This is a genomic window from Variovorax sp. 38R (assembly GCF_014843395.1).
Classification (GTDB): domain Bacteria; phylum Pseudomonadota; class Gammaproteobacteria; order Burkholderiales; family Burkholderiaceae_C; genus Variovorax; species Variovorax paradoxus_H.
This window is the reverse complement of sequence record NZ_CP062121.1, coordinates 3,846,424-3,904,094: the sequence shown is the minus strand read 5'-3', so window position 1 is coordinate 3,904,094 and position 57,671 is coordinate 3,846,424. Positions and strand designations below refer to the sequence as shown.

Annotated in this window: 43 protein-coding genes (2 of these 43 only partly in view); 31 read left to right on the top strand and 12 right to left on the bottom strand. The window is 67.0% G+C overall.

The window, feature by feature from the left end; all coding sequences use genetic code 11:
* Positions 1-6,621, bottom strand: partial view of a polyketide synthase gene (locus tag IG196_RS17975; protein ID WP_225616708.1) — the 5' portion only. It extends 594 nt beyond the left edge of the window; only the first 6,621 of its 7,215 coding nucleotides appear in the window; the start codon lies at positions 6,619-6,621; its stop codon lies beyond the left edge, outside the window.
* Positions 6,622-7,905: 1,284 nt separating this feature from the next.
* Between IG196_RS17975 and IG196_RS17970 the strand changes: the two genes are divergently transcribed.
* The 4 genes from IG196_RS17970 to IG196_RS17955 all read left to right on the top strand — a co-directional run bounded on the left by IG196_RS17970 (position 7,906) and on the right by IG196_RS17955 (position 10,403).
* Entirely contained in the window at positions 7,906-8,028 is a 123-nt protein-coding gene (locus IG196_RS17970) for a hypothetical protein (protein WP_062479916.1), read from the top strand.
* Positions 8,029-8,072: 44 nt separating this feature from the next.
* Positions 8,073-9,176, top strand: coding sequence for an NAD(P)/FAD-dependent oxidoreductase (locus IG196_RS17965; RefSeq protein ID WP_192192202.1), 1,104 nt, complete (start codon positions 8,073-8,075; stop codon positions 9,174-9,176).
* 135 nt (positions 9,177-9,311) lie between these two features.
* Complete coding sequence (locus IG196_RS17960; protein WP_056580064.1) at positions 9,312-9,608, top strand: glycine zipper domain-containing protein; 297 nt, start codon at positions 9,312-9,314, stop codon at positions 9,606-9,608.
* A gap of 87 nt (positions 9,609-9,695) precedes the next feature.
* Positions 9,696-10,403 carry a phage holin family protein gene (locus IG196_RS17955; protein WP_192192201.1) on the top strand — a complete coding sequence of 236 codons (708 nt, stop codon included), beginning with the start codon at positions 9,696-9,698 and terminating at the stop codon, positions 10,401-10,403.
* Positions 10,404-10,422: 19 nt separating this feature from the next.
* Here the strand turns inward: IG196_RS17955 and IG196_RS17950 are convergent, their stop codons facing one another.
* Positions 10,423-11,502 carry a quinone-dependent dihydroorotate dehydrogenase gene (locus IG196_RS17950; protein WP_192192200.1) on the bottom strand — a complete coding sequence of 360 codons (1,080 nt, stop codon included), beginning with the start codon at positions 11,500-11,502 and terminating at the stop codon, positions 10,423-10,425.
* A 40-nt stretch (positions 11,503-11,542) separates the two neighbouring features.
* On the opposite strand from IG196_RS17950, the gene rpiA reads away from it, so the two are divergent.
* Complete coding sequence (gene rpiA, locus IG196_RS17945; protein WP_101490035.1) at positions 11,543-12,247, top strand: ribose-5-phosphate isomerase RpiA; 705 nt, start codon at positions 11,543-11,545, stop codon at positions 12,245-12,247.
* A 42-nt stretch (positions 12,248-12,289) separates the two neighbouring features.
* Here the strand turns inward: rpiA and IG196_RS17940 are convergent, their stop codons facing one another.
* The 5 genes from IG196_RS17940 to IG196_RS17920 all read right to left on the bottom strand — a co-directional run bounded on the left by IG196_RS17940 (position 12,290) and on the right by IG196_RS17920 (position 19,151).
* Positions 12,290-12,952 carry a glutaredoxin domain-containing protein gene (locus IG196_RS17940; protein ID WP_192192199.1) on the bottom strand — a complete coding sequence of 221 codons (663 nt, stop codon included), beginning with the start codon at positions 12,950-12,952 and terminating at the stop codon, positions 12,290-12,292.
* A 31-nt stretch (positions 12,953-12,983) separates the two neighbouring features.
* Positions 12,984-15,041, bottom strand: a complete 2,058-nt coding sequence (locus IG196_RS17935) for a M3 family metallopeptidase (RefSeq protein ID WP_192192198.1) — start codon at positions 15,039-15,041, stop codon at positions 12,984-12,986.
* Between the two features lie 5 nt (positions 15,042-15,046).
* Positions 15,047-15,898 (bottom strand): bifunctional methylenetetrahydrofolate dehydrogenase/methenyltetrahydrofolate cyclohydrolase FolD, encoded by an 852-nt coding sequence (gene folD, locus IG196_RS17930; RefSeq protein ID WP_192192197.1) that lies wholly within the window; start codon positions 15,896-15,898, stop codon positions 15,047-15,049.
* A gap of 80 nt (positions 15,899-15,978) precedes the next feature.
* A complete protein-coding gene (locus tag IG196_RS17925; protein WP_056580071.1) occupies positions 15,979-16,614 on the bottom strand; it encodes a response regulator transcription factor in 636 nt (211 codons plus the stop codon).
* The gene (locus IG196_RS17920) at positions 16,611-19,151 is read right to left on the bottom strand and encodes a PAS domain S-box protein (protein WP_192192196.1); all 2,541 of its coding nucleotides are present in this window, start codon (positions 19,149-19,151) and stop codon (positions 16,611-16,613) included. The genes IG196_RS17925 and IG196_RS17920 overlap by 4 nt, the downstream gene beginning before the upstream one ends.
* A 183-nt stretch (positions 19,152-19,334) precedes the next feature.
* On the opposite strand from IG196_RS17920, the gene aceE reads away from it, so the two are divergent.
* From aceE to IG196_RS17895, 5 genes are all read left to right on the top strand, one after another.
* Complete coding sequence (aceE, locus tag IG196_RS17915; RefSeq protein ID WP_192192195.1) at positions 19,335-22,064, top strand: pyruvate dehydrogenase (acetyl-transferring), homodimeric type; 2,730 nt, start codon at positions 19,335-19,337, stop codon at positions 22,062-22,064.
* A gap of 49 nt (positions 22,065-22,113) precedes the next feature.
* Positions 22,114-23,772, top strand: a complete 1,659-nt coding sequence (aceF, locus tag IG196_RS17910; RefSeq protein WP_192192194.1) for a dihydrolipoyllysine-residue acetyltransferase — start codon at positions 22,114-22,116, stop codon at positions 23,770-23,772.
* On the top strand, positions 23,769-24,362 hold the full coding sequence (locus IG196_RS17905) for an MFS transporter (protein WP_099790114.1): 594 nt from the start codon (positions 23,769-23,771) through the stop codon (positions 24,360-24,362). The genes aceF and IG196_RS17905 overlap by 4 nt, the downstream gene beginning before the upstream one ends.
* Positions 24,359-26,185: a dihydrolipoyl dehydrogenase gene (lpdA, locus tag IG196_RS17900; protein ID WP_192192193.1), complete on the top strand. Its 1,827-nt coding sequence runs from the start codon at positions 24,359-24,361 to the stop codon at positions 26,183-26,185. Before IG196_RS17905 ends, lpdA (IG196_RS17900) begins: the two co-directional genes overlap by 4 nt.
* Before the next feature lie 137 nt (positions 26,186-26,322).
* Positions 26,323-27,768: an IS1182 family transposase gene (locus tag IG196_RS17895; protein WP_225616707.1), complete on the top strand. Its 1,446-nt coding sequence runs from the start codon at positions 26,323-26,325 to the stop codon at positions 27,766-27,768.
* 133 nt (positions 27,769-27,901) lie between these two features.
* Here IG196_RS17895 and IG196_RS17890 read toward each other — a convergent pair whose 3' ends face one another.
* Positions 27,902-28,477: a C40 family peptidase gene (locus tag IG196_RS17890; RefSeq protein ID WP_101490043.1), complete on the bottom strand. Its 576-nt coding sequence runs from the start codon at positions 28,475-28,477 to the stop codon at positions 27,902-27,904.
* A gap of 241 nt (positions 28,478-28,718) precedes the next feature.
* Between IG196_RS17890 and IG196_RS17885 the strand changes: the two genes are divergently transcribed.
* The gene (locus tag IG196_RS17885; protein WP_192192191.1) at positions 28,719-29,852 is read left to right on the top strand and encodes a PQQ-dependent sugar dehydrogenase; all 1,134 of its coding nucleotides are present in this window, start codon (positions 28,719-28,721) and stop codon (positions 29,850-29,852) included.
* Positions 29,853-29,856: 4 nt separating this feature from the next.
* Here the strand turns inward: IG196_RS17885 and IG196_RS17880 are convergent, their stop codons facing one another.
* Both IG196_RS17880 and IG196_RS17875 read right to left on the bottom strand, forming a co-directional pair.
* Positions 29,857-30,657 (bottom strand): alpha/beta fold hydrolase, encoded by an 801-nt coding sequence (locus IG196_RS17880; RefSeq protein WP_192192190.1) that lies wholly within the window; start codon positions 30,655-30,657, stop codon positions 29,857-29,859.
* 10 nt (positions 30,658-30,667) lie between these two features.
* Entirely contained in the window at positions 30,668-32,293 is a 1,626-nt protein-coding gene (locus IG196_RS17875) for a 4-hydroxyphenylacetate 3-hydroxylase family protein (RefSeq protein WP_192192189.1), read from the bottom strand.
* A gap of 127 nt (positions 32,294-32,420) precedes the next feature.
* Between IG196_RS17875 and IG196_RS17870 the strand changes: the two genes are divergently transcribed.
* The 8 genes from IG196_RS17870 (at position 32,421) to IG196_RS17835 (ending at position 43,455) form a co-directional block, all read left to right on the top strand.
* Positions 32,421-33,107 carry a TetR/AcrR family transcriptional regulator gene (locus tag IG196_RS17870; RefSeq protein ID WP_192192188.1) on the top strand — a complete coding sequence of 229 codons (687 nt, stop codon included), beginning with the start codon at positions 32,421-32,423 and terminating at the stop codon, positions 33,105-33,107.
* A 12-nt stretch (positions 33,108-33,119) separates the two neighbouring features.
* Positions 33,120-33,725 carry an isochorismatase family protein gene (locus IG196_RS17865; RefSeq protein ID WP_099790100.1) on the top strand — a complete coding sequence of 202 codons (606 nt, stop codon included), beginning with the start codon at positions 33,120-33,122 and terminating at the stop codon, positions 33,723-33,725.
* A gap of 153 nt (positions 33,726-33,878) precedes the next feature.
* Positions 33,879-35,792, top strand: coding sequence for a propionate--CoA ligase (locus IG196_RS17860; protein ID WP_192192187.1), 1,914 nt, complete (start codon positions 33,879-33,881; stop codon positions 35,790-35,792).
* A gap of 195 nt (positions 35,793-35,987) precedes the next feature.
* The gene (locus IG196_RS17855; protein ID WP_192192186.1) at positions 35,988-38,864 is read left to right on the top strand and encodes a 2-oxoglutarate dehydrogenase E1 component; all 2,877 of its coding nucleotides are present in this window, start codon (positions 35,988-35,990) and stop codon (positions 38,862-38,864) included.
* 54 nt (positions 38,865-38,918) lie between these two features.
* On the top strand, positions 38,919-40,175 hold the full coding sequence (gene odhB, locus IG196_RS17850; protein ID WP_192192185.1) for a 2-oxoglutarate dehydrogenase complex dihydrolipoyllysine-residue succinyltransferase: 1,257 nt from the start codon (positions 38,919-38,921) through the stop codon (positions 40,173-40,175).
* A gap of 19 nt (positions 40,176-40,194) precedes the next feature.
* Entirely contained in the window at positions 40,195-41,625 is a 1,431-nt protein-coding gene (lpdA, locus tag IG196_RS17845; RefSeq protein WP_099790092.1) for a dihydrolipoyl dehydrogenase, read from the top strand.
* Between the two features lie 82 nt (positions 41,626-41,707).
* Complete coding sequence (zapE, locus tag IG196_RS17840) at positions 41,708-42,805, top strand: cell division protein ZapE (protein WP_101490053.1); 1,098 nt, start codon at positions 41,708-41,710, stop codon at positions 42,803-42,805.
* Complete coding sequence (locus IG196_RS17835; protein ID WP_192192184.1) at positions 42,802-43,455, top strand: hypothetical protein; 654 nt, start codon at positions 42,802-42,804, stop codon at positions 43,453-43,455. Before zapE ends, IG196_RS17835 begins: the two co-directional genes overlap by 4 nt.
* A 16-nt stretch (positions 43,456-43,471) precedes the next feature.
* Here IG196_RS17835 and IG196_RS17830 read toward each other — a convergent pair whose 3' ends face one another.
* Positions 43,472-44,242 carry a PP2C family protein-serine/threonine phosphatase gene (locus IG196_RS17830; RefSeq protein WP_101490055.1) on the bottom strand — a complete coding sequence of 257 codons (771 nt, stop codon included), beginning with the start codon at positions 44,240-44,242 and terminating at the stop codon, positions 43,472-43,474.
* 107 nt (positions 44,243-44,349) lie between these two features.
* On the opposite strand from IG196_RS17830, the gene IG196_RS17825 reads away from it, so the two are divergent.
* Together IG196_RS17825 and IG196_RS17820 are read left to right on the top strand one after the other, a co-directional pair.
* Positions 44,350-44,556 carry a YdcH family protein gene (locus IG196_RS17825; protein WP_101490056.1) on the top strand — a complete coding sequence of 69 codons (207 nt, stop codon included), beginning with the start codon at positions 44,350-44,352 and terminating at the stop codon, positions 44,554-44,556.
* The gene (locus IG196_RS17820; RefSeq protein WP_192192183.1) at positions 44,553-46,643 is read left to right on the top strand and encodes an ATP-dependent DNA helicase; all 2,091 of its coding nucleotides are present in this window, start codon (positions 44,553-44,555) and stop codon (positions 46,641-46,643) included. The genes IG196_RS17825 and IG196_RS17820 overlap by 4 nt, the downstream gene beginning before the upstream one ends.
* Before the next feature lie 30 nt (positions 46,644-46,673).
* Here IG196_RS17820 and IG196_RS17815 read toward each other — a convergent pair whose 3' ends face one another.
* Entirely contained in the window at positions 46,674-47,483 is an 810-nt protein-coding gene (locus IG196_RS17815; protein ID WP_153283897.1) for an outer membrane protein assembly factor BamD, read from the bottom strand.
* 23 nt (positions 47,484-47,506) lie between these two features.
* On the opposite strand from IG196_RS17815, the gene IG196_RS17810 reads away from it, so the two are divergent.
* The 10 genes from IG196_RS17810 to IG196_RS17765 all read left to right on the top strand — a co-directional run.
* Entirely contained in the window at positions 47,507-48,523 is a 1,017-nt protein-coding gene (locus IG196_RS17810; protein ID WP_225617087.1) for an RluA family pseudouridine synthase, read from the top strand.
* 128 nt (positions 48,524-48,651) lie between these two features.
* On the top strand, positions 48,652-49,584 hold the full coding sequence (scpB, locus tag IG196_RS17805; RefSeq protein WP_192192182.1) for an SMC-Scp complex subunit ScpB: 933 nt from the start codon (positions 48,652-48,654) through the stop codon (positions 49,582-49,584).
* Positions 49,581-51,452, top strand: a complete 1,872-nt coding sequence (locus tag IG196_RS17800) for a pseudouridine synthase (RefSeq protein ID WP_192192181.1) — start codon at positions 49,581-49,583, stop codon at positions 51,450-51,452. Before scpB ends, IG196_RS17800 begins: the two co-directional genes overlap by 4 nt.
* A gap of 152 nt (positions 51,453-51,604) precedes the next feature.
* Complete coding sequence (gene ndk / locus IG196_RS17795) at positions 51,605-52,030, top strand: nucleoside-diphosphate kinase (RefSeq protein WP_192192180.1); 426 nt, start codon at positions 51,605-51,607, stop codon at positions 52,028-52,030.
* Between the two features lie 21 nt (positions 52,031-52,051).
* Complete coding sequence (gene rlmN, locus IG196_RS17790) at positions 52,052-53,221, top strand: 23S rRNA (adenine(2503)-C(2))-methyltransferase RlmN (RefSeq protein WP_192192179.1); 1,170 nt, start codon at positions 52,052-52,054, stop codon at positions 53,219-53,221.
* A 4-nt stretch (positions 53,222-53,225) separates the two neighbouring features.
* Positions 53,226-54,077 (top strand): type IV pilus biogenesis/stability protein PilW, encoded by an 852-nt coding sequence (gene pilW, locus IG196_RS17785; RefSeq protein WP_192192178.1) that lies wholly within the window; start codon positions 53,226-53,228, stop codon positions 54,075-54,077.
* Complete coding sequence (locus tag IG196_RS17780) at positions 54,070-54,996, top strand: helix-turn-helix domain-containing protein (protein WP_192192177.1); 927 nt, start codon at positions 54,070-54,072, stop codon at positions 54,994-54,996. Before pilW ends, IG196_RS17780 begins: the two co-directional genes overlap by 8 nt.
* Positions 54,993-56,273 carry a flavodoxin-dependent (E)-4-hydroxy-3-methylbut-2-enyl-diphosphate synthase gene (gene ispG / locus IG196_RS17775; protein ID WP_101490064.1) on the top strand — a complete coding sequence of 427 codons (1,281 nt, stop codon included), beginning with the start codon at positions 54,993-54,995 and terminating at the stop codon, positions 56,271-56,273. The genes IG196_RS17780 and ispG overlap by 4 nt, the downstream gene beginning before the upstream one ends.
* A 15-nt stretch (positions 56,274-56,288) precedes the next feature.
* The gene (gene hisS, locus IG196_RS17770) at positions 56,289-57,599 is read left to right on the top strand and encodes a histidine--tRNA ligase (RefSeq protein WP_192192176.1); all 1,311 of its coding nucleotides are present in this window, start codon (positions 56,289-56,291) and stop codon (positions 57,597-57,599) included.
* Positions 57,600-57,605: 6 nt separating this feature from the next.
* Positions 57,606-57,671, top strand: partial view of a YfgM family protein gene (locus tag IG196_RS17765; protein ID WP_099790062.1) — the 5' portion only. The gene runs 627 nt beyond the window's last position; the window shows 66 of its 693 coding nt (coding positions 1-66); its start codon is at positions 57,606-57,608; its stop codon lies off the right edge, out of view.

Sequence of the window (57,671 nt, the reverse complement as noted above, 5' to 3'; positions counted from 1 at the left end):
TGCGTCCATGAACTCGCGCTTGCCGGCGATCACGCCGACCGGAAAGCCGCCGCCGATCACCTTGCCGTAGGTGGCGAGGTCGGCGCGCACGCCGAACAGTTCCTGCGCGCCGCCCAGCGCGGTGCGAAAGCCGGTGATGACCTCGTCGAAGATGAGGCAGCAGCCGTTCGTCGCGGTGATGTCGCGCACGTCGTGCAGGAACTCGCGCGGCTGGAAGTCGGGGCGGCGGCTTTGCACCGGCTCGATCAGCACGGCCGCCAGGTCCGCCGCGTTGTCGCGGATGAAGGCGAGCGCCTCGGGCGTGCCGTAGTCGAGCACGCGGATGTCGCCGAACATGCCGCTCATCACGCCGGGCGCGGCCGACAGGCCCTTGCCGCCCTTGCCGGCGCGCACCAGCACTTCGTCGAAGGTGCCGTGGTAGGAGCCCGTGAAGGCCACCACCGTGCTGCGCCCGGTGACGGTGCGCGCAATGCGCAGCGCCGCCATCACGGCCTCGGAGCCGGTGTTGCACAGGCCGGCGCGCTCGCTGCCCGTGAGTTCGCAGATGAGGCGGGTCACGTCGGCCGCGAGCGGATGCTGTGGTCCGATCTCGTAGCCGGCATCGAGCTGGGCCCGCACGGCGTCCTGCACGAAATCGGGTTGCCAGCCGAACAGGTTCAGCCCGAAGCCGTTGAGCGCGTCGACGTACGCGTTGCCGTCGATGTCCCACATCTTCGAGCCCTTGGAGCGTTCGATCACGATCTGGTAGGTGATCTCCTTGGTCAGCGGGCGAAAGCCATTGACCACGCGCGGGTCCGCCATGTGGTCACGGTTCTCTTCGGTGAAGCGCTTGCTCTTCTGCGTGCGTTCGACATAGCGCCGCACGAAGGTGGCCAGCCGCGCCTTCTGCCGCGCGCTGGGTTCGGCGGTGCGTTGGGTGTGGATGCGGGCAATGGCGCCGAAGGCCTTGTTGACGTCGTAGCGAAGCGGCGCTTCGGTCGGCGGCTGTTGTTGCACGGCGGGCACGGGCTCTGCCGCCACGGGCATCGCTGCGGCCACCGGAACGGCCGCGCCGGACAGGAGCGCGAGCTGCTGGCGCATCAGCTCCATCTGCTGCGCGATCACCTGGTTCAGCAAGCCAGCAGGCTGCGCGAGACCTTGTGGTGGCGTTGGCATGGACGCTTGCACGACGGATGCGGCAGGCATGGCGGGCGCGACGGGCGCGGCCACCGGCTCGGCCTCGGGCGGCAGGCTCTGCAGCAGGTACGCGGCCAGCGCGTCGAAGCTGCGGTAGTTCTCCATCAGCTGCCGGAAGCTCAGCTCGACCTTGAAGCGCTTCTTGATCTGCGTGGCGGCCTGGGTCAGCGTGAGCGAGTCCATGCCGATCTCTCCGAACGGGGCGTGGCCCTCGGCCTGTGCCATGTCGATGCCCGAGATGTCTTCGAACAGGGCCCGCAATCGGGTGTCGACCGACGCCGCGCGCGACGCATCGGACGGCTGGGGAGAAGGCAGGGGCAGGTGAGGCGAGGGCGCGGCAGCGGTCACGATCGGCTCCAATGAAACAGGCAGGACAGGCAGAAGAGGCAGGACAGGCGCAAGGGCGGGCGACGCCGGCGACACCGGCGCGGCGGGCGCGATGTCGACCCACAGACGCTTGCGTTCGAACGGGTAGGTGGGAAGGCACACGCGCCGGGCGCCGGCGCGCGGTGCGAGCAGGGCAAGGTCGACCTCGGCGCCGCAGGTCCACAGGCGCGCGGCGGCCAGGCGCAGGGTGCGGGTCTCGTCGGCCGGCTCGCCGTGCAGCAGCGACACCGCCACGGCGCCGGCCTTCGACGCCGGGGCGAGGCCTGGCAGGCGGTGCTGGCGCACCAGCGCGGCCAGCGTGTTGCGGGGGCCGACTTCCACGAAGACCGGATGCGTGGCGTCGCCCGCCGCGCTCTGCAAGGCCGGCGAGAAGCGCACGGTGCCGCGCAGGTGCTGCGCCCAGTAGGCCGGGCTCGTGGCCTGCGCGTCTTCGAGCAGACGGCCGGTGAACGTGGAGTAGATGGGGATCTGCGGCGCGTGCAGCGCGACCTGGCTCACGAGCGCCTCGAAGGGCGCCACCGCGGCGTCCATCATGGCGGAGTGAAAGGCGTGCGAGGTCTGCAGCAGCCGGCAGGCGACGCCCTCGGCTTCGAGCGCGGCCTGGAGTTCGGCGATGGCCTCGGACGGACCGGCGGCCACGCAGGCGCCGGGTGCGTTCTCCGCGGCGAGCGAGACCTGGGGCGAGGCTGCGAGTCGTGGGGCCAGCGCGTCCGCGCCGAGCCGCACCGACAGCATCGTTCCCGCGGGCTGTGCCTGCATGAGCGCGCCGCGGCGGGCAATGAGCCGGGCGGCATCTTCCAGGCGCATCACGCCGGCGATGACGGCCGCGACGAATTCACCGACGCTGTGGCCGATGAGCGCGTGCGGGCGCAGGCCCAGCGACAGCAGCCGCCGTGCGAGCGCGTACTCGAGCGTGAAGAGCGCGGGCTGCGTGACGGCGGTCGGCGCGAGCGCCTGCGGGTCGGCGGCGAACATGCGCTCGCGCAGGTCGAACTCGAGCGCGCCGTCGAAGGCGCGCAGGCAGTTGTCGAACGCGGCCGCGAACACCGGATCGCCCGTATGCAGCGCGCCGCCCATGCCCGGGTACTGCGCACCCTGGCCCGGGAACATCAGCAGGGGCTGCGGCGCGCGCTCGGCGATCCGGTCGCTCACGCGCCACGCCGCGTTCTCCGAGCGCAAGGCCTCGATGGCTTGCGCCGCATCGCCGGCCACCACGGCGCGGCGGAAGGCATGGGCCTTGCGGCCGACGCACAGTGTGAAGGCCGCATCGCCCAGGCAAAGCTCGGGCTGTTCTTCCAGGTGCGTCGCCAGCTGCTGCGTCGCGACCGCCAGTGCGGCCTCCGAGCGGGCCGACAGCGCCAGCACATGGACGCCCGGGAGCGTGGTGCGCGCCTGGCGCGCCGGCGCTTCCTCGAGCACGACGTGCGCGTTGGTGCCGCCGACACCGAACGAGCTGACCCCCGCGCGGCGCGGCAGGTCGGCCCGCGGCCACGGCTGCAGCTGGTTGCTGACGTGGAACGGCGTGCGCGCAAAGTCGATGGCCGGGTTCGGTGCCGTGAAATGCGCGGTGGGCGGAATCAGTTCGTGGTGCAGCGCCAGCGCTGTCTTGATGAGACCGGCGGCGCCCGCGGCCGTGACCATGTGGCCCACGTTGCTCTTGAGCGAGCCCAGCGTGCAGTAGCCCCGCGCGTCGGTGTGCTCGGCGTACGCGACGGCGAGCGCCTCGACCTCGACCGGGTCGCCCATCGGCGTGGCGGTGCCGTGTGCTTCCACGTAGGAAATGCTGCGTGCGTCGACGTCCGCTGCGGCCAGCGCGGCGCGGATCACCGCGGCCTGGCCGTCCACGCTGGGCGCCGTGAAGCTGGCCTTGGCGCCGCCGTCGTTGTTGACGCAGGCGCTGCGCAGCACGGCATAGATGGTGTCGCCGTCGGCCTGCGCGTCGGACAGCCGCTTGAGCAGCACCACGGCGGCGCCGTCGCTGAACACGGTGCCCTTGGCCTGCGCGTCGAAGCTGCGCGTGTGGCCATCGGGCGAGAGCATCGAGCCCTCGTTATAAAGGTAGCCGCTGCGGGGCGGGCAGGTGACCGACGCGCCGCCCGCGAGCGCCATGTAGCACTGGCCCGTGCGCAGCGCGTGAAAGGCCTGGGCGATTGCGACCAGCGAGGTCGAGCAGGCGGTGTTGACGCTCACGGCCGGCCCGCGCAGGTTGAGCCGGTTGGCCACGCGGGTGGTGATGTAGTCCTTCTCGTTGCCCAGCATCACCTGGAATTCGCCGACGGCCTCCACGAGGTCGGGCCGCGAGGCCACGTGGCGCTGGAAGTAGGTGGCGTTGTACGTGCCCGCATACACGCCCACCGGGCCCGGCGCTTCGTCGGGCACGTAGCCCGCGCGCTCCAGGCATTCCCAGCAGATCTCGAGGAACACGCGGTGCTGCGGGTCCATGAGCGCGGCTTCCTTCGGGCCGAGGCCGAAGAAGGCGGCATCGAAGCCCTCGATGCCGTCGATCACGCCGCGCGCCCGCACATAGGCCGGGTCGCGGCGCAGCGACTCGCTGACGCCGGCGTCCAGGCTGGCGTCGTCGAAGAAGCTGACGGTGTCGCGCCCGGCGACGAGGTTGTCCCAGAACTGCTCCACGTCGCCCGCGCCGGGGAAGCGGCCGGCGGTGGCGATGAGGGCGATAGGTTCGGGTGCGTCGGCCGCGCCGCGGGTGGCGTCTTTCCGCACGGGCAGGGGCTGCGGTACCTCGTCGGCCGGCTGCAACTGCGCCGCGATGGCGCCCGGCGTCGGATGGCGGAAGAACAGGTTGGTCGACAGCGCCGGCGCGCCCTCGCGCTGCAGGTCTGCGAGCACCTGCAGCACCAGCAGCGAGCTGCCGCCCAGGTCGAAGAAGTTGTCGTTGCGCCCGGCGGTGTCGATGCCTAGGGCGCGTGCGAAGGCGTCGCACACCTGCTGCTCGAGCGCGTCGCGCGCGGCCTCGAAAGGCTGCGCGAGGTCGGGGCGATCGCCGGCCGGCTCGGGCAGCGCGTTGCGGTCGAGCTTGCCGTTGGGCGTGACGGGGAGTTGCGCGAGCCAGACCTGCGCCGACGGAAGCATCACCGCGGGCAGGCGGGCCGCCAGGTGCGTGCGCAGCGTGTCCCACGCGAGCTTCTGTGCGCGTGCCACCAGGTAGGCGATCAGGCGCAGTTGGCCGTCGCGACCGGGCCGCGCGACCACCGCGCACGACTGCACCGCGGAATGCGCAAGGATGGCTGCCTCGACCTCGCCGGTCTCGATGCGGTGGCCGTGGATCTTGACTTGGCCGTCGATGCGACCGATGAATTCGATCGTGCCGTCGGGCAGCCAACGGGCCAAGTCGCCGGTGCGGTAGAGCCGGTCGCCGGGCGCACCGAAAGGATCGGACACGAAGCGCGCGGCCGTGAGTTCGGGTTGCCCCAGGTACCCGCGGGCCAGGCCGTGTCCGCCGATGCACAGCTCGCCCACGAGTCCGCTGGGCAGCAGGGTCAGCGTCGGGCTCAGCACGCGCAGCACGGTGTCCTTGATCGGACGCCCGAGCGGCACCGAGCGCAGGCCTGCCGCGACAGCGGCGCGCTCGATGCGGTGGGTGGTCGCGAAGGTCGTGCACTCGGTCGGCCCGTAGCCGTTGCTGAGCGTGAGCCCGGGGAGGGCGTCGAGCGCGCGCTGCACATGGGGTACCGACAGCGCCTCGCCGCCGGTGAACAGGTGCGCCAGGCCCGCGAGGTGCTGCGGATCTCCGTCGACCACGGCGTTGAAGAGCGAGGCCGTGAGCCACGCGGTGTGTACCTCGTGGCGGGCGATGGTGCGTGCGAGGCCGGCGCCGGTGGGTACCCGTTCGTCGTGAATCACGCAGCGCCCGCCGTTCAGCAACGGTCCCCAGACTTCGAGCGTCGAGGCATCGAAGGCGAGCGGCGCCGCATGCAGCATCGCGCGCCCCGGTGCGAGCGCGATGTAGTCGACATCGACCACCAGCCGCAGGATGGCGCGATGGCTGATCTCGATGCCCTTGGGTACGCCGGTCGAGCCCGAGGTGTACATGAGGTACGCCAGCGACTCGCCGTCGATGGCCGGCGCTGTCCACGGCGCATGGTCCGTGGCGTCGTCAGGCCCTTCGATCCGCACGGCGGCGCGGTTGGCTGGCACGAGAGCGGCCAGCGAGCCGGTCGTCACGACCCGGGTCACACCGGCCTGGTCGAGCATGGTGGCGACCCGTTCCGAGGGGAAGTCGGTCGACACCGGCACGTAGGCCGCGCCCGCCTTGAGGATGCCGAGCATGGCGACGATGGCGTCCATCGAACGCTCGAACACCATCCCGACGTTGTCGCCCGCCCGAACGCCCGCCTGCTGCAGGCGTTGTGCGAGCCGGTCGGTGCGCGCATCGAGTTCGCCGTAGCGCATCGTTTCGTCGCCTGCCACCAGCGCCAGCGCGTCGGGCGTGGCCGCAGCCCGGCGGCTGAACACGGCGGGCACGGTGAGCGACAGGTCGGGCGCGGCGGGCGGCGTGGTCCATGCAGTGAGCTGGTCGTCGCGGTCGGCGTCGGGCAGGGCGCGGATGCTGTCGAGCGCCGCGTCGGGGCGCGCTAGCAGATCGGCAGCGGTGTCGGCTATGGCCGCGAGCAGGCGGGTGGCGCAGGGCGTATCCATCAGGCGCGCGTCGACGTCCAGATGCAGGCTGGCGGGGAGCTCTGCGCGGGCTTCGATCCGCAGGTGCGGCAAGGTCTCGGAAGTTGGGTGCGCGGACCGGCGGTCGAGGTCGAGCTGGGTCAGCCACGCGCTCGCGGTGCCGGACGGCGGCATCGGCAGGGCCGTGCCCAGCCAGCGCGATTGCAGCAGCAGCCAGGCGCCGACGAACAGCGTGTCCGGCAGGTATCCCGTGGCACCCAACGACGCCAGCCATCGCTGCGCGAACCCGGCGTCGAGGGCCAGCGAGACGCCGAGCCGTTCGCCTGCCGCCGCGCGCGCGGACGGGGAGACGAAGAGATCGCCCAGCGCGGCCTCCGAAGCCATGGCGGCCTCCGGCGACGAAGCAATGTGGGTTTCCATGCAATTACCCGGCTGCAGACTGTGAATGAAAAATTCAATTGATCCGACTGAATTGAATTCAATGGAGCATTGGCCTTGATTTGTCGCGATCCTATGAAATTGGCGAGCCGTCTGTTGAGGTCTTTTCTCTGTGTTTACATTTTGATATAAATATTTCTGAATCGAACTACCTTAATCGTGACGTTTGAGGTACCACGCCCATTCGGTATGGGCGGTTTGTCACCCATTTTTGGAGCCGCGGCGACACGCCGGTTCGAACCTTTGGCCGCTCTTCTTCGCTCCGGCGGCATTTTTGGGAGTCCGAGTTGCTATACTTTTTCGAGAAAAACAGCAGTAATGCGCCAAAATTTGAAGATCGATCAGAGGTTTTTCGCAAATTGAGTCAGATGGAGCGCATCGGCATTCGAAGGTCGTCGGCTCAAATGGGGTAGATATTTTTCTTCGATGGGCGAAATAATATGTCTTTCAATTAAGCCGAAATTGAATTTTGAATTTATTGAAAATCCCATTGAGTTCAATGAAATATGTTACTGGATTGCGTTGGAAATGCTTGATTTGCAATTTTTCTAGGCCCTCTTGAAGGGTTGACATTCAATTTCTGCCCATTTCTTTTGTGAAATATGGGGCAACAGAAAACGGGGTACTTTTCCCTCTGTCAGCGCGCGGAACGCCCGGATGCCCTGCGACGGTGGCCCACGGAATTCGGACAATCAGCCGCGTCGTGGGGCCCGGCATTGATCCCGGTTGATTTCTTTCGGGTCGGCCGGAAGGTCCGGACCGGGCCCGGGCATCGACGCCGCGGGCCCGCCATTTCGTCCGCAATTCGCCGCCGGCCCGCGGCTGGGATGCTTTGCGGGGGATGGGTTTTTAGGTCGAATGGCTTACTCTTTTTGCGGCGCCGATGGGCCGCGCCGATGCGCGGCCAGGCCGTTGGAACGCACCCGCCGCCATCGCTGCGTTGCACTGGCCCGGGTCCCGCGTTCGCGCCGCGCGGTCTCGGGCAGGCGCTTTGTCACGCGCGCATGCGCGCCGTGGCAGGGCGCATGGCTCCCTCGCAAAAGGGCGCTTCGCTCATGTGCGAAGGCATGGCGATTCCTAGAATGGCCCTGCGATGCATCGTGAAATGTGAGTCTTCTCGTTGAAGTGTTGAAGTGTTGAAGTGTTGAAGGGGGGCCTGAGCGGAGGGCTGCTGTCGGTGCGCACCGACGACGCCTTCCGCCGCGGGCTGCTTGCAGGCGCGTGAGAACGCGCTAGAACGAAGAGATGGAACGAAGGAGTGCAGCCATGGCCACCCAACCCGATCTTCCGTCTCCGATCACGCCCGATCTGCCGGTCGAGCCCGATGAAGGGCCGGAGCACGCGCCCGACGAGCCCACCGATCCCGAGCCGCCGCCCAGCGCGAGGTGAGAACAGCGCCTCTTGCGCCTCTTGCGTCGCGCTAAGCTCGCGCGATGGATGAAGTCGATTGCGCCGTCATCGGCGCTGGCGTGATGGGTCTGGCCGTGGCGCGCGCATTGGCGCTCGCGGGCCGGGAGGTGCTGGTGCTGGAGTCCGAAGGGGCCATCGGCACGGGAACGAGTTCCCGCAACAGCGAGGTGATCCACGCGGGCATCTATTACCCGCAGGGCTCGCTGAAAGCGACGCTGTGCGTGGAAGGACGCGACGCGCTCTATAGCTACGCACAGGCGCGCGGCGTGCCGCACAGCCGCTGCGGCAAGCTCATCGTGGCAACTTCCGCCGAACAGGTGGGTCAACTCGACGTGATCCGCGCGAAGGCTGCGGCCAATGGTGTGGACGACCTGGTCCTGCTCACCGCGCAGCAAGCTCTCGCGATGGAACCGCAACTGCATTGCGTCGCGGCGCTGCATTCACCGAGCACGGGCATCGTCGACAGCCATGCACTGATGGTGAGCCTGCTCGGCGACCTCGAGAACGCGGGCGGCGTGCTGGCGCTCAAGTCGCCCATCGATCGCGCCGAATGCGTGGACGGCGCTGTCGTGCTGATCGCCGCCGATGGCACGGCGCTGCGTTGCCGCACGGTGGTCAATGCCGCGGGGCTGGGCGCTCCTGCGTTGGCGCGTCGCTTCGAGGGCATGCCGGCATCCGCCGTGCCGCGCGAGCACTTCGCCAAGGGCAACTACTTCACGCTCGCGGGCCGCGCGCCTTTCGGCCGGCTCATCTATCCCGTGCCGGAGCCGGGCGGGCTCGGCGTGCACCTGACCCTCGACCTCGGCGGACAAGCCAAGTTCGGGCCCGACGTGCAGTGGGTCGAGGCCGCCGACGATCTCGTGGTCGATCCGGCGCGCGGCGATCGCTTCTATGACGAGGTGCGCAGGTACTGGCCCGCGTTGCCCGACGGCGCGTTGATTCCCGGCTATGCAGGCATGCGTCCGAAGATCTCGGGGCCGGATGAGCCCGCGGCCGACTTCGTGATCGCGGGCCCCGCGTCGCATGGGGTGCCGGGGCTGGTCCATCTCTTCGGCATCGAGTCACCGGGCCTCACCAGTTGCCTGGCCATCGGACGGCATGTGGCGCAGCAGCTCGCCGAGGCCTGATCGCACGCGCTCGGCACAACTGAGCACATCTCTGTCGCGCATGAGGGGCTTTCGAGCCTGTAACATGACAGCACGCCATATGCTGGCGTGAAGCCGCCGGCGCGGTGCCGGTGTCATCACGGAGGAAAGATTCCAATGAGTGCATCCAACAATCTTGAAGCAGCAGCCGAAGACATCGCGAGCGACGTGCGCGGCGTGCTGGCCAGCAAGGACCTGGATTCGGTTCCCCACATCAAGGCGCTGCGCCAACGCATCGACACCAAGCTCGCCATTGCGCGCGAACTGGCTTCCGAAAAGAGCAAGCTGGCCGCCAAGAAGGCGCGCCAGGCGGCCACTGCCACCAACACCTACGCCCACGACGAACCTTGGCAGGTTGCCGGCGCCGCACTGGCCGTCGGCGTGCTGGTGGGCCTGTTGCTTGGCCGCCGCTGAGCGTCACCGAACCGGCCTGAGCGCGCACCGCCGTCCGTTCGTTCGCCGTTGCCACGCTGACGTGGCCGGCGAGCGCGGAGGCGGCGCATGAAACTGTTGTCCCTGTTCGGGCTCGACGCCCGCATCCGCCGGTTGCGCATTGCCGCGGCCGAAGGTGCGCTGGCGGCCGAGGACCGGGTGCAGTTGTTGCGCATGGCCTGGGAGGACGAGAAGCAGCGCCTGAAGCTGACCCTGGTCCTGATCGTCGCCGTGCTGGGGCTGACCACCGTTGCGGTGGCATTGCTCTCGATGGCGGTGGTCGTGCATTACTGGGACACGCCGTACCGCATCACCGCCGCCTGGGTGGTGGCCGGTGTTTGGGCGGTGCTGTGGCTGGCGGCCGCCATCAGCCTGATGCGCAGCCTGAGCAACGCCTCCAGCAGCTTCATTCCGACCTTTCAGGAGTTCGAGCGCGACTGGGCTTGGGTCCAGGATCGTTTCAACCTCGGCAAGGACCCGGAACTGGACGACGAGGCGCCGCGCCCCCCGCGCCCCGCCACGCGCGAAGAGTTGCTGGCCCGCATGGAGCGTCAGCGTGAACGCATTGCCACCCTGCAGGGCGGTCGCGAAACGCAACCGGCTTCGGGCGAGCCCGTCAACGAATCGCCCGCAGCCACGGCGTTGCGCATCGCGCGCGAACACCCGGTGGCCGTCGGGGTCGCTGCTGCCGCGGCTGTGGCAGTGATCCGTCCGAAGCGGCTGTTGCGCTGGGCCACGGTCATTGCGCCGGTGCTCTGGCGCATGCGCCGAGGCTGAGGCGACAAGAAGAACCGGCTCAGGCCTTGCGGCGATCCTGCTGCAGCGCCTGGGCCGTTTCGCGGACCAGCCCGGGACCGCGATAGATCAGGCCGGTGTAGATCTGCACCACGTCCGCGCCCGCGGCGATCTTGGCCTTGGCATCCGCTGCACTCAGGATGCCGCCCACCCCGATGATCGGAAAGTCCTTGCCCAGTGCCGCGCGCAGTTGCGCGATCACCCGATTGCTGGCTTCGCGCACCGGTGCGCCCGAGAGGCCGCCGGCTTCCTGCGCGTGCGGCAGGCCCGCCACCGCGTCGCGTGCGAGCGTGGTGTTGGTGGCGATCACGCCGTCCATGCCGTGGCGCTGCAGCGTGGCGGCAATCACCGCGACCTGGGCGTCGTCGAGGTCGGGGGCGATCTTCACGAACAGCGGCGCGCGCTTGCCGTGGTGCGTGGCCAGCGCTTCGCGCCGCTCGGCCACGGCGCCCAGCAGGGCGTCGAGGGCCTCGTCGCTCTGCAGCGAGCGCAGGTTGGCCGTGTTGGGGCTGGAGATGTTGATCGTCACATAGTCCGCGTGCGGGTAGACGCCGTCCAGGCAGGCCAGGTAGTCGTCGACCGCACGCTCGATCGGCGTGGCGGCGTTCTTGCCGATGTTCAGGCCCAGCAGCATGGGCGACTTGCTGCCGCTCGCCTGCTTGCGGAAGCGCGCCTTCTGCACGTTGGCCAGAAAAGCATCGAGACCTTCGTTGTTGAAGCCGAGCCGGTTGATCAGCGCGTCGCGCTGCGGCAGGCGGAACATGCGCGGCTTCGGGTTGCCGGGCTGGCCCTTGGGCGTGACCGTGCCGACCTCGACGAAACCGAAGCCCATGGCCGCGAAGGCGTCGATGCAGCGTGCGTTCTTGTCCAGCCCGGCGGCCAGACCGACGCGGTTGGGGAAATTCAGGCCCGCGAGCTGAATGGGGTCTTCGACGCGCGCCGCCGCATAAGCGCAGGCCAATGGCGTGTTCTGGGTGCGGGCCAGCCCGTCGAGGGTGATTTCATGGGCGTGCTCGGGATCGAAACCGAACAGAAAAGGGCGGGCCAGGCCATAGAGCGAAGAGGGCAGCAGCAGGGGCATCGGATAATTCTCGACTTCAATGAGCCAAGGATTCTCCGCGATGACCGCACCCACCTCCCCAAGCCCTCTTTCCCAGGATGAACTCAAGGCCCAGGTCGGCCTTGCCGCGCTGGCCTACGTGGTCAAGGGCGAGATCGTCGGCGTGGGCACCGGCTCCACGGTCAACAAGTTCATCGACGCGCTGGCCACGATCAAGGACGAGATCAAGGGCGCCGTCTCCAGCTCGGTCGCGTCCACCGAGCGCCTGCGCGCGCTGGGCATCCCGGTGTTCGACAGCAACGAGGTGGAAGAGCTGGCCGTCTACATTGACGGCGCCGACGAGATCGACCACCAGGGCTTCATGGTGAAGGGCGGCGGCGCGGCGCTCACGCGCGAGAAGATCGTCGCGGCGCAGTCGAAGCGCTTCGTCTGCATCGCCGACGCCTCCAAGCTGGTCGAGACGCTCGGCGACTTTCCGCTGCCGGTGGAAGTGATCCCGATGGCGGCGCGCCGCGTGATGCGCCAGTTCGCGAGCCTGGGCGGCATTGCCCAGGTGCGCGAGAAAGACGGCCTGCCGCTGGTGACCGACAACGGCCAGCACATCGTCGACGTGACCGGCCTGCGGATCACCGACCCGCGCGCCTTCGAATCCGAAGTGAGCCAGTGGCCCGGCGTGGTGACGGTGGGGGTCTTCGCCCATCAGAAGGCCAACGTGTGCCTGCTGGGCACGGCGTCGGGCGTGAAGACGATGCAGTTCGCCGGCTGAACGGCGGCGATGCGAAACGGGGGCCAAGGCCCCCGTCATTCTTTAGAACCTGATGCCGGCCGGGTTGCTCGGGCCCGGTGCGTTCGAAGGCGGAGCCGGCGCGGGGTTCGGGGGCTGCAGAGGCGTATCGGCCGCACGGGGCGCTGCTGCCGCCGGGGCTTGCTGTGCAACGAGCGGGCGCGCGGCGGGCGGCCGGTAGCCGGCGGGCAGGCTGTTGCTCTTGGGGTAGCCGGCCGCATCGAGGTAGCGCGACCATTCCACATCCGAGAAGCCCTTGAGCTGCTGCGACCCGACGGTCAGCAGCGGCAGCGCGTTCTGGCCGCTCAGGCGCTGCAGGGCCTCGACGTCCTCGTTGCTCTTGATGGTGCGTTCCTCGAAGGGAATGCCGCGCGTGGTGAGCAGCGTGCGCGCCTCGTTGCAGGGGCCGCAGCTTTCGCCGCTGTACAGCGTGACGGGGTAGCGCTGCGCCACCTGACGCAGTTCATACGGAAGCCCGCTGTTGGCCGGTGCATTGACGCCGGCCGGTTGCGGCCCGCCCGTTGGCGCGTTGGTGACCACGGGGGGCTGATCCGAAAACGTGACCTTGCCGTTCTTGTCGACCTGGCGGTAGACCGGCTGCGCCAGCACGCTGGCAGCCGCCGAAAGCAGCAAGACGGCCAGGCCGATCAGGCGACGCGAGGGGAGTTTGTAAAAAGTCGGATACATCCTCCCGAGTATCGCAAGCTTCAGCGCCGTATCAAGCGGGCTGGGCCTGAGCCATGCCCTGATGTCGCAGCAGCGCATCAAGCTGCGGCTCGCGACCCCGGAACGCCTTGAACGAATCCATGGCGCTGCGGCTGCCGCCGGCCTCGAGGATGGCCTGGCGGTACTTGCGGCCGGTCTCGATGTTCGGCTCGCCATTGGCGCCCACGGTTTCCTCGAAGGCCGCGTAGGCGTCGGCGCTCAGCACCTCGGCCCACTTGTAGCTGTAGTAGCCGGCCGCGTAGCCGCCCGAGAAGATGTGGCTGAAGGTGTTCGGCGTGCGGCTGAACGGCGGCGAGGGCATCACGGCCACTTCGGCGCGCACCTGGCCGAGCAGCGCCATCACGGCGCCCGTCGGGGCGGCGGCGGCCTGGTGTTCGGTGTGCAGCAGCATGTCGAACAGCGAGAACTCGATCTGGCGCAGCGTCTGCAGGCCGCTCTGGAAGTTCTTGGCGGCGGTCATCTTGTCGAACAGCGCGCGCGGCAGCGGCTCGCTGGTGTCGACGTGGGCCGTCATGTGGCTGAGCACGTCCCACTCCCAGCAGAAGTTCTCCATGAACTGGCTCGGCAGCTCGACCGCGTCCCACTCGACGCCGCTGATGCCCGAGACGTCGCGCTCGTTCACCTGCGTGAGCATGTGGTGCAGGCCGTGGCCGAACTCGTGAAAGAGGGTGGTCACGTCGTCGTGCGTGAGCAGCGGCGGCTTGCCGTCGACGCCACTGGCGAAGTTGCACACCAGCTGCGCGACGGGCGTTTGCAGCACGCCGTCGTCGGGGCGCAGCCAGCGGGCGCGCACGTCGTCCATCCAGGCGCCGCCGCGCTTGGCGGCGCGGGCGGAGGGGTCGAGGTAGAACTGGCCGACCTTCTGACCGGCCCGCTCGATGCGGTAGAACTCGACGCTCGGGTGCCAGGTGGGTGCGCTGTCGCGGCGGATCGACACTTCGAACAGCGTCTCGACGATCTTGAACAGGCCGGCCATCACCTTCGGTGCCGGGAAGTACTGCTTCACCTCCTGTTCGCTGAAGGCGTAACGCGCTTCCTTGAGCTTTTCGCCGACGTAGGCCCAGTCCCAGGCTTGCGGATCGACGAGGTTCAACTGCTCGGCAGCGAAGGCGCGCAGGTCGGCCAAGTCGCGTTCGCCGTAGGGCTTGGCCTTGGCGGCGAGGTCGCGCAGGAACTTGACGACCTGCTCCGGCGATTCGGCCATCTTGGGCACGACCGAGAGCTCGCCGAAATTCTTGTAGCCAAGCAGCTTCGATTCTTCTTCACGCAGCGCGAGGATCTCGGTGATGAGCGCGGTGTTGTCGAACTTCGGATCGCCGAGTTCGCTGGCGCGCGTGACGTAGGCGCGGTAAAGGGTTTCGCGCAGCGCGCTGCTCTTGGCGAACTGCATCACCGGCAGGTAGCACGGCATCTTGAGCGTGAGCTTGTAGCCTTGCTTGCCTTCGGCCTCGGCGGCCGAGCGCGCGGCGCTCACCACGTCTTCGGGCACGCCGTCGAGTTCACCCAACTGCGCGTAGTGCGCGAAGGCGTCGGTGGCGTCGAGGGCGTTCTCGCTGAACTTCTGGCTCAGCTCGGCCTGGCGTTCCTGGATGTCGGCAAAGCGCTGCTTGGCCTCGCCCTGCAGCTCGGCGCCGCCGAGCACGAAGTTGCGCACGGCATTTTTGTGCGCCTGGCGCTGCTCGGGGTTGAGCGTGGCCGGGTCGATGGCCTTGTATTTGGCGTACAGGCGCTCGTCGGAACCCAGGCGGGTCCAGAAGGCGGTCACGCGCGGCATGGCCTCGTTGTAGGCGGCGCGCAGCTCCGGCGTGTCGGCCACGGCATTGAGGTGGCCGACGGCGCTCCAGGCGCGGCTGAAGCGTTCGGAGGCCACGTCGAGCACCTTGGAGATCGCGAGCCAATCGGCCGGGAATTCAGGCGCCGTCACTGTCTGCAGCGCAGCCTCGGCATCGGCCAGCAGCGTGTCGACCGCGGGCGACACATCCGCGGGCTGGATGCGGTCGAACAGCGGGAGGTCGGTGAAGTCGAGGAGGGGGTTGTTCGTCATGGCCATGGAAATTACTTGGCGGCGCGTTCGGCGGCTTCAAGGGTGTTGACGAGCAGCATCGCGCGCGTCATCGGGCCGACGCCGCCGGGCACGGGCGTGATCCAGCCGGCCACTTCCTTCACGCCGTCGAAATCGACGTCGCCGGCGAGCTTGCCGTCCGCCTTGCGGTTCATGCCCACGTCGATGACGACCGCGCCGGGCTTCACCATGTCGGCGGTGAGCAGGTCGAGCTTGCCCACGGCGGCGACGATCACGTCGGCCTGGCGCGTGATCGCGCCCAGGTCTTGCGTGGCGCTGTGGCAGATGGTCACGGTGGCGCTTTGGGCGAGCAGCATCATGGCCATCGGCTTGCCGACGATGTTGCTGCGGCCAATGACCACGGCGTGCTTGCCGCGCAGGTCGTAGCCGATCGATTCGAGCATCTTCATGCAGCCGTGCGGCGTGCAGGGCCAGAAGCCCGGGGCGCCGGTCATCAGCGCGCCGGCGCTGGCCACGTGGAAGCCGTCGACGTCCTTGGCCGGCGAGATGGTCTCGATGACCTTCTGGCTGTCCATGTGCTTGGGCAACGGCAATTGAACGAGGATGCCGTGCACCTTCGGGTCGTCGTTGAGGGCGCGGATGCGCGCCAGCAGGTCGGCCTCGCTCAGGTCGGTGGGGTAGGTCTCGAGCGTGGCCTGCAGGCCGGTTTCGGTGCTGTCGTTGACCTTGTGCTTGGTGTAGACCTGGCTCGCCGGATCGCTGCCGACCAGAATGATGGACAGGGCCGGGTTCACGCCGCGTGCCTTCAGCGCAGCGGTGCGGCCGGACACCTCGGCGCGGATGGTTTTGGCGAGGGCGTTGCCGTCGATCAGTTGGGCGGTCATCGGTTTTGATTTTCCAAGTAAAAACGCCCGCTTGCGCAGGCGTGGGGAAGGTGCGTGGCTATCGGAGGGGTAGCTGCAGCTCAGGAGGCCTTGGCGGCTGGGGCCGCTTGCCCGAGCGCGATCTTGAGCAGATCGGCCACGGTGTTGGCGTTGAGCTTTTCCATGATGTTGGCGCGGTGCGCTTCCACCGTCTTGATGCTGATGCCCAGGTCGTCGGCGATCTGCTTGTTCAGGCGGCCGGCGACGATGCGCTCGAGCACCTGGGCCTCGCGGCCCGTGAGCTTGGACAGCAGCGCGTCGCGGCTGGCCGACTGCTGGTGCTGCGTGAAGGCGCCGCGTGCGTGTTCGAGCATGCGCTCGACCAGCGACACGAGTTCTTCGTCGTTGAACGGCTTCTGGATGAAATCCATGGCGCCCTTCTTCATGCTGTCGACCGCCATCGGCACGTCGCCGTGGCCGGTGATGACCACGATCGGCAACGGAGAGCGCCGTTCGATCAGTCGATCCTGCAATTCGAGGCCGGTCATGCCGGCCATGCGGATATCGACGATCAGACAGGCGACTTCGCGCGGGTCGTATCGGGAGAGAAAGGATTCGGCGGACTCGAAACAGCGGACTCTGTAGTCCTTGCCTTCGAGCAGCCATTGCAGTGAATCGCGGACGGCTTCGTCGTCATCGACGACATAGACCGTGCCCTTCTTCGGAATCAAACTCATGCAGGTACCTTTGCCTCGTCGCTTGCTACGGAACTGATAGCGTCCAACACCGGAATCCAGAAGGAAAAACGGCATCCGATCACATCCGGGCCATTGTAGATGTTCTCTGCCTGCATCCGGCCGCGGTGCGACTCGACGATGGTGCGGCACAGATTGAGCCCGATGCCCATGCCTTCGGGCTTGGTGGAGAAGAAGGCCTCGTAGAGCCGGTCCATCACTTCTGGCGAGAGGCCCTTGCCCGTGTCCTGCACCGAAAACTCGATGGCATTCTGCCCCTCGATCACCTTGGGCAGCACGCGCAGCTCGACGCTGCGGCGCGCCAGCGGGCGGTCGGCGATGTCGATGGACTCGGCCGCGTTCTTCAGCAGGTTGACCATCACCTGCTCGATGAGGATCGGGTCGACGCGCACCACCGGCAGCCGCGCGGCCACGTAGTGGTTCAGGCGCACGTTGCGCCGGCGCAGCTCGATGCCCGCGAGTTCGACCGCCTCGCTCACCATGGTGGCGACATCGGCCGGCGTGCGGTTGGGTTCGCTGCGCTTCACGAAGGAGCGGATGCGCTGAATGATCTGGCCCGCGCGCTGCGCCTGCTTCGAGGTCTTCTCCAGTGCAGCCAGCAGGGCGTCGTTGTCGATCGTCTGCCCCTTGATGCGCGACATCATCCCGTTGCAGTAGTTGGCGATGGCCGTGAGCGGCTGGTTGAGCTCGTGCGCCACGCTGGAGGCCATTTCGCCCATGGTGATCAGGCGGCTTGCGGCCTGAGCCTTGTCGGCCTGGGCGGCGGCTTGCTCTTCGGCGTCGCGGCGCGGCGTGATGTCGGTGGCAATCACCAGCTGCGCCAGGCGCCCGTCGACCCAGGTCAGGTAGCGCGAGCGCACCTCGAGCCACTTGCCCAGGTGCGGTACGAAGATTTCGTTGTTCGCGGTCTGGGCGGCGGTCAAGGTGTCGATCGGCAGGCCGGCATAGGGGTCGACATCGTCCAGGCCTTCGTCGTGCGCGTTCGACGGCGGCACGCCCGCTTGCGCCACCATGCCCAGATGGCCCACGGTGTCGGAGCCGAACCACAGGCGGTACAGCTTGTTGGCGAACAGCAGTTCTTCACTGCCGATGGGCGCCACCGACACGGCGGCGTCGAGCGCTTCGAGCACGGTGGTGAAGCGCTCGTACGAGGCGGACAGCTGCTCGCGGATGCGCGTCGGCTCGGTGATGTCGGTCATCGACGTCATCCAGCCGGTCTGGTGGCCGCGCGCGTCGATCAGCGGCGACACATACAGGCGCGCATTGAAGACGCTGCCGTTCTTGCGCTTCACACGCACCTGGAAGCCGCCGGGCAGGGCGCGGCCGTGCAGCTCTTCTTCGAGGCGCTCGTTCATCACCTCGCGGTCGGATTCGAGCCAGTACGGGAAGGGCGGCGTCTGGCCGACCAGCTCGTCTTCGCTCCAGCCCGTCATGGCGCAGAACGCGGCGTTCACGTAAGTGATGCGGCCTTGCAGATCGAGCACGCGCATGCCGGTCAGCATGGAGTTTTCCATCGCGCGGCGGAAGTTGGTTTCGGCCACGAGCCGCTGCTGCGCCTGCAGCCGGCGTCGCGTGTGGCGCCAGGTGCCGATCAGCATCCAGCTGGTCATCACGCTGAGCGCGCACACGAGCCAGAAGAGGCCGTTGCCCACCACGCCCTGCGAGGTGCGATAGGCCTGCGCCCGCAGCATCAGCGCATTGCCCACCGGCGACACCGGCACTTCGTATTCGTTGGTGGCTTCGGTCCAGGGCAGCAGGCGGGTGCCGCTGCTCTTCAGCGGCGTGGTGTTGCCGGCGATCACGTTGCCCTTGGCGTCGAGCAGCGAGACGGCGTAGCGCGCCTGCACTTCGGAAGGCATGCCGTAGCGCAGCAGGCCGTCGATCGAGAACTCGCCGAGCACGACGCCGGCGAACAGGCCCTGGTCGAACAGCGGAATGTGCAGCTGCAGCATCGCGGCGGGCTCGCCGCCGGCCACGGGTTGCGAGTACACCGGCTGGCGCAGCTCGCGCGCCAGCGCGTAGTTGCTTTCGATGTCGCCGGGACGCAGCACGTCGCCGATCAGGTGCTGCTGCGCCGGATGGACGCTGGGCGCGGCGTAGCCGGCCTTGAAGCGGCGCCGGTCGTCGATCCAGCTGATGGTCTGCAGCTCGGGGAACTGGCTCACCAGCGACTCGGCGCGGCTCGTGAATTCGACCGGGTCGATCTCGCGGTTGGACGCATCGCGCGCGATGCGCATCAGCTGCTCCTGCCGCTCCAGCAAGCGCAGGCGCATGCGTTGTTGCGCGTACTCGACATCGCGTCGCACCGACTCCTGCTCGCGCTCGACTTCTTCAGTGCGCAGGTACCAGAACGCCGACACGATGGCCGCGAGAAACAACAGCACGGCCGCCATCGGCGCGAGCATCGCGACGGCGTCCTGCAGCACGGGCGTCTGCTTGCGCCACCACGTGCGCCACCAGGACAGCGGCGAGGCTTTGACGGCACTGCGGGCGACCGCGAGCGGGGAGGAGAGGGGCATGGGCGGAGTTTAGGTGATGACCCTCCCGGCGAAGAGGCCCTGCGGGGGACGTGCTGCATTGATATTTCATAATAAGAAATCAACAAGCACTATTTGAAATAGGGAAACTTCTATGCGAAACTCCGGCGCGCTCGGTGCCCAGCGCACTAAATTACAGCCACAGCCCTAAAAGGAGAGACAAGCATGTCGGCAAATCCCGAGAACCTGTTCGGCTCGGCCGCAAACGATGCGGACGCCCAGGAAACGCGTGAATGGATGGATGCACTGTCTTCCGTCATCCAGAGCGAGGGGCCCGAGCGGGCGCACTTCCTGCTCGAACAACTGCTCGAACATGCGCGCCAGAACAGCGTCGACATGCCGTTCTCGGCCAACACCGGCTACGTGAACACCATCGAGCCCGGCGTGGAGGCTCGCAGCCCCGGCAACCTCGAGATTGAACAACGCCTGCGCGCCTACATGCGCTGGAACGCCATGGCGATGGTGGTCAAGGCCAACCGCATCCACCCGCCCGAAGGCGGTGACCTCGGCGGCCACATCGGCTCCTTTGCCTCGCTGGCCAGCATGTTCGGCGCCGGCTTCAACCACTTCTGGCGCGCCGAGAGCGAAAACCACGGCGGCGACCTGCTGTACATCCAGGGCCACGTGTCGCCCGGCATCTACGCCCGCGCCTACCTGGAAGGCCGCCTCTCCGAAGACCAGCTGCTCAACTTCCGCCAGGAAGTCGACGGCAAGGGCCTGTCGAGCTACCCGCACCCCAAGCTGATGCCCGAGTTCTGGCAGTTCCCCACGGTGTCGATGGGCCTGGGCCCGCTGATGGCGATCTACCAGGCGCGCTTTCTCAAGTACCTGCACGCCCGCGGCATTGCCAACACCGAGGACCGCAAGGTCTGGGTGTTCTGCGGCGACGGCGAAATGGACGAAGTCGAATCGCTCGGCGCCATCGGCCTGGCCGCGCGCGAGAACCTCGACAACCTGATCTTCGTCATCAACTGCAACCTGCAGCGCCTGGACGGCCCGGTGCGCGGCAACGGCAAGATCATCCAGGAACTCGAAGGCGAGTTCCGCGGCGCCAACTGGAACGTCATCAAGCTGATCTGGGGCAAGGGCTGGGACGCCCTGCTCGAGAAGGACCATGACGGCGCGCTGCGCAAGATCATGATGGAGTGCAACGACGGCGACTACCAGTCGTTCAAGGCCAACGACGGCGCCTACGTGCGCAAGAACTTCTTCGGCCGCGATCCGCGCACGCTGAAGATGGTCGAGCACCTGACCGACGACGAGGTCTGGAACCTGCAGCGTGGCGGCCACGATTCGCAGAAGGTGTACGCCGCCTTCCACGCCGCCCAGAACCACAAGCGCCAGCCCACCGTGCTGCTCGTCAAGACCGTCAAGGGCTTCGGCATGGGCAAGATCGGCGAAGGCAAGAACACGGTCCACCAGACCAAGAAGCTCGGCGACGAAGACATCAAGGCCTTCCGCGACCGCTTCAACATCCCGATTCCCGACAGCCAGATCGCTGAGCTGCCGTTCTACAAGCCGGCCGACGACACGCCCGAAATGCGTTACCTGCACGAGCGCCGCAAGGCCCTCGGCGGCTATCTTCCGCATCGCCGCACCAAAGCCGACGAGAGCTTCACGGTGCCCTCGCTCGAAGTCTTCAAGTCGGTGATGGAGCCCACGGCCGAAGGCCGCGAGATCTCGACCACGCAAGCCTACGTGCGCTTCCTCACGCAGCTGCTGCGCGACAAGGCCCTGGGTCCGCGCGTCGTGCCCATCCTGGTGGACGAAGCCCGCACCTTCGGCATGGAAGGCCTGTTCCGCCAGATCGGCATCTACAACCCGCACGGTCAGCAGTACACCCCGGTCGATAAAGACCAGGTCATGTACTACAAGGAAGACAAGGCCGGCCAGATCCTGCAAGAGGGCATCAACGAAGCCGGCGGCATGTCCAGCTGGATCGCGGCGGCCACGTCGTACAGCACCAACAACCGCATCATGGTGCCGTTCTACGTGTACTACTCGATGTTCGGCTTCCAGCGCATCGGCGACCTGGCCTGGGCGGCCGGCGACATGCAGGCCCGCGGCTTCCTGCTGGGCGGCACCTCGGGACGCACCACGCTGAACGGCGAAGGCCTGCAGCACGAAGACGGTCACAGCCACATCCTGGCCAACACCATCCCGAACTGCGTGAGCTACGACCCGACCTTCGCGCACGAAGTCGGCGTGATCCTGCACCATGGCTTGAAGCGCATGGTCGAGAAGCAGGACAACGTCTATTACTACCTGACGCTGCTGAACGAAAACTACGCAATGCCCGGCCTGCAGCCCGGCACCGAAGAGCAGATCATCAAGGGCATGTACCTGTCCAAGCAGGGCCCGGTGGTCAAGGCCGCCAAGGGTGCGAAAGAAGCGCCGACCGTGCAACTGCTCGGCAGCGGCACCATCCTGCGCGAGAGCTTTGCTGCGCAAGAGCTGCTCGAGAAAGAGTGGGGCGTGTCGGCTTCGGTGTGGAGCTGCCCGAGCTTCAACGAGCTGACCCGCGACGGCCAGGATGCCGACCGCTGGAATCTGCTGCACCCCGACCAGACGCCGCGCGTGCCCTTCGTGGCCGAGCAGCTCGGTGCCACGACCGGCCCGGTGGTCGCGTCGACCGACTACATGAAGGCCTACGCCGAGCAGATCCGTCCGTTCGTGCCGAAGGGTCGCACCTACAAGGTGCTGGGCACCGACGGTTTCGGTCGCAGCGACTTCCGCGCCAAGCTGCGCGAGCATTTTGAAATCAATCGTCACTACATCGTGGTGGCCGCGCTCAAGGCGCTGAGCGAAGATGGCACCGTGCCGGTGGCCAAGGTGGTGGAAGCGATCAAGAAGTACGGCATCAATGTCGACAAGGTCAACCCGCTCTACGCTTGAACATCAACAACCAACGAACGAACGGCGCCTGACGGCGGGAGACAACGATATGGCAGCAGTGGAAGTGAAAGTGCCCGACATCGGCGACTTCGATGAAGTCGCGGTGATCGAGGTGCTCGTGAAGGTGGGCGACACGGTCAAGGCCGAACAGTCGCTCATCACGGTCGAATCGGACAAGGCGTCGATGGAAATCCCGTCGTCCACGGCCGGTGTGGTCAAGGAAATCAAGATCGCCGTGGGCGACAAGGTCAAGCAAGGCTCGGTGGTACTGGTGGTCGAAGCCGAGGGCGCGGCTGCCGCCGCCCCGGCACCGGCCGCTGCGCCTGCTGCCGCTGCTCCCGCTCCGGCGGCTGCAGCGCCTGCGCCCGCAGCAGCCGCACCGGCTGCGGCATCGGGCCCGGTCGATATCAAGGTGCCGGACATCGGCGACTTCAAGGACGTCGCGGTCATCGAACTGCTGGTGAAGGTGGGTGACACCATCGCCGCCGAGCAGTCGCTGATCACGGTGGAGTCGGACAAGGCTTCGATGGAAATTCCATCGTCGGGCGCCGGCGTGCTGAAGGAACTCAAGGTCAAGGTGGGCGACACCGTCAACATCGGCGACCTGATCGCGGTGCTCGAAGGCGCCGCTGGTGCTGCCGCAGCACCGGCGCCCGCGCCGGCACAGGCCGCGGCTGCCGCGCCCGCCGCTGCGACCGCCAGCGCACCTGCGCCGGCGGCCGCAGCACCGGCAACGGCTGCGCCGGCTCACCAGCCGACGTCGGCCCCCACCGGCAGCCTGCCGCACGCCTCGCCCTCGGTGCGCAAGTTCGCGCGCGAACTCGGCGTGCCGCTCGAAGAGGTCAAGGGTTCCGGCCTCAAGGGCCGCATCACGCAGGACGACGTCCAGAACTTCACCAAGGCCGTGATGAGCGGCCAGGCCAGCACCAAGGCCTCTGCGGCCAAGGCGCCGGCGGGTGGTGGCGACGGCGCGGCGCTGGGCCTCATTCCGTGGCCCAAGGTCGACTTCACGAAGTTCGGCACCGTCGAGCGCAAGGACCTGTCGCGCATCAAGAAGCTCAGCGGCGCGAACCTGCACCGCAACTGGGTGATGATCCCGCACGTCACCAACAACGACGAAGCCGACATCACCGAGCTCGAGGCCTTCCGTGTCTCCACCAACAAGGAGAACGAGAAGTCGGGCGTCAAGGTCACGATGCTGGCCTTCGTGATCAAGGCGGTGGTGGCGGCGCTGAAGAAATTCCCCGACTTCAACGCCAGCCTGGACGGCGACCAGCTCGTCTACAAGCAGTACTACAACATCGGCTTCGCGGCCGACACGCCCAACGGGCTCGTGGTGCCGGTGCTGAAAGATGCCGACAAGAAGGGCATCCTGCAGATCAGCGCCGAAATGGGCGACCTGGCCAAGAAGGCGCGCGACGGCAAGCTCGGCTCGGCCGACATGCAGGGCGGTTGCATGTCGATCAGCTCGCTCGGCGGCATCGGCGGCACGCACTTCACGCCCATCATCAACGCCCCCGAAGTGGCCATCCTTGGCCTCTCCAAGGGCCAGATGAAGCCGGTGTGGGACGGCAAGCAGTTCGTGCCGCGTCTCACGCTGCCGCTGTCGCTGTCGTACGACCACCGCGTGATCGACGGCGCCCTGGCTGCGCGTTTCAACGCCTACCTGGGCCAGGTGCTCGCGGACTACCGTCGCATCCTGCTATGACCACGGTTGTGGCCGTCCGAAAGGGTGGCCAGGTCACGATGGCGGCCGATTCGCTGGTGACCTTCGGCGACACGCGCATGTCGCACAACGCCGAAGCGAACCAGAAGATCTTCACTGTCGAGGATGCCGCGGGCCAGAGCCTGTTCGCGGTGGCGGGCGCCGCCGCGCACCAGCTGGTGCTCCAGCATGCGCTGGCCGCCCAGCCGCGCGAGGCGCTGCAGTTCGGCAGCAAGCACGAGGTGTTTCACACCTTCACGCGGCTGCATCCGGTGCTGAAGGACTCGTTCTTCATGCAGACCAAGGAAGACGAGCATGAGCCCTACGAGTCGAGCCAGTTCACGATGCTGCTGGCCAACCCGAGCGGCATCTACGGCATCTACAGCTACCGCGAGGTGTTCGAGTTCAAGCAGTACTGGGCCATCGGCTCGGGACGCAGCTTTGCGCTCGGCGCCATGCACGCGGCCTATGACAACAAGTCGCGCAACGCGCGCGACGTGGCGGAGGCGGGCATCGCCGCCGCCTGCGAATTCGATCGCAATTCGGCCCTGCCGGCCGACGTTCTCACACTCAAACTGAAAGTGTCCAAATGAGCGAACAACACATCAAGGTGCCGGACATCGGCGACTTCGACGAAGTCGCGGTGATCGAGGTGCTGGTCAACGTCGGCGACACGGTCAAGGCCGAGCAGTCGCTCATCACGGTCGAGTCGGACAAAGCCTCGATGGAAATTCCGTCGTCGGCAGCCGGCGTGGTGAAGTCGCTGGCTGTGAAGGTCGGCGACAAGGTCAAGCAAGGGTCGGTCGTGCTGACACTCGAAGTCGACGGGGCCGCTGCGCCTGCGCCGGCTGCTGCGGCCCCCGCACCTGCGGCTGCTGCGCCCGCGCCCAAGGCGGCTGCACCGGCTCCGGCCGCAGCGGCGCCCGTGGCGGCGTCCAGCTACGGCGGCAAGGTCGATGTCGAGTGCGACGTGGTCGTGCTCGGCGCCGGCCCCGGCGGCTACTCGGCCGCCTTCCGCGCGGCCGACCTCGGCCTGAAGGTCGTGCTCCTCGAACGCTACGCCACGCTGGGCGGCGTCTGCCTGAACGTCGGCTGCATTCCGTCGAAGGCGCTGCTGCACGTGGCATCCGTCATGGACGAGGTGAAGCACTTCGCCGACCTCGGCGTGAGCTTCGCCGCGCCCACGGTCGATCGCGCCAAGCTGCTCGGCCACAAGAACAAGGTGGTGGGCAAGCTCACCGGCGGCCTCACGGCGATGGCCAAGATGCGCAAGGTGACGGTGCTGCGCGGCGTCGGCAACTTCATCGACCCGTACCACCTGGAAGTCGAAGAGACGTCGGGCACGAGCTGGGACACCACCGGCAAGAAGCAGACCGTCAAGTTCCGCAACGCGATCATCGCGGCCGGCTCGCAGTCGGTGAGCCTGCCCTTCATGCCGAAGGACCCGCGCGTGGTCGACTCGACCGGCGCGCTGGAGATGGGCACCGACCCCAAGCGCATGCTGATCCTGGGCGGCGGCATCATCGGCCTCGAAATGGGGACCGTGTACTCGTCGCTGGGCGCGCGCCTGGACGTGGTCGAAATGCTCGACGGCCTGATGCAGGGCGCCGACCGCGACCTGGTGAAGGTCTGGCAGAAGATGAACGCGCCGCGCTTCGACAACATCATGTTGAAGACCAAGACGGTCGGTGCCGAAGCCACGAAAGAAGGCATCAAGGTCACCTTCGAGGGCGAGAACGCGCCGAAGGAGCCGCAGGTGTATGACCTCGTGCTGCAGGCCGTCGGCCGCAGCCCGAACGGCAAGAAGATCGGCGCCGAGAAGGCCGGCATCGCGGTGAGCGACCGTGGCTTCATTCCGGTCGACATCCAGATGCGCACCAACGTGCCGCACATCTTCGCCATCGGCGACATCGTGGGCCAGCCCATGCTGGCGCACAAGGCGGTGCACGAGGCGCACGTGGCGGCCGAAGTGATCGCTGGCGAGCAGAAGGGCGACAAGGAGCTGTCCAGCGCCGCCTTCAACGCCCGCGTGATCCCGAGCGTGGCCTACACCGATCCCGAAGTGGCATGGGTCGGCCTCACCGAAGACCAGGCCAAGGCCGAAGGCATCAAGATCAAGAAGGGCCACTTCCCGTGGACCGCGTCGGGCCGCGCGATTGCCAACGGCCGCGACGAAGGCTTCACCAAGCTGCTGTTCGACGCCGAGACGCACCGCATCCTGGGTGGCGGCATCGTCGGCACGCACGCGGGCGACATGATCGGCGAGATCGCGCTGGCCATCGAGATGGGCGCGGACGAGATCGACATCGGCAAGACCATCCACCCGCATCCGACGCTGGGCGAAAGCATCGGCATGGCAGCGGAAGTGGCGCACGGGACGTGTACCGACCTGCCGCCGGTGAAGAAGGCGGCTTGATCGAGAGGCGCTACGGCGCCTATTGAGCGCCCACAAAAAATCCCGCCGCGCAGTCTGTGCAAATAGTCAGCGCTGAGTCCGCGAGAAGTGCCCTTCAGGCGTTTGTCTGAGGGGCATTTTTCGTTGGAGGCTGACCAATGGGACATCGATACGGACAGGCACGGGGACAGGCAACGTTGTTCCCACTGATGCTCGATGAGCTCGTGGGCCAGGACGCACTGGTTCGGGTGGTGGACGCCTGGGTGCAGGCGCTGGACCTGAAGGCGCTGGGCTTTGCCAAGGCGCAGGCGCAGCGACTGGGAACACCGCCCTACGACCCGGGCGATCTGCTGCGGCTGTACATCTGGGGCTACCTGAGCGCGATCCGTTCCTCGCGGGCCCTGGAGCGCGAGTGCCACCGCAACGTGGAGTGCATGTGGCTGCTGGGGCGCCTAGCCCCGGATCACAAGACCATCGCCGAGTTCAGGCGCCAGAACACGGCGGCCCTGGTGGCCAGTTGTGCGGCCTTCGTGCAGTTCGCGCGGGCCAGCCGGGTGATCCGCGGATCGACAGTGGCCATTGATGGCTCCAAGGTGCAGGCAGTGGCCTCGCGCAAGGCGGTGGTGGGCCAGCGTGAGCTGGCCGCACAGGCACAGCGCAATGCGCAGGAGATCGCGGCTTATCTGCGGTTGCTGGACAGCCGGGACGGCGAGGATGACCAGGGCGGTGATGGGCCCGGCGATGGTCCTGGTACGCCCGATGAAGTGCGCGCGGCCTTGGAACGACTGAAGGCCCAGGGGCGAGCCATCGCCAACCAAGCCCAGCAACTCCTGCGCAGCGACGCGAGCACCGTCGTGTGCGGTGAGCCCGAAGCACGCCCGATGCGTAGCCTGAACAGCCAGCCGGGCTACAACCTGCAAACGGCGGTGGAGACGCAAAGTCACCTGATCGTGGCGCACGAGGTGGTCTGCGAGGTGAACGATCAGCGCCAGTTGCAGCCCATGGCCGAGGCGGCCAGCCGGGTGCTGCAGCAGCCCTGCACGGTGGTGGCTGATGCGGGCTATGCCAATGGGGAGCACATTGCAGCCTTGGACGCCCAGGGCATCACCAGCTACGTGGCGGGCGAGCGTTCGGTGAACCACCAGGGCGGCGGCAGCCTGTACCAGCGCAGCGCCTTCGTCTATGACCCGGCCAGCGACAGCTTCACCTGCCCGGCGGGCAGTGCCCTAAAGCGCAAGCAGCTCTCGCGCAAGGACAAGATGGTGGTCTATGCAGCACAGCCGAGCGATTGCGCGGGCTGTGCCCAGAAACTCAAATGCACCACGGCGCGCCAGCGCTTCGTCTCGCGCCACCTGCACGAAGAGGCGCTCGAAGCCAATGCAAGCAGGCTGGCCGCTCAGCCCTGGATGATGGCGCTCAGGCGCCAGACGGTGGAACACCCCTTCGCCAGCATCAAGTACCTCATTCTGGGCAATGCGCGATTGCTGATGAGGCACACGAGCGGAGCGCGTGCGGAGTTCAGCCTGGCTGTGATGGCCTACAACCTGAAGCGGGTGTTCAACATGAAGGGAGCGCCCTGGATGCTCCAGGCGCTGCGGGGCTGAGGCCCTTGGGGCAATCGCTCGCCCAATGAAAAATGCCCCGCTCTCGCGGGGCATCTCGATCTAAGCGGCCAGCAGACTATTTACACAGCCTGCGCGGCGGGATTTTTTTCGTCCTGGATTCGAGGGAATCGAATCAGTCGCTGGCGTTGGCCATGGCTGCAGCCTTGACCTCGTCGCCCTGGCCGCTGAGCACGCGGCGGGCGCCGTCGAAGCGACGCTGCCAGTAGCTGCCATTCATGTCTTCCACGCGGACCTGGGCGCCGGAGCGGGGCGAGTGGATGAACTTGCCTTCGCCGACGTAGATGCCGACGTGGCTGAAGGTGCGGCGCATGGTGTTGAAGAACACGAGGTCGCCGGGCTTGAGCTGGCTGCGGTCGATCTTTTCGGTGGCGGCGGCCTGCTCTTCGGCGCGGCGCGGGAGCACGTGGCCCACGGTCTGGTTGTACATGGCGCGGACGAATCCGCTGCAGTCGAAACCCGATTCGGCGGTGTTGCCGCCGCGGCGATAGGGGACGCCCAAGAAACCGATGGCGGTCACCACCAAGTCGGAAGTGCGCTCTGTGACGGTTTGGCGAACCTGCTTGAGCTGCCCGATGATGCCTTTGTCGGCCAGCATTCGTGCCAACTCGTCATCGGTCTTTTCCTGTTGAGGGGCCGCATGAACAGCGACGGCAAATAGGAGGGACGCGGGTAGGACGAAAAAACGCATGGCGCGTAGGATATTGATGACGCGCGGTTATGTCAATTTAATCTGAATTGTTGAATGCGTTCGTAAGTCATTGATTTACATGTATTTTTTCGATCCGGCGGAAGAAAAAATGTAACGGTGAACGTTTATGCGGCATAAGGATTCGAATGTAAACGCCTCGGTCGATATGACTTTGCGGTCTTAAAAGTCGACATATGCGTTTCATTTGTTGTCAAGATGGCCTCAAATTCAGGAAATCTTCATGAACTTGCGAAATTTCTCCTTTCGCCGCTCCCTGGGGAGCCTCGTGGTGCTCGCGGGTTGCAGCCTGGCTGTCACGGCCATGGCGCAGGTGCGAACCGAAATCGTCGCCTCCGGTCTTGAGAACCCTTGGGGCGTGGCCTTCCTGCCGGAGGGCCGTTTCGTGGTCACCGAAAAGCCCGGGCGTTTGCGGCTGGTGGCGGCGGACGGCAAGCTGGGCGCACCGATCCAGGGCCTGCCGCCGGTCGCGGCGGGCGGGCAGGGCGGGCTGCTCGACGTGCTGGCCGACAGCGGCTTCGCGCAGAACCGCACCCTGTACTTCTGCTATTCGGAACCCGAGGCTTCCGGCGGATCGGCCAACAGCACCGCGCTCGCGCGCGCGCGCCTGTCGGCCGACGGCACGAAGCTGGAAGCGCTGAAGGTCATCTTCAGCCAGAAGCCCAAGGTCGCGAGCCGCTCGCACTTCGGCTGCCGCATCGTCGAGGCCCGCGACGGCAATCTCTTTCTCACGCTCGGCGACCGCTTCAGCCGCAAGGACGACGCGCAGACGCTCGACAACCACCAGGGCAAGGTGGTGCGCATCGCCAAGGACGGCAGCGTGCCGAAAGACAACCCCTTCGTCGGCAAGGCAGGCGCGCTGCCCGAGATCTGGAGCTACGGCCACCGCAACGGGCAAGGCGCGGCCCTCGCGCCCGATGGCCGCTTCTGGATGACGGAGCACGGCCCGCAGGGCGGCGATGAAATCAACATCCCGCGCGCCGGCGTCAACCATGGCTGGCCGGTGATCACTTACGGCGAGAACTACGGCGGCGGCAAGATCGGCGAGGGCATCACCCGCAAGGACGGCATGGAGCAGCCGCTGCATTACTGGGTGCCGTCGATCGCGCCCTCGGGCATGGCCTTCCTGACCAGCGACCGCTACGGCGCCGCCTGGAAGGGCAACCTGTTCGTGGGCTCGCTGAAGTTCGGCTATCTCGACCGCATCGAGCTGAAGGACGACAAGGTCGTCGCCGAGCACAAGCTGCTGGCCGACGGCCGGGCTCGCATCCGCGATGTGAAGCAAGGGCCGGACGGGCTGCTCTACGTGCTCACCGACGAGTCCGACGGCAAGCTGTTGCGCCTGCGTCCGAATTAAAGGATCAGCCGGGGCAGCCCGGCAGCGGGAGCGTCGGCAGCAGGCGGCGCCAGAGCCGTTGCCACTCGGGCCAGTCGTGCCCGCCCTCGGTCGTGACCACGCGTTCCGCTGGCAATGCGCCAGCCAGCAGCCGGTGGCTGAAGGCAAAGCGGTCGTCGAGCGCGTAGCCCAGGTACAGCGGCGGTCGGTCGCCGAAAGTACGGGTGTGGCCGACATAGCCGCGCAGCCATTGCCAGAGCTGCGTTTCGCTCGGCGTGCGCGGGTCGCTGCCCGGCGGCGCGTCGAGCGGACCGCGCCAGCGCGACAGGCCACCGGCATTGGCGATGTCCTGGCTCAGCACGCGTTCGCCCAGATAAGGCGCCAGCACGACCAGGCCCGCAAGATCGCCGGGGTGCGTCTGGGCGTAGAGCAGCCCGCCGAAACCGCCGACCGAGATGCCCGCGATCCAGATCGCCTTGTAGCCCTGGCGGCGCGCGGGCGCGATCACCTCCCGCTCCAGCCGGTCGAGGATGGTCTTGTTCCGGTAGTAGCCCATGTGGGCATCGACGCGCAGGGTGTCGACCGCGAGCCGGTTCTCGTTCAGCGCGTCGATGAAGCCTTCGCGCACGAACTCTTCGGGCGCCGAGTACGCGCCGGGCAGCAGCACGATCAGCGTGTCGGCGCTGCGGGTGCAGCTGCTCTTTTCCAGCGCGGTGGCCATCGGCGCTTCGGCGGCGCGCAACCCACCGCAGCCGGCGAGCAGCAGCAGCGAGGCGGCGCCGAAGAGCAGGGCGAGGCGGCGGCGCAGGGGCGACAAGGTCTGCATCCGCCGGAGTCTAGGCCCGCGACGCCGGGACAGGCAGGTCGACCATCACGGGTTGTCCCGGCACGGTGCAGCCGGTGTCGCAGCACTTGCCCGGCTGGCGGTTTTTCGTGATGGCGCGTGCCGGGTCGTGCGGCGCGGCAGCCGGCGTGCCGTCGGCCGCGATGCCGCGCTCGAGCAGGCGCTCGACCAGCTCGACCTTCGAGCCCACCGGGTAGTTGCGCCAGATCTCCTGCTTCATCGCCGCCGGCGAGCCGCCGCCGTGCAGGCTGATCACGCTGTACCAGCCGCCCTGATAGCCAGCCGTGAGGTCTTCGATGAAGCGGGCCGTCTCGATGCGCTGTTCGTAGGGAATGGCGGGGTTGGCGCGCAGCACGTCGGACAGCCGCGCCGCGGTCTCGGGGTTGTGGTCTTCGTCCGGGCCGGGCAGGGTGACGATGAGGCCGCCGCTCACGTAGTGGGCGATGCGGTGCATGTCGTAGATCTTGGTGGCGAGCAGCAGCTTGCCGATGTTGCTGAACACCGGGTCGGGCATGAAGACCTCGCAATGGTCGTCGGCCTTGCCATAGACGCTGGCCGCCACGCCGCAGGCAAAAAAGCCCTCGGTGATGGTGATGAGCTCGACCATCTGCTCGCGCAGGTGGCTCTCCTTGCCGGGGTCGAAGCCGTTGGCTTCGCACATCAGCGCACCAGCGCCGATCAGCAGGTCGCCGAAGCCGGCGCGGGCCGCGATGCAGCTGTGGCGGTGGTGCGTGGCGTAGCTGTAGGTCAGGTGGCCCGAGTGTTCCCACTCGCCCGCATAGAAGACGCGCTCCCACGGCACGAACACCCGGTCGAACATGCACACGCCGGTGCTCTGACCGTACTTGCGGCTGAAGAGCGCATCGCCGTGCTCGAGCTTTTCGCCGGGCCGCCCGGCCGGCCGCGCGACGATGGTGAGCCCGGGCGCATCGAGCGGCACGGCGCAACAGACGGCGAAGTCGGCATCTTCCTTGCCCATGTTGCGGCAGGGCATGACCAGCAGTTCGTGCACATAGGGCGCGCCGGTCACGATGGCCTTGGTGCCCGAGATGACGATGCCGCGCGCGTTGCGTTCGACCACGTGCAGATAGCTGTCGACGTTCGCCTGCTCGTGCGGCCGGCGGCTGCGGTCGCCCTTGGCGTCGGTCATGGCGACGCCCAGGGTCAGGTCCTGGTCCTGGATGCGGTGCAGGTAGTCGTGGAAGCGGGCCGTGTGCTCGGTGCTGCCGCGCGCGTCGTCGATGCGCGCCGACACCTGGGCGATGGCGTTGAGCGCATCGTGCGTCAGGTAGCGCTGGGCGCAGCCGGTTTCCTGGCACACGAGCCGCACGGCCTCGAGCTTGTTGAGCAGGTCGCCCGAGCTGGTGTTGATGTGCGAGAGCCGGTTCACGCGCTTGCCGCTGGTGTGCTGCACGGCGGTCATGAGCGGCGCGTACTCGGACTTCAACGCGTGGTCGTAGGTGAGGGCGATGGCGTTGATGCCGGGCTGGAAGGCGGGCTCGTCGGCCACGCTGGCGACGCGGCGGCCGTCGACGAACACGGTGGGCGTGTAGCGGCGCAGCGATTCACGGTAGTCGGCGCCGGACATCAAGAGGGCGTCGGAAGGCGGGGCATTCATGGGGGTTGTCTCCAGGGCTCGTGGGAATTCTTTTGACCGTTGGCGCGATAATTTAAACACTGTTCAATTTTTAGATCAACGTTTGAAAAAATGATCGGCGAACGGATCGAGGGCTATAGTCCCGCCCATGCACGCCAAGCTCCAACGCCGCCAGACCCTCACCGATGCCCGCCGCGCCCTGGTGCTCGACGCGGCCCGCACGGTGTTCGCGGAGGCCGGCATCGAGGGCGCGAGCATCCGTGAAATCGCCAGGAAAGCCGGCTACACGCCGGGCGCCATCTATTCGTACTTCGAGAGCAAGGAGGCGATCTACGCGGCCTTGCTCGACGAGTCGCTGCTGCGCCTGCAGGCCGCCGTGGCCGAGGTGGCGGTGTCCGAGCGCCGGCCCGACCAGACCCTGGCTGCCAAGGCCCAGGCCTGGTTCGACTTCTACGCGGCGAACCCGCGCGACCTCGACCTCGGCTTCTATCTGGTGCATGGCATGCGGCCCCGGGGACTGACGCACGCGCTCGACCACGAACTGAACGACCGCCTCTACGACGCCCTGCGCCCCTGCGAGGAAGCGCTGCTGGCTTTGGGCCTCGATGCTGACCTCGCGCAGCAGGAGAACACGGCGCTGTTCGCGCACGGCGTCGGCCTGCTGCTGATGCAGCACACGGGGCGCATCCGCATGTTCAAGCAGTCGGCCGATGCGCTGTTCAAGACCTATCTCGCGCAGTTGGCGCAGCGATCGAGCCCTGCAGCCACAGCGGAAGACGCAGTGAAACCCGCTCTTTTCAGTGGTACGGTTCAGCCCAGTTCAACCGATACCTGAAAGAAGAAGTCCATGCTGCTCGACGCCACGCAATCCCAACTCGTCCTGGTCGATTACCAGGCGCGGCTGATGCCGGCGATCTTCGAAGGCGAAGCAGCGGCGCGCAATGCAGCGCGCCTGGGCCAGATGGCCCAGTGGGTCGACGTGCCGGTCTGGGGCACCGAACAGAACCCGTCGAAGCTGGGCGAGAACCTGCCCGAGATCCGCGCCTTCTGCCACAAGACGCTGGCCAAGATGCATTTCAGCGGCGTGGAAGAGGGGCTCGGCGAATGGCTGCGCCCGCCTGCCAAGACCGCGCCGCAGGGCAATGCCCGCAGCCTGCCCAAGCACCTGCAGAAGCCCCCGGCCGCGGCCGAAGAGCGCAACACCATCGTGATCGCCGGCTGCGAAGCCCACGTCTGCCTGCTGCAGACCGCGCTCGACCTGCTCGAGGACGAGTTCGACGTGTGGGTCGTCACCGACGCCTGCAGCTCGCGCACCGAGCGCAACCGCGACGCCGCTTTCGACCGCCTGGCCGGCGCCGGCGCCGAGCTCGTGACCACCGAGATGGTCGGCTTTGAGTGGCTGCGCACTGCGGAGCATCCGGCGTTCCGCGACCTGCAGGCGCTGATCCGCTGATTCACTGAATCTCTACGAAAGGGCGGCCCGGCAACCGGGTGCCGCCCGGATTGCCGCGGCTGTCAGCTTCCCGCAAGATCGGTTCCCATAATTATGAATTCAGTTTCGACGTCAAGTCCGGAACGGCATCCATAAAACAGGAGACAGATCCCGATGAGCCGCTATGAAGAGTTCTACCGCCAGTCCGTCGATGCGCCCGAGGCCTTCTGGGCCGAGCAGGCGAAGCTGATCGACTGGCACACGCCCGCGCAGCAGATCCTCGACGCCAGCCAGCCGCCGTTTGCGCGCTGGTTCGTCGGCGGCACCACCAACCTGTGCCACAACGCCGTCGACCGGCACCTGGCCGATCGGGGTGACCAGCCGGCGCTGATCTTCGTGTCGACCGAAACCGGCACCGAAAAAAGCTACAGCTTCACCGAGCTGCACGCCGAGGTGCAGCGCACCGCCGCCAGCCTCGTCGAACTGGGCGTGGGCAAGGGCGATCGCGTGCTCATCTACATGCCGATGATTCCCGAGGCCGCCTTCGCGATGCTGGCCTGCGCGCGCATCGGCGCCATCCACTGCGTGGTGTTCGGCGGTTTCGCCAGCGGCTCGTTGGCCACGCGCATCGAAGACGCCGAACCCAAGGTGGTCGTGAGCGCCGACGCGGGATCGCGCGGCGGCAAGGTCATCGCGTACAAGCCGCTGCTCGACGAAGCCATCCGCCTGTCGAAGCACAAGCCCGAAGCCGTGCTGCTGACCGACCGGGGGCTCGCTGCTATGGATTTAATAGCTGGCCGCGATCATCTGGCGGGCGACCTGAGGCAAAAGCACCTGGATACGCAGGTGTCCTGCACCTGGCTGGCCTCGACCGACATCAGCTACACCATCTACACGAGCGGCACCACCGGCAAGCCCAAGGGCGTGCAACGCGACGTGGGCGGCTACGCCGTGGCGCTGGCCGCGAGCATGAAGCACATCTTCGACGGCCGGCCCGGCGAAACGTATTTCTCGACCAGCGACATCGGCTGGGTGGTGGGCCACAGCTACATCGTCTACGGTCCGCTGATCGCGGGCATGGCCACCATCATGTACGAGGGCCTGCCGACGCAGGGCATCGACCAGCAACCCGACGGCGGCATCTGGTGGCGCCTGGTCGAGAAGTACAAGGTGACGGTGATGTTCAGCGCGCCCACCGCGGTGCGCGTGCTCAAGAAGCAAGACCCGGCGCTGCTCAAGAAATACGACCTGTCGACCCTGCGCGCGCTCTTCCTGGCCGGCGAGCCGCTCGACGAACCGACCGCGCGTTGGATCAGCGACGGCCTGGGCGTGCCGATCATCGACAACTACTGGCAGACCGAATCGGGCTGGCCGATGATCACCATCGCCAACGGCGTGGAAGCCAAGCCCAGCAAGTTCGGCAGCCCCGGCGTGCCGATGTACGGCTACCGCATCAAGATCCTGCACGAGTCGACCGGTGAGGAGCTGACGGCGCCGAACGAGAAGGGCGTGGTCGTGGTCGAGGGCCCGACGCCGCCCGGCTTCATGCAGACCGTATGGAAGGACGACGCGCGCTTCCTCAACACCTACTGGAAGAGCGTGCCGGGCAAGATGGTCTATTCGACCTTCGACTGGGGCATCCGCGATGCCGACGGCTATTTCTACATCCTGGGCCGCACCGACGACGTGATCAACGTCGCCGGCCACCGCCTGGGCACGCGCGAGATCGAAGAAAGCATCTCGGGCCATGCCAACGTGGCCGAGGTGGCGGTGGTCGGCGTGGCCGACACGCTCAAGGGGCAGGTGGCGATGGCCTTCGTCGTGCCGAAAGACGGCCTGGCCGTGACCGACGCCGACGCGGCGCTCCAGCTCGAAGGCGAGATCATGAAGGTCGTGGCCGACCAGCTCGGCGCGCTGGCGCGGCCCGCGCGCGTGCGCTTCGTGAGCGGCCTGCCCAAGACCCGCAGCGGCAAGCTGCTGCGCCGCGCGATCCAGGCCGTGTGCGAGCAGCGCGACCCGGGCGACCTGACCACCATCGACGATCCGGCCACGCTGCAGCAGATCAAACAGTTGCTGTCCGCCACCTGACCGACGGCGTGAATCGGGGCAGGGTTGCGGGCCTTGCGTAGCAGCGTTCAGCCGTCATATGGTTGACGTGGCACAATGCCAAGGTACTCAGGCCCTTCCCCAGCCACAGTCGCATCCGCCAATCGGTCCAGCCGTGTCGCGGAAGGTTTCTTAACCAGCTAGTGCTTCCTCCAGGGAAGCGAAGGTCAGCGGAATATGAGCGATTCTTCTACGCCCACGGCGTACACCGCCTATCAAGGCAATACCTATCTCTTCGGCGGCAATGCGCCCTATGTCGAGGAGATGTACGAAAACTACCTTTCCAATCCCGGCAGCGTTCCTGACAACTGGCGCACGTATTTCGACGCCCTGCAGAACGTTCCCGCCGCCGACGGCACCAGCGCCCGCGACGTCCCCCACCTGCCGGTCATCAACGCCTTTGCCGAACTGGCAAAGCAGGGCACGACCAAGGTCGTGCAGGCCAGCGGCGCCGACTCCGAACTCGGCCGCAAGCGCACCGCCGTCCAGCAACTGATTGCCGCCTACCGCAACGTCGGCGCCCGCTGGGCCGACCTCGACCCGCTCAAGCGCGCCGAGCGTCCCGCCATTCCGGAACTCGAGCCCTCGTTCTACGGCTTCACCGACGCCGACCTCGAGACGGTGTTCAACACCAGCAACACCTTCTTCGGCAAAGAGACCATGTCGCTGCGCGACCTGCTCAATGCCCTGCGTGAAACGTACTGCGGCACGATGGGTGCCGAGTACATGTACACCACCGACCAGAACCACAAGCGCTGGTGGCAGCAGAAGCTCGAAAGCGCTCGCACGAACCCCAAGCTGAGCGCCGAGCAGAAGAAGCACGTGCTCAACCGCCTGACGGCCGCCGAAGGCCTCGAGCGCTTCCTGCACACCAAGTACGTCGGCCAGAAGCGCTTCTCGCTCGAAGGCGGCGAGAGCTTCATCGTCTCGATGGACGAGCTGATCAACCAGGCCGGCATCAAGGGCGTGCAGGAAATCGTGATCGGCATGGCCCACCGCGGCCGCCTGAACGTGCTCGTGAACTCGCTGGGCAAGATGCCCGCCGACCTGTTCGCCGAGTTCGACCACACCGCCCCCGAAGACCTGCCCTCCGGCGACGTCAAGTACCACCAGGGCTTCAGCTCGGACGTGACCACCCCCGGCGGCCCGGTCCACCTGAGCCTGGCGTTCAACCCGTCGCACCTGGAAATCGTGAACCCCGTGGTCGAAGGCTCGGTGCGTGCCCGCATGGACCGCCGCGGCGACCCGCTGGGCAAGCAGGTGCTGCCCGTGATCGTGCACGGCGACGCCGCCTTCGCAGGCCAGGGCGTCGTGATGGAAACGCTGGCACTGGCCGAGACCCGTGGTTATTCCACCGGCGGCACGGTGCACATCGTCATCAACAACCAGATCGGCTTCACCACCAGCGACCCGCGCGACAGCCGCTCGACGCTGTACTGCTCGGACATCGTCAAGATGATCGAAGCACCGGTGCTGCACGTGAACGGCGACGATCCCGAAGCCGTGGTGCTCGCCACCCAGTTCGCTCTTGATTTCCGCATGGAATTCCAGAAGGACGTGGTCGTCGACATCATCTGTTTCCGCAAGCTGGGCCACAACGAGCAGGACACGCCGTCGCTCACCCAGCCGCTCATGTACAAGAAGATCGCGGCTCACCCCGGCACGCGCCGGCTGTACGCCGACAAGCTGGCCGCGCAAGGCCTGGGCGACACGCTCGGCGACGACATGGTCAAGGCGCAGCGCGCCGCCTTCGACGAAGGCAAGAACACCGTCGACCCGGTGCTCACCAATTTCAAGAGCAAGTACGCCGTCGACTGGAGCCCGTACCTCAACAAGAAGTGGACCGACGCCGGCGACACCGCCATTCCGACCACCGAGTGGAAGCGTCTGGCCGAGAAGATCACGACGCCGCCCGAAGGCTTCACCGTGCACCCGCTCGTGAAGAAGGTGCTGGACGACCGCGCCGCCATGGGCCGCGGCGACGTCAACGTCGACTGGGGCATGGGCGAGCACATGGCGTTCGCCTCGCTGGTGGCCAGCGGCTACCCGGTGCGTCTGTCTGGTGAAGACTCGGGTCGCGGCACGTTCACGCACCGCCACGCCGTGCTGCACGACCAGAACCGCGAGAAGTTCGACACCGGCACCTACACGCCGCTGCAGAACGTCGCTGAAAACCAGGCCCCGTTCGTCGTCATCGACTCGATCCTGTCCGAAGAAGCCGTGCTGGCCTTCGAATACGGCTACGCCTCGAACGACCCCAACACGCTCGTCATCTGGGAAGCCCAGTTCGGCGACTTCGTGAACGGCGCGCAAGTGGTGATCGACCAGTTCATCGCCTCGGGCGAAGTGAAGTGGGGCCGCGTCAACGGCATCACGATGATGTTGCCGCACGGCTACGAAGGCCAGGGCCCCGAGCATAGCTCGGCACGCCTGGAGCGCTTCATGCAGCTGAGCGCCGACACCAACATGCAGGTGGTGCAGCCCACCACGGCCAGCCAGATCTTCCACATCCTGCGCCGCCAGATGGTGCGCAACCTGCGCAAGCCGCTGATCATCCTCACGCCCAAGTCGCTGCTGCGCAACAAGGACGCGACCTCGCCGCTGTCCGAGTTCACCAAGGGCAGCTTCCAGACCGTCATTCCCGACAGCAAGGGCCTGAAGGCCGAGAAGGTCAAGCGCCTGATCGCCTGCTCGGGCAAGGTCTACTACGACCTGGCCAAGAAGCGCGAAGAGCAGGGCAACGACGACGTGGCGATCATCCGCGTCGAGCAGCTCTACCCGTTCCCGCACAAGGCCTTCGCCGCCGAGATCAAGAAGTACCCCAACCTCGTGGACATCGTGTGGTGCCAGGACGAGCCGCAGAACCAGGGCGCCTGGTTCTTCGTGCAGCACTACATCCACGAAAACATGCAGGAAGGCCAGAAGCTCGGCTACTCCGGCCGTGCCGCTTCGGCATCGCCTGCAGTCGGCTACTCGCACCTGCACCAGGAACAGCAGAAGGCGCTGGTCGATGGCGCATTTGGCAAGCTCAAGGGCTTCGTGCTGACCAAGTAAGAACCGCCCCTTTTCACACGAACACCCTCAAGAACAAAACGGAGCTCACTCCAAATGTCTATCGTAGAAGTCAAAGTCCCCCAGCTTTCCGAATCCGTGGCCGAAGCCACCATGCTCACGTGGAAGAAGAAAGCCGGCGAAGCCGTCGCCGTCGATGAAATCCTGATCGAGATCGAAACCGACAAGGTCGTGCTCGAAGTGCCGGCACCCTCGGCCGGCGTGCTGGTCGAGATCGTTCAGCCCGACGGCGCCACCGTGGTGGCCGAGCAGCTGATCGCCAAGATCGACACCGACGGCAAGGCCGCCGCAGCAGCGCCCGCTGCTGCAGCTGCACCCGCCGCCGCACCGGCCGCTGCTGCTCCCGCAGCGGCAACCGCCGCCACCGGTGGTTCGAAGTCCGACGTCGCCATGCCCGCCGCTGCCAAGCTGCTGGCCGACAACAACCTGAAGACCAGCGACGTGGCCGGCACGGGCAAAGATGGCCGCGTGACCAAGGGCGACGTGCTCGGCGCGGTTGCTGCCGGCGCCAAGCCTGCCGCCGCCATCGCCGCACCGGCTGCCAAGCCCGCGCTGCAACAGGTGGCTGCGCCTGCCGCACCTGACCTGGGCGAGCGCCCGGAACAGCGCGTGCCGATGAGCCGCCTGCGCGCCCGCATCGCCGAGCGCCTGCTGCAATCGCAATCGACCAACGCCATCCTCACGACCTTCAACGAAGTGAACATGGCCCCGGTCATGGACCTGCGCAAGAAGTTCCAGGACGCGTTCACCAAGGAACACGGCGTGAAGCTCGGCTTCATGAGCTTCTTCGTGAAGGCCGCGGTGCATGCGCTGAAGAAGTACCCGGTGCTCAACGCCTCGGTCGACGGCAACGACATCCTGTACCACGGCTACTTCGACATCGGCATCGCCGTCGGTTCGCCGCGCGGCCTGGTGGTGCCCATCCTGCGCAATGCCGACCAGATGAGCTTCGCCGACATCGAGAAGAAGATCGCCGAGTACGGCAAGAAGGCCCAAGACGGCAAGCTGGGCATTGAAGAAATGACCGGCGGCACGTTCTCCATCTCGAACGGCGGCACCTTCGGCTCGATGCTCTCGACCCCGATCATCAACCCGCCCCAGTCGGCCATCCTCGGCGTGCACGCCACCAAGGACCGCGCCGTGGTCGAAAACGGCCAGATCGTCGTTCGCCCGATGAACTACCTCGCCATGAGCTACGACCACCGCATCATCGACGGCCGCGAAGCCGTGCTGGGCCTGGTCGCCATGAAGGAAGCGCTGGAAGATCCGTCGCGCCTGCTGTTCGACATCTGATCCGGGGAGCAAGACACAGATGGCAAACAAGCAATTCGACGTCGTCGTCATCGGCGGCGGTCCTGGCGGCTACATCGCGGCAATCCGCGCTGCGCAGCTCGGCTTCAACGTGGCCTGCATCGACGAGTGGAAGAACGGCAAGGGCGGCCCCGCACCGGGCGGCACCTGCACCAACGTCGGCTGCATCCCGTCGAAGGCGCTGCTGCAATCGTCGGAGCACTTCGAGCAGGCCGGCCACCACTTTGCGGACCACGGCATCAAGGTCGAAGGCCTCGGCCTGGACGTCGAGAAGATGCTGGCCCGCAAGGACCAGGTCGTGAAGCAGAACAACGACGGCATCCTGTACCTGTTCAAGAAGAACAAGATCAGCTTCTTCCACGGCCGCGGTTCGTTCGTGAAGGCGGACGAAGCCGGCTACGAGATCAAGGTGGCAGGCGCTGCCGAAGAATCGATCAGCGGCAAGCACATCATCCTGGCCACGGGCTCCAACGCCCGCGCACTGCCGGGCACGCCGTTCGACGAGGAAAACATCCTCTCGAACGACGGCGCGCTGCGCATCGGCGCGGTGCCGAAGAAGCTGGGCCTGATCGGCTCGGGCGTCATCGGCCTCGAAATGGGCTCGGTGTGGCGCCGCCTCGGTGCCGAAGTCACGGTGCTCGAAGCGCTGCCGACTTTCCTCGGCGCCGTGGACGAGCAGATCGCCAAGGAAGCCAAGAAGGCTTTCGACAAGCAGAAGCTCAAGATCGAACTCGGCGTCAAGGTCGGCGAGATCAAGTCGTCGAAGAAGGGCGTGAGCGTCGCCTGGACCAACGCCAAGGGCGAAGCCCAGACGCTGGAAGTCGACAAGCTGATCGTCTCGATCGGCCGCGTGCCCAACACCATCGGCCTGAACGCCGAAGCCGTGGGCCTGAAGCTCGACGAACGCGGCGCCATCGCCGTGGACGACGACTGCAAGACCAGCCTGCCCAACGTGTGGGCCATCGGCGACGTGGTGCGCGGCCCGATGCTGGCGCACAAGGCCGAGGAAGAAGGCGTGGCCGTGGCGGAGCGCATCGCGGGCCAGCATGGCCACGTGAACTTCAACACCGTGCCGTGGGTGATCTACACCAGCCCCGAGATCGCATGGGTCGGCCAGACCGAGCAGCAGCTCAAGGCCGCGGGCCGCGCCTACAAGGCCGGCACCTTCCCGTTCCTGGCGAACGGCCGCGCACGCGCGCTGGGCGACACGACCGGCATGGTCAAGTTCTTGGCCGACGCCACCACCGACGAGATCCTGGGCGTGCACATCGTGGGCCCGCAGGCCAGCGAACTGATCTCCGAAGCCGTCGTGGCAATGGAGTTCAAGGCCAGCGCCGAAGACATCGCGCGCATCTGCCATGCGCACCCGTCGCTGTCGGAAGCCACCAAGGAAGCGGCTCTGGCCGTGGACAAGCGCACGCTCAACTTCTGATCTCCGGTTCTTGAGCGAACCCGGCCCCGATCGACCCTCGCGGGGCGGTCGGGGCTCTCCATTTTTGAAGCGATCCGATCCCTTGAGCGTCAAACAGGCTTACGAAGCGGAACTCGCGACACGCGGGTTCAAGAGCGATCCCGCACAACTCGCGGCCGTCGAGGCGCTCGACCGTTGCGCCACCGAGTGGGGCGAGTACAAGGCCCGGCGCTCCAATGCGCTGAAGAAGCTCATCAACCGGCCGGAGCTGCCGCGCGGCGTCTACATGTACGGCGGCGTGGGACGCGGCAAGAGCTTCCTGATGGACCTGTTCTTCAACGCCGTGCCGCTGCGGCGCAAGACGCGCCTGCACTTCCACGAGTTCATGCGCGAGGTGCACCGCGAACTGCGCGACCTGCAGGGCACCGTGAACCCGCTCGACGAGCTCGGGCTGCGAATTTCCAAGCGCTACAAGCTGATCTGCTTCGACGAGTTCCACGTCGCGGACATCACCGACGCGATGATCCTGCATCGGCTGCTCGTGTCGCTTTTCGACAACGGCGTGGGCTTTGTCACCACCTCGAACTTCAAACCCGACGACCTGTACCCGGGTGGCCTGCATCGCGACCGCATCCTGCCCGCCATTGCGCTGCTCAACCAGAAGCTCGAAGTGCTGAGCGTGGACAACGGCACCGACTACCGGCGCCGCACGCTGGAGCAACTGCGCATGTACCTCACGCCGAACGACGCGGCGGCCGAGAAGGAATTGCGCCACGCCTTCGACAAGCTGGCCGAGACGGCGGACGAAAACCCGATCCTGCACATCGAGCAGCGCGAGATCCGCGCGCGGCGCAAGGCCGGCGGCGTGGTGTGGTTCGACTTCAAGACGCTGTGCGGCGGTCCGCGCTCGCAGAACGACTACCTCGAGATCGCGAGCCAGTTCCACACCGTGCTGCTGTCCGACGTGCCCCACATGCCGGTGCGCATGGCCTCGGAAGCACGCCGTTTCACCTGGCTGGTCGACGTCTTGTACGACCGGCGCTGCAAGCTCATCATGTCGGCTGAGGTGCCGCCCGAGGCGTTGTACACGGAGGGCCCGCTGGCGCACGAGTTTCCGCGCACGGTGTCCCGGCTCACCGAAATGCAGTCGAGCGAATTCCTCGCCCTGGAACGCCGCATCGTCGACACCCGACTTACATGAAAAAAACCGCTCTTGCCCTGTTCCTGGCGTTGGCCAGCCTGCCGCTCTGGGCCCAGTCCAATGCGGCCTCGGGCAGCGCCGACCTCGAAGCCGAACGCAGCCGCCTGGCCACCGAGCGCGAGGCCATCGAGTCGCGCTACGCGAAGGAGCGCGCGGCCTGCTACGCGAAGTTTGCGGTTGAAGACTGCCTGCGCGAAAGCCGCAGCCGCCGTCGCAAGGAAACCGACCACATCAAGCGGCAGGAAACCGCGATCAACGACATCCAGCGCCAGCGCAGCGGCGCGGCCGAGCTGCAGAAGCTTGACCAGAAGGCCGCCAATCAGCGCCCGCAGGATTCGCGCGAACAGCGCGAGAAGTCGCAAGAAGACCAGAAGGCGCGCGAACAGCGTGCCGCCGACCACGCGGCGAGCCGTGCTGCGACGGCGGCCGACGCGGACGCGCGCCAGCGCCAGTTCGAGGGCAAGCAGAAGGCCCACGCCGATGAGCAGGCCAAGGCGGCGCAGCGCCGCGCCGAAGCACCGGCGGTAGCCTCGCGCTTCGAAGAGAAGCAGAAGCGGGCGGCAGAACACCGCGCCAGCCGCGAGCGTCAGAACGCCGAGCGGACCAAGCCGCGCGGTGCGCCGTTGCCGCCGGCGACTTCTTCGCCCTGAAAAAAGGGAAGGGCGCTCAGGCCGCCGCGGGCAGCGGGTCGAGCTTGAGCACCGCGATCGAGATGTTGTCGCCTGTGCCCCGCGCACGGCGTCGGGCTTCCCCCACCAGAATTTCCACCGCATCGCGCGGCGGCTGCGCGTAGAGCACGCTGGCCAGTTCCTCGGGCGAGAAGTAGTGCCAGAGCCCGTCGCTGCAGGCCATCAGCAGGTCGCCCGGCTGCAGCTTGGCAATGTGGTGGGGATCGACGGGCGGCGGCGTGGTCGTCATGCCCAGGCAGCCCAGCAGGATGTTGCCCTGCGGATGGATGTTGGCCTCGGCCTCGCTGATCTGGCCGCGATCGACCAGTGCCTGCACATACGAATGGTCGCGCGTGCGTTTGACCAGCGCCCCGTCGTTGAAGTGATAGATGCGCGAGTCGCCCGCATGAATCCAGGCGCAGCCGCCCTGGGGGGTCATCAGGAAAGCGGCCAGCGTGCTGTGCGGCTCTTGCTCGCTCGACAGCGCCGTGAGCTTGATCACCGTGTGGGCGTCTTCGAGCAACTGGCGCAGCACGACGGCGGGGTCGTCGCGTTCGGGGCTGTAGCGGGTGAAGAGCTGGCGCGCAGTCATCAGCACCTGGTCGGACGCCTTGCGCCCGCCGCTGCGCCCGCCCATGCCGTCGGCGATGACGCCGAGCACGCAGCCTGGCGTGCGGGGGTGGCTCATCAACAGCACCTGGTCCTGCTGGTAGGGGCGGTCCCCCTTGTGGAGGCCGGTGGCGGCGGCGAGTCGAAAGCCTTGGGTCATGAGCGCTGGGGCGCCAGAGGCGCGCTTTCTGTCTTCTCTGGGGTTCGTGTCAGGACGTATTATCGAATGAACACGCGCGGCCCCATGCGGCACGCGCACCCTCACCGTTGGACTCCAATCTTCATTCCCTTTCCCGTCAGCTGATCGAGCTGCGCATGGCGCATGCCGACCTCGACGCCACCATCGACCGGCTCTCGGAAGACGGTGCGCCGCCGGACGAATTGCTGATGCGGCGCCTGAAAAAGCGCCGCCTCGCCCTGCGCGACCAGATCGCGCAGCTCGAGAACGCGCTCGACCCGAAAGAGCCGGCGTGACGTCGCCGCTCGAAGACCAGGTGCGCGACGCGTTCGCGCAGGACGGGGTGCTGTCGCAGGCCGCCGAGCAGTTCCGCGAACGCGGCGGCCAGACCGAGATGGCCATGGCCGTGGCCCGCACCATCTCCGACGGCGGCATTCTCGTGGTCGAGGCTGGCACCGGCGTGGGCAAGACGTTTTCTTACCTCGTTCCCGCATTGCTGAGCGGCGAGCGCGTGCTGCTCTCGACCGCGACCAAGACCCTGCAAGACCAGCTGTTTGGCCGCGACCTGCCGCGGCTCGTCGAAGCCTTCGCACTGCCGATACGCACAGCGCTGCTGAAAGGGCGGGGCAGCTATCTGTGCCTGCACCGGCTCGACATGGCGCGCCACGACGCCTCGCTGCCCGAACGCGGCAGCCTGCGCACGCTGGCGAAGATCGAGCAGTGGTCGAAAGCCACGCGCACCGGCGACTTGGCTGAGCTGCCGGGGCTCGACGAACGTTCGCCGTTGATCCCGCTGATCACTTCCACGCGCGAGAACTGCCTGGGCGCGCAATGCCCGCAGTTCAAGTCGTGCCACGTCAACCTGGCGCGACGCGAGGCGCTCGCGGCCGACATCGTGGTCATCAATCACCACCTGTTCTTTGCCGACCTCGCGGTGCGCGAGACCGGCATGGCCGAGCTGCTGCCGACCGTGAGCGTCGTCGTGTTCGACGAGGCGCATCAGCTCAACGAAACCGGCGTGCAGTTTCTGGGCGCGCAACTCGGCAGCGGCCAGGCGCTCGATTTCGCACGCGACATGCTCGGCGCTGGCCTGCAGCACGCGCGCGGGCTGGTCGACTGGCAGCAGCTGGTGGCGGGTGTTGAACGCGCGGCGCGCGAACTGCGCTTGGTGGTCGGCAAGCAATGGCCGGGCGCGAAGCTGCGCTGGGTGGGGCCTGCCCCCGAGGGCGTGAATGCCGAGGCCTGGCAGAGCGCGCTCGACGACCTGCAAGACGCCTTCGTGCAGGCCTCAGACGGGCTGGACACGGTGAGCGAAATCTCGCCCGACTTCGTGCGCCTGCACGAGCGCGCGCGCCAGCTCGCGAAGCGCACCGCGCGTTTCGCGCAGCCGTGCGAACTCGACTCGGTGCGCTGGGTCGACGTGGGCACGCAATTGCGCCTGATCGAGTCGCCGCTCGACATCGCCGATGCAATGCGCAAGCGGGTGCTCAAGCTGACCGAAGAGCCTGTGGAGTCCGACTTGCCATACGGGAATGAGGGCGATGACGACGAAGACCCCGAGCACGGCGCTGTCCCGCCGCCACCGCCGGAAGACAGCCGCCGCGCCTGGGTCTTCACCTCCGCCACGTTGGGTGACGACCCGACGCTGCGGTGGTTCACCGAGCCTTGCGGCCTGCGCGACGCCGAAGTGCTGCGCGTGCAGAGCCCCTTCGACTACGCCTCGCAGGCCGCGATCTACGTGCCGCGGGCTTTTCCGAAACCCAACGATCCCACGCACAGCCAGCAGGTGGCCAAGCTGGCCGCGCATGGCGCCGCCGAACTCGGTGGGCGCACGCTGGTGCTCACCACCACGCTGCGCGCGTTGCGCACCATCGGCGATGCGATGCGTCAGCAGTTCGAGCTGCTCCAGACGGAGGCGCGGCCCGAGGTGCTGGTGCAGGGCGAGCTGCCCAAGCGCGTGCTCATGGACCGCTTTCGCGAAGGCGCGAGCAACGGGCGCGCGGGCTGCGTGCTGGTCGCGTCGGCGTCGTTCTGGGAAGGCTTCGATGCGCCGGGCGACGCGCTGCAGTTCGTGGTGATCGACAAACTGCCGTTCCCGCCGCCCAACGACCCGCTGGTGGAGGCGCGCTCGCAGCGGCTCGAAGCGCAGGGGCGCAGCTCGTTCAGCGACTACTCGCTGCCCGAAGCGGCCGTGGCATTGAAACAGGGGGCAGGGCGCCTCATTCGCCGTGAAACCGACAGCGGCGTGCTCGCGATCTGCGACACGCGCCTCGTGGCGATGGGCTATGGCCGGCGGCTGCTGGCGGCGTTGCCGCCGATGCGCCGGCTGGAAACCGAAGCGGATTTCGAGAGCGCGATCGACGCGCTCAAGAAACCTTACTGATATCTACCGAAGTGGTCGGCTGGTTCTGGGTTACCAGAGCTTCCACCATGGATCGTCCTTGCCCTTGAAACCGTTGGCCAGGTAGGAACTCTTCGGGTAGTTGGTGGTCAGCACGCGTTGGGCATCGTCGCGCAGGTCCTTCATGCCGAGTGCGTCGTACGACTTCACCATGATGTACAGGGCTTCTTCGAGCGCCGGCACTTCGCGGTAGTCGGCCAGTGCGATCTGCGCCCGGTTGATGGCCGCCAGGTAGGCGCCGCGCGAGTAGTAGTAGCGGGCCACGTGAACTTCGTACTGCGCGAGCGAGTTCACGATGTAGTTCATGCGCTGGCGCGCGTCGGGCGCGTAGCGCGACTCGGGGAAGCGCGTCACGAGGTCGCGGAAGGATTCGAACGATTCCTTGGCGGCCTTCTGGTCGCGCTCGGACAGGTCCTGGCGCGTCAGGAACGCGAACATGCCCAGGTCGTCGTTGAAGTTGATCACGCCCTTCAGGTAGAGCGCGTAGTCGAACGCCGGGCTGGCCGGGTGCAACTTCATGAAGCGGTCGAGCGTGGCGATGGCGTTGGCCTTTTCGCCGGCCTTGTGCTGGGCGTAGGCCTTCTCGAGCTGGGCCTGCTGGGCCAGCGGCGTGCCGGCGGCGCGGCCTTCGAGCTTCTCGTACAGCGGCACCGCCTTGTCGTAGGCGCCGGAGCCGACTTCGTCCTTGGCTTCGGAGTAGATGCGGTTGGGGCTCCAGTTCGCGGTCTTGTCTTCCTTGGTGGTGGAACCACAGCCGGCGACGAGAAGGGCCGCCGCGCTGAGCGCGATCCAGGCAGGGACCGATAATTTGGCGCGAAACATCACATACGGCTTTCGTGAAACAGTTGCCCTCAATTATATCGACCGACCCCCTCACCGATCCTCCGGAAGGGCCTGAACCTGAAGAGGGTGCCGATCTCGCGGAGCCCAGCGAGCTGCGGCCCTTCGCCATCGACCAGGCGCAGCACGGCCAGCGGCTCGACCGCGCGCTGGCTGTGCTGGTGCCCGAGTTCTCGCGCAGTTACCTTCAGCAACTCATTGAGGCCGGCGCCGTCGAGTTGCAAGGGCGCACGCTCACCAAGGTTTCTGCCACGGTGCGCGTCGGCCAGTCGGGGCGCATCGAACTGCGGCCCACGCCCCAGAGCCAGGCCTTCCGGCCCGAGGCGATGGACCTGGTCACCGTTCACGAAGACGAACACCTGCGGATCATCGACAAGCCAGCCGGTCTGGTGGTGCATCCGGCGCCGGGCCACTGGAGCGGCACGCTGCTGAACGGGCTGCTGGCGCTCGACCCGAAGGCCGTACTGCTGCCGCGCGCGGGCATCGTGCACCGCCTCGACCGCGACACCAGCGGCCTGATGGTGGTGGCGCGCACGCGGGCTGCGATGGACGCCATGGTGGCGCTGATCGCCGCGCGCGACGTGAAGCGCCAGTACCTGGCAATGGGGCACAAGGCCTGGGAAGGCGCGGCGGCCCGGCAAGTCGATGCGCCGATCGGCCGCGATCCGCGCAACCGGCTGCGCATGGCCGTGGTCGACCTGGAGCGCCACGCGGGCAAGACCGCGCGCACGCTGATCGAGCGGCTCGACAGCCACACCGAGGGCTGCGCGGTGCGCTGCACCCTCGAAACCGGCCGCACCCACCAGATCCGCGTGCACATGGCGTCGATCGGTCATCCGCTGGTCGGCGATGCGCTCTATGGCGGCGCGCCCGCGGTGGGGCTGTCGCGGCAGGCACTGCACGCGTTCCGGCTGGCGTTCGTGCATCCTGTCACGCAGCAGGCGATGGAGTTCCGTTCGCCGCCGCCGCCCGATCTGGCCCAGGCTTTGCAGACCTGGGGGCTGGATTACAATCGCGCCTGACGGCCCGAGGGCCGCGCCGGCCACCCGATGCCGGCCTTGCGTTGCACTCGCCGCGTGCCGGCAACGCCTTCCCCTTCCATCCATCTGAACAAGCGTCGCCAGGCGCCTTTTTCCGGATAACGCGAACCATGAATACGGCGGATGCCAAGCGCATTCTCGAAACCGCCTTGATCTGTTCGAGCCAGCCGCTGCCGGTGCGCGACATGCGCGTGCTGTTCGACGACGAGCTGGGTGTGGACACCATCAAGGTGCTGTTGCTCGAGCTGCAGGAAGACTGGGCGCAACGCGGCCTGGAGCTGGTGAGCGTCGGCAGCGGCTGGCGTTTCCAGAGCCGGCCCGAGATGCGCGATGCCCTCGATCGCCTGCATCCCGAAAAGCCGCCGCGCTACACGCGCGCTGCCCTCGAAACGCTGGCCATCATTGCCTACCGGCAACCGGCCACGCGTGGCGACATGGAAGACATCCGCGGCGTCACGATCAACTCGCTGATCCTGAAGCAGCTCGAAGACCGCGGTTGGGTCGAGGTGATCGGCCACCGCGAAACGGTCGGCCGGCCCGCGCTCTTTGCGACCACGCGCCAGTTCCTCGACGACCTGGGCCTGGCCTCGCTCGACCAATTGCCGCTGGTGGAAACCCCCGCGCAGCAGGCCGCGCTGGTTGATGCGCTGCAGCAGGCCTCGGGCGACCAGCCGGGGCTGCCGATGGACATCGACGCGGCGGACGAGGCTGCTGCAGAAGCTGCAGAGCCCGCGGCCGAAGAGGGCGTGCAGCCTGAACTTGCCATGGTCGATGCGCCGCCCGAGTCGGCTGAACTGGCCGAGGTCGTCTCGACCGATGCGGCAGAGTTTGCCGAAGAGGTGGTGGCGATCACCGAAGGCGATGAGGCCGTTGAGTCTGTAGATGAGGCGCCGCCGGCGTCCGAGCCAGAAACCGGCGAGCCATCCGCCGAACCCGAAGTGGCCGCCGCGCCTGAAGAACCCGAATCCGACGTCTCGTCCCCCGCAGCGGACGAGACCGATCCCCACGACCCCCACGCTGTTTCTCCCGGAAAAACCCCATGAGCTCATCCGACACCGACGACGCAGCCAAGCTGCCGGTCGAACCCGAAGTCAAGAAGCGGAAGCGGACAGCCACGCCCAAGCAGGCGACGGAGGTTGCGGTCGAATCCGTGGTTGCGCCCGCGGAGCCAACAGAGGCCGAAGCCGAGGCAGCGCTGAAGAAGCCGCGTGCGCCCCGCAAGAAAAAGGTGGTGGAGGTTCCGGCTGCCGATGAGCAATTGCAAAGCGCGGCGGAAGTCGCTCCTGCGGCCGAAGCTCCCGCGACGGTGGAGCCCGATGTGGCGCCCGTGGTTGCCGAAGCCGCGACGGCCGACGAAGACGAGCCCGCACCGGTCGAAACGAAGCGTCCCCAGGCGTCCGATCAGGACGACGACCGCGCGGACGATGATGAAGACGACGAGGAAGACGAGCCCGACGAAGAGGAAGACGACCTCGACCGTGCCCGTCGCGCCGCCGAGCGCGAGCAGCGCAACGCGCTGCCGCCCGAGCCGATCCGCTTCTCCGACGTCATTTCCGGCCAGTTCGATGCCGACGAAGAGAGCCCCGAGGTGCCGCCGCTCAAGCGCGTGCTGCTGCCCGAAGCCGATTCGCCCAAGCTGCACAAGGTGCTGGCGCAGGCCGGTCTCGGTTCGCGCCTCGAGATGGAGCAACTGATCCTGCAGGGCCGCATCTCGGTCAACAACGAGCCCGCCCACATCGGCCAGCGCATCCAGTACGGCGACCAGGTCAAGATCAACGGCAAGCCGATCCGCTACCGCATCGCACCGCCGCCGCCGCGCGTGATCGCGTACCACAAGCCCGTGGGCGAGGTCGTCACGCACGACGACCCGCAGAACCGCCCGACGGTGTTCCGCAAGCTCCCGCGTCTGCAGCAGGGCAAGTGGCAATCGGTCGGTCGGCTCGACCTGAACACCGAAGGCCTGCTGCTGTTCAGCAGCTCCGGCGATCTGGCCAACCAGCTCATGCACCCGCGCTTCGGCCTGGAGCGTGAGTACGCGGTGCGCGTGCTGGGCGCGCTCACCAGCGAAGAAAAGAAGAAGCTGCTCGAGGGCGTGCGCCTGGACGACGGCATGGCGCAGTTCGGCACCATCGAAGACGGTGGTGGCGAAGGCTCCAACTGCTGGTACCGCGTGACCATTTCCGAAGGCCGCAACCGCGAAGTGCGCCGCCTGTTCGAGTCGGTGGGCCATGCGGTCAGCCGGCTGATCCGCATCCGCTACGGCGCGATGGTGCTGCCGCGCGGCCTCAAGCGCGGTGCCTGGATGGAGCTCGACGAGCGCGACATTCAGGCGCTGTTCCAGGCCTCCGGCGGCGCGCAGGCGCGCCCGGCTCCGCAGCAGCAACGTGGCCCTAGCGGTCCGGAGGGCGGCGGTCGCAACGGTCGGAACAAGAAGCGCCGTGGCAACAACAACAACCGCACCGGCAACAACGCCGGCGGCATGGGCGGCGGCCAGCCGCGCGAAGCGCGCGGCGAAGGCCGCGAGGCGCCGATCCCGAGTCCGTTGGGCGACGGTCGTCCGCCGCGTGGCGAGCGCGGCGGGCGCGGTGGTCCCCCCAACCGCGGCGGCGGCAACGGCGGCCCGCCACAGCAGGGGCGCCGCGGCAACGCCGGTCCGGGCAATCGTCAGGGCGGCCAGGGACAAGGGCAGGGCGGCGGTGGCAACCGGGCGCCAGGTGGTGGCGGTGGTGGCGGCGGCGCTGCGAACCAGCCCGATCCGATGAAGACCTCGCTTGGTTACATCGGTGCCGACAGCTTCTCGCGCCAACGCAAGGAGCAGCGCAGCGGCCCGGGACGTCGCGGCGGTGGTGGCGGCTCGCAAGGTGGTGGTGGCTTCGGCGGCCCGGCCGGCAGTCGCCGCCGCGGACGCTGAAAACCAGCCGTCGCAGCGCGGCCTTTCGCGGGGTTTTCACCAATCCCGCAGGTCGCGCCGGTTAAAATCAGAGGCTTTGTCGACGGGCCGCGAAACAAATTCGCTGCAGTTGTGACAAAACACTTCAAAATCAAAGCTCAGGAAGCACTTCAATGGCTATCGAACGTACCCTTTCCATCATCAAGCCCGACGCCGTCGCCAAGAACGTCATCGGCAAGATCGTCTCCCGCTTCGAGGCTGCCGGCCTCAAGGTTGTCGCCGCCAAGCTGGTTCACCTGTCGCGCACCGAAGCCGAACAGTTCTACTCGGTGCACAAGGAGCGTCCCTTCTTCAAGGACCTCGTCGAGTTCATGATTTCGGGCCCCGTGTTCGTGCAAGCACTCGAAGGCGAGAACGCCATCGCCAAGAACCGTGACCTGATGGGCGCCACGGACCCGAAGAAGGCAGCCGCCGGCACCATCCGCGCCGACTTCGCCGACAGCATCGACGCCAACGCCGTTCACGGCTCGGACGCGCCCGAAACGGCTGCCGCCGAAGTCGCTTTCTTCTTCGCCGGCCTCAACGTCTACGCACGCTGAAGCCGTTTCTCGCCTGAATTCATGACCACAGCCAATCTGCTCGAATTCGATCTCGACGGGCTGGCTGCGTTCTGCGAAAAACTCGGCGAGAAAAAATTCCGCGCCACGCAGCTGTTTCGCTGGATCCACCAGCGTGGCGCCAGCGACTTCACCCAGATGACCGATCTGGCGAAGTCGCTGCGCGAGAAACTCGCGACCACCGCGCGCGTGGAGGCCCTGTCGGTCCTCACGCAGCATGAATCCAAGGACGGCACGATCAAGTGGCTGTTCGACGTCGGCGGTGGTGATGCGGTCGAGGCCGTGTTCATTCCCGAAGACGATCGCGGCACGCTGTGCGTGTCGTCGCAGGCCGGTTGCGCCGTGGGCTGCCGTTTTTGCTCGACCGGGCATCAGGGCTTCAGCCGCAACCTCACCACGGGCGAGATCGTCGCCCAGCTCTGGTTCGCCGAGCACTTCCTGCGCAAGCACCTCAAACGCAATGAGCGCGTCATCTCCAACGTGGTGATGATGGGCATGGGCGAGCCGCTGCAGAACTACTCGGCGCTGGTGCCCGCCTTGCGCACGATGCTCGACGACAACGCCTACGGGCTGTCGCGTCGCCGTGTCACCGTGTCGACCTCCGGCGTGGTGCCGATGATCGACCGCCTGGGCACCGATTGCGCCGTGGCCATGGCTGTCTCGCTGCATGCGCCCAACGATGCGCTGCGCGACGACCTCGTGCCGCTCAATCGCAAGTACCCGATCGCCGAACTGCTCGAGGCCTGCAAGCGCTACCTCGTGCATGCGCCGCGCGACTTCATCACCTTCGAATACTGCATGCTCGATGGTGTCAACGACCAGCCCGAGCATGCGCGGCAGCTGATCGAACTCGTGCGCAAGCATGACGTCTCGTGCAAGTTCAACCTGATTCCGTTCAACCCGTTTCCGGCCTCGGGCCTGCTGCGCTCGCCGCAAGCGCGCGTGCTGGCCTTTGCCCGCACGCTGAGCGAAGCGGGCCTCGTGACCACCGTGCGCAAGACGCGCGGTGACGACATCGACGCCGCCTGCGGACAACTCGCCGGCGACGTGAAAGACCGCACCCGTGCGGCCGAACGCATGGCCCAGCGCCGTGCGGAGGTGGCCGAGCGCCCCGTCGTTCTGCACCCGCCCCGCGCCAAGACCCCCAAACCAACCGTTCCCCAGGAGCATTGACGCAATGAGCATGGCCTTACCGACGACGAACGCGAGCGCGCAGCGAGTGCTGAGCGCAGGAATCGCGAGCGTCGCCGTGGTGCTTCTTCTCGCGGGCTGCGTCAACACGCGAACCACCACCACCGGGCTTGTCGGCAGTGGGGCCGACAGCGGCACCACTGTCGTGACCGACACCGACGAAAACAACCGCCGGCGTGCCCGTCTGCGGATGGAACTGGCCGCCGGCTACTTCGAGCACGGCCAGAACTCGGTCGCCCTTGAAGAGCTCAAGCAGGTGCTGGCCATCGACCCCGGTTATGCCGACGCCTACAGCCTGCGCGGCCTCGTCTACATGCGGCTCGAGGATGCGGCCCAGGCCGAAGACAGTTTCCGCCGCGCCGTCGCGATCAATCCGCGCGACGCCAACACGCGCCACAACTACGGCTGGCTGCTGTGCCAGCAGAACCGCTACGGCGACGCCGCACAGCAGTTTGCCGCGGCACTGGCCGTGCCCAGCTATGCCGACCGCGCCAAGACGCTCATGACCCAAGGGGTCTGCGAGCTCAAGGCCGGCCAGCGGCCGCAGGCCGAGCGCAGCCTGCTGCAGGCCTACGAACTCGACGCCAGCAATCCGGTGATCGGCTTCAACCTGGCCTCGGTGCTGGCGCAGCGCGAAGAGTGGTCGCGTGCGCAGTTCTACGTCCGCCGCGTCAACAACGGCCCGTCGGCCAATGCCGAAACGCTGTGGCTCGGCATCAAGATCGAACGGAAGCTCAACAACCGCGAGGCTGTCGCGCAGCTGGGCGGTCAACTGCAACGACGTTTCCCTCAATCGCGGGAGGCAATGGCATACGAGCGCGGGAATTTCAATGACTGAACGGGTTTCGGAGTTCGGGACGTCCGCGGCACTGCCGCTGCCCGAAGGCGACGTCGTGGAAAAGACGGCTGGCGACATGTTGCGCGAGGCGCGCGAAGCGCACGGGCTGCACATCGAGATGGTGGCCGCCGCGCTCAAGGTGCCGCCGCAAAAGCTGCTCGCGCTGGAGGCCGACGACATCGCCGCGCTGCCCGACCCGGTGTTCGCCCGGGCCCTGGCCGGCAGCGTGTGCCGCGCACTGCGCATCGATCCGGCGCCCGTGCTCGCCAAGCTGCCGGGCGCGCAACGTGCGCCGCTGGCCGAAACCAACCGCACGTTGAATGCCCGCGTGCTCTCCGGCACGCCGCGCTGGAACGGCGGGCGCTCCGGCGGCCTGCCGTCGCGTGCGCTGCTGACGGTTGTGGTCCTGCTGCTGATCGGCGCCGGCGTGCTGTTCTGGATGCCGCAATCGGCGTTCGACCAGATCGGCGCCTCCGTCTCCCGACTGACCGCCAAGAACGATGCCGAGGTCATGCCGCCTGCCGATCAAGGGGGCGTCTCGGAGCCCGTGCCGACGCAGGCCGTGGCGCCGACCGGCCCGGTGGGCGCTGCACCGACCGCTGGCGTGGTGGCTGCCGTGCCAGCCGCCCCGGCCTCCGCGCCCACGGCGGCCGTGGCGAACACCAGCACCGCCAGCAGCCAGCAGCTCGTCCTCGTGGCGCGCGAAGAATGCTGGGTCACCGTCACCGAAGCTGGTGGCAAGCAGTTGCTGCGCCGCAGCCTGCAGGTCGGCGAGACCGTCGGCCTGTCCGGCACGCTGCCGCTGTCCGTGGTGATCGGTCGCGCATCGGCGGTCGATGTGCAGGTGAACGGAAAGCCCTACGATCTGAAGCCTGTCACCCGCGGAGGCGGCGTGGCGCGTTTCGAGGTGAAATCGTGACAACCGACTGCACCCCTCAACCCATTGAATCGGCCGCGCCCAAGGCGCGCCGCTCGCGCCAGGCCAGCGTGGTCTGGGGACCGCGCACGGTCACGGTGGGGGGCGACGCGCCCACGCGCGTGCAGTCGATGACCAACACCGACACGGTCGATGCCATCGGTACCGCGATCCAGGTCAAGGAGCTCGCCATTGCGGGCTCCGAAATGGTCCGCATCACCGTCAACACGCCCGAAGCCGCCGCGCAGGTGCCCTACATCCGCGAGCAGCTCGACCGCATGGGCATCGATGTGCCGCTGATCGGCGACTTCCACTACAACGGCCACCGCCTGCTCACCGACTATCCGGCCTGCGCCGAGGCGCTGAGCAAGTACCGCATCAACCCCGGTAACGTGGGCAAGGGTGACAAGAAGGACAAGCAGTTCGGCCAGATGATCGACGCGGCCATGCGCTGGAACAAACCCGTGCGCATCGGCGTGAACTGGGGCAGCCTCGACCAGGAACTGCTCGCCAGCCTGATGGACATCAACAGCCAGCGCGCCACGCCCTGGGACGCCAAGCAGGTGATGTACGAGGCGCTGATCACCTCGGCCATCGAGTCCGCCAAGCTGGCCGAGTCGATGGGCATGGCCGGCAATCAGGTCATCCTGTCGTGCAAGGTGAGCGGCGTGCAAGACCTGATCTCGGTGTACCGCGAACTCGCACGGCGCTGCGACAACCCGCTGCACCTGGGCCTGACCGAAGCCGGCATGGGCACCAAGGGCACGGTAGCCTCGGCGACGGCACTGTCGATCCTGCTGCAGGAGGGCATTGGCGACACGATTCGCGTGTCGCTCACGCCGCAGCCGGGCGAGTCGCGCACGCAGGAGGTGCTGATCGCCAACGAAATTCTCCAGGCCCTGGGCCTGCGGGTGTTCGTGCCGAGCGTCACGGCCTGCCCGGGCTGCGGCCGCACCACGAGCACCACGTTTCAAGAGCTTGCCAAGCAGATCGACGACTACCTGCGCCAGCAGATGCCGGTCTGGCGCAAGAAGTACCCGGGTGTCGAGACGCTGAAGGTGGCCGTCATGGGCTGCATCGTCAACGGCCCCGGCGAGAGCAAGCACGCCGACATCGGCATCAGCCTGCCCGGCACCGGCGAGGCGCCGGCCGCGCCGGTCTTCATCGACGGCGAAAAGGCCCTCACGCTGCGCGGCGACAATATCGCCAACGAGTTCCACCAGCTCGTCGAAACCTACATCGAAAAGCGCTTCGGCAGCGAACACGCTGTCCTGGCCTGACACCTCCGCAGACTCATGGCTGAAAAACTGAATGCCGTCAAAGGCATGAACGACATATTGCCGCCCGAATCGGCGCGCTGGGAATGGCTCGAAGCCATCGTGCGCGACCTGATGGGGCGCTATGCGTACCGCAACGTCCGCACCCCGATCCTGGAACACACGGCGCTGTTCGTGCGCGGCATCGGCGAGGTGACGGACATCGTCGAGAAGGAGATGTACGCCTTCGAAGACCGCTCGGACAAGCATGGGCAGTCGGAGCACCTGGCGATGCGCCCGGAGAACACGGCCGGCCTCGTGCGCGCCGTGATCGAGCACAACATGCTCTACGAGGGGCCCAAGCGCCTTTGGTACACGGGCCCGATGTTCCGCCGCGAAAAGCCGCAGCGCGGGCGCTTCCGCCAGTTCCACCAGATCGGCGCCGAGGCGCTCGGCTTTGCCGGGCCCGATGTCGACGCCGAGCTGATCCTGCTGGCCACAGCGCTGTGGAAGGCCATCGGCCTGACCGACGTGCGCCTGGAGCTCAACAGCCTGGGCCAGCCGGCCGAGCGCGCGCTGCACCGCGCCCAGCTCATCGCTCACTTCGAGCAGCACGCCGACAAGCTCGACGAGGATGGCAAACGCCGCCTGCACAGCAACCCGCTGCGCATCCTCGACACGAAGAATCCGGCGATGAAGGAAGTGGTCGAGTCGGCGCCGAAGCTGATCGATTTCCTGGGCGCCGAATCGCTGGCGCACTTCGAAGGGGTGCAGGCCATCCTCAAGGCCAACGACATCGCCTTCACGATCAATCCGCGCCTCGTGCGTGGGCTCGACTACTACAACCTCACGGTGTTCGAGTTCGTGACCGACCGTCTCGGTGCACAGGGCACGGTGTGCGCCGGCGGCCGCTACGACGACCTCATCGCCCAGATCGGCGGCAAGCCGGCGCCCGCCGTGGGTTGGGCCATCGGCGTCGAGCGCGTGCTCGATCTGCTGAAGGAGCAGGGTGCCGAAGTGCCCGCACCGGTGCCCGACGTCTATGCCATCGTGCCCGACGCCGCGTCGATGCCCGTCGTGCTGCGCGCCTTGCAGCAGCTGCGCGAAACCGGCGTGCGCGTGCAGATGCACGCCAGCACGGCCGAAGGCCTTGCGAGCTTCAAGGCACAGATGCGAAAGGCGGACGCCAGCGGCGCCGCCTACGCCCTGATCTTCGGCGCCGATGAACTTGCACGCGGTGAAGTGACTCTCAAGGCCTTGCGCGACGCCAGCGTTGCGCAGTCCGCCCGTTCACTTGCTGAAGTGACCACCTGGGCCGCCACCCTACAATCGCCGGCTCCCAACCTCTGACAGCGCATGGCCACCCATCTCGACCTCGAAGAACAGGAACAGCTCGACCAGCTCAAGCATTTCTGGAACACC

What these genes read in the sequence shown, in the direction of transcription:
- rpiA (WP_101490035.1), top strand. Translation starts at nt 11,543, where the DNA reads ATGACCGCACCCACCTCCCCAAGCCCTCTTTCCCAGGATGAACTCAAG.
- IG196_RS17940 (WP_192192199.1), bottom strand. Translation starts at nt 12,952, where the DNA reads ATGTATCCGACTTTTTACAAACTCCCCTCGCGTCGCCTGATCGGCCTG.
- IG196_RS17835 (WP_192192184.1), top strand. Translation starts at nt 42,802, where the DNA reads ATGAAAAAAACCGCTCTTGCCCTGTTCCTGGCGTTGGCCAGCCTGCCG.
- IG196_RS17830 (WP_101490055.1), bottom strand. Translation starts at nt 44,242, where the DNA reads ATGACCCAAGGCTTTCGACTCGCCGCCGCCACCGGCCTCCACAAGGGG.
- IG196_RS17955 (WP_192192201.1), top strand. Translation starts at nt 9,696, where the DNA reads ATGAAACTGTTGTCCCTGTTCGGGCTCGACGCCCGCATCCGCCGGTTG.
- aceE (WP_192192195.1), top strand. Translation starts at nt 19,335, where the DNA reads ATGTCGGCAAATCCCGAGAACCTGTTCGGCTCGGCCGCAAACGATGCG.
- odhB (WP_192192185.1), top strand. Translation starts at nt 38,919, where the DNA reads ATGTCTATCGTAGAAGTCAAAGTCCCCCAGCTTTCCGAATCCGTGGCC.
- lpdA (WP_192192193.1), top strand. Translation starts at nt 24,359, where the DNA reads ATGAGCGAACAACACATCAAGGTGCCGGACATCGGCGACTTCGACGAA.
- IG196_RS17960 (WP_056580064.1), top strand. Translation starts at nt 9,312, where the DNA reads ATGAGTGCATCCAACAATCTTGAAGCAGCAGCCGAAGACATCGCGAGC.
- IG196_RS17905 (WP_099790114.1), top strand. Translation starts at nt 23,769, where the DNA reads ATGACCACGGTTGTGGCCGTCCGAAAGGGTGGCCAGGTCACGATGGCG.
- IG196_RS17855 (WP_192192186.1), top strand. Translation starts at nt 35,988, where the DNA reads ATGAGCGATTCTTCTACGCCCACGGCGTACACCGCCTATCAAGGCAAT.
- scpB (WP_192192182.1), top strand. Translation starts at nt 48,652, where the DNA reads ATGAATACGGCGGATGCCAAGCGCATTCTCGAAACCGCCTTGATCTGT.
- IG196_RS17780 (WP_192192177.1), top strand. Translation starts at nt 54,070, where the DNA reads ATGACTGAACGGGTTTCGGAGTTCGGGACGTCCGCGGCACTGCCGCTG.
- folD (WP_192192197.1), bottom strand. Translation starts at nt 15,898, where the DNA reads ATGACCGCCCAACTGATCGACGGCAACGCCCTCGCCAAAACCATCCGC.
- lpdA (WP_099790092.1), top strand. Translation starts at nt 40,195, where the DNA reads ATGGCAAACAAGCAATTCGACGTCGTCGTCATCGGCGGCGGTCCTGGC.
- IG196_RS17885 (WP_192192191.1), top strand. Translation starts at nt 28,719, where the DNA reads ATGAACTTGCGAAATTTCTCCTTTCGCCGCTCCCTGGGGAGCCTCGTG.
- ndk (WP_192192180.1), top strand. Translation starts at nt 51,605, where the DNA reads ATGGCTATCGAACGTACCCTTTCCATCATCAAGCCCGACGCCGTCGCC.
- hisS (WP_192192176.1), top strand. Translation starts at nt 56,289, where the DNA reads ATGGCTGAAAAACTGAATGCCGTCAAAGGCATGAACGACATATTGCCG.
- IG196_RS17925 (WP_056580071.1), bottom strand. Translation starts at nt 16,614, where the DNA reads ATGAGTTTGATTCCGAAGAAGGGCACGGTCTATGTCGTCGATGACGAC.
- IG196_RS17965 (WP_192192202.1), top strand. Translation starts at nt 8,073, where the DNA reads ATGGATGAAGTCGATTGCGCCGTCATCGGCGCTGGCGTGATGGGTCTG.
- rlmN (WP_192192179.1), top strand. Translation starts at nt 52,052, where the DNA reads ATGACCACAGCCAATCTGCTCGAATTCGATCTCGACGGGCTGGCTGCG.
- IG196_RS17890 (WP_101490043.1), bottom strand. Translation starts at nt 28,477, where the DNA reads ATGCGTTTTTTCGTCCTACCCGCGTCCCTCCTATTTGCCGTCGCTGTT.
- IG196_RS17950 (WP_192192200.1), bottom strand. Translation starts at nt 11,502, where the DNA reads ATGCCCCTGCTGCTGCCCTCTTCGCTCTATGGCCTGGCCCGCCCTTTT.
- IG196_RS17865 (WP_099790100.1), top strand. Translation starts at nt 33,120, where the DNA reads ATGCTGCTCGACGCCACGCAATCCCAACTCGTCCTGGTCGATTACCAG.
- IG196_RS17880 (WP_192192190.1), bottom strand. Translation starts at nt 30,657, where the DNA reads ATGCAGACCTTGTCGCCCCTGCGCCGCCGCCTCGCCCTGCTCTTCGGC.
- IG196_RS17935 (WP_192192198.1), bottom strand. Translation starts at nt 15,041, where the DNA reads ATGGCCATGACGAACAACCCCCTCCTCGACTTCACCGACCTCCCGCTG.
- IG196_RS17895 (WP_225616707.1), top strand. Translation starts at nt 26,323, where the DNA reads ATGGGACATCGATACGGACAGGCACGGGGACAGGCAACGTTGTTCCCA.
- pilW (WP_192192178.1), top strand. Translation starts at nt 53,226, where the DNA reads ATGAGCATGGCCTTACCGACGACGAACGCGAGCGCGCAGCGAGTGCTG.
- IG196_RS17815 (WP_153283897.1), bottom strand. Translation starts at nt 47,483, where the DNA reads ATGTTTCGCGCCAAATTATCGGTCCCTGCCTGGATCGCGCTCAGCGCG.
- IG196_RS17870 (WP_192192188.1), top strand. Translation starts at nt 32,421, where the DNA reads ATGCACGCCAAGCTCCAACGCCGCCAGACCCTCACCGATGCCCGCCGC.
- IG196_RS17970 (WP_062479916.1), top strand. Translation starts at nt 7,906, where the DNA reads ATGGCCACCCAACCCGATCTTCCGTCTCCGATCACGCCCGATCTGCCG.
- IG196_RS17875 (WP_192192189.1), bottom strand. Translation starts at nt 32,293, where the DNA reads ATGAATGCCCCGCCTTCCGACGCCCTCTTGATGTCCGGCGCCGACTAC.
- IG196_RS17800 (WP_192192181.1), top strand. Translation starts at nt 49,581, where the DNA reads ATGAGCTCATCCGACACCGACGACGCAGCCAAGCTGCCGGTCGAACCC.
- aceF (WP_192192194.1), top strand. Translation starts at nt 22,114, where the DNA reads ATGGCAGCAGTGGAAGTGAAAGTGCCCGACATCGGCGACTTCGATGAA.
- IG196_RS17860 (WP_192192187.1), top strand. Translation starts at nt 33,879, where the DNA reads ATGAGCCGCTATGAAGAGTTCTACCGCCAGTCCGTCGATGCGCCCGAG.
- IG196_RS17920 (WP_192192196.1), bottom strand. Translation starts at nt 19,151, where the DNA reads ATGCCCCTCTCCTCCCCGCTCGCGGTCGCCCGCAGTGCCGTCAAAGCC.